Genomic DNA, 57,671 nt, shown 5'->3' on the forward strand with positions numbered 1-57,671 from the left:
GGGATGGGATACCCATGCCGGCGAGGTGGATCGGCTGAGCAAGCTTCTCGTCGGGCTCGACAATTCCTTTGCCGCATTCCAGCAGGAACTCGGCCCCGCCTGGAAGGATACCGCCATCCTCGTCGCGACGGAATTCGGCCGCACGGCGCAGGTCAACGGTACGCAGGGCACGGACCACGGCACCGGAACGACCGCCTTCCTCGCCGGCGGCGCGATCAAGGGTGGCCGGGTAATTGCCGATTGGCCCGGCCTCAAGCCGGCGCAATTGCGCGATGGCCGCGATCTTGCCGCCACCACGGATCTGCGCGCCGTCGTCAAGGGCATCGCCGTCGACCTGCTTGGCGCCTCGCCAGCCGTATTGACGCGCGATGTCTTCCCGGGATCCGATCACGTCCTGCCGACGAAGGGGCTGATCGTCTGAGCCGCGCTCTGATTGGCTACTGCGCATTCCTTATCAACGCCATCACGGGCGATGGCAATTGCGTTCGATAGCGGACAAGTGGCCTTGACTGATCGCGGCCGGCACAAATAAAATCACTCATCAGTTGTATGCATTGTGTCGCACGCCACACAAATCTCGCGAATAGCAACCGCCAATGTTGCGGAATCGACACGCCTCCCCGGAAACGTGCGTGAATTATTGCGGCGCACCCACTACTTTATGATGCATGGATTAGAATTCTGCTATGTAGCGCCTTAGCCGATGAGCGGTCGCACTGCGTTACTGGTGCATTTTCATGAATTTTGACGATCTGCCGATTGAGCAAGGTGCGCCTTGCGCAAGCGAATGGCTTTGACTTTGGGAAGTTATGAATGTCTCTCGCGACTAAGGCGTTTTCCATCAAGACTCTGGCAGCCGTTGCGGTTCTGTCGACTGCATTTGTTGCATCCTCCGGGCTGGCACAAGAGCAGCCTGCACCAGCCGCAAATGCGCCTTCCAATACAAGTGCCGCGCAAACTCCCGCTCCCGCGGCAAGCGAACAACAGCCGGCTCCGCAGGCGCGGGTGCAGAAGTTCGACGATTGGTATTATCGCTGCATCGACGGCAAGGCGGCCGACGGCTCGACATCAACGCATTGTGAAGTGGCGCAGATTGCCACGGTCAAGCAGGGCGATCAGGACGTCAACGTCCTGACGCTGGCGATCGCCAAGGCGACGGATGCACCGGCTCCATCGAACAAGAAGGCGGCAAAGCAGCCGGCAAACGACCTCGTGCTGACGGCGCTCGTACCGCTCAACATGTACATTCCCGCAGGTCTTGGCATCGATGCTGCCGAGAAGCCTGTGGTGCAGTTGGCCTACCGTAACTGCAACCAGACCGGCTGCTGGTCGCAGCAGAAGCTGGACGCCAAGATGGTCGCGGCGCTCACCAAGGCGTCCGATGGCACCGGCCACGTCCAGATGATGAATGGCCAGAAGGTCAATATCAAATTTTCCCTGAAGGGATTGCCGGCGGCGCTCGATGCGCTGCAGAAGACCGCTTCCAACTGACCGGGTAGGCGCATTTATGAAATCTGCCCGGCGATCCGCTGCCGCTCGGTACGGTCTCGATCTGGCCGCCAGCGCTCTGCTGGCGGTGGTTTTTGTCGTCTCGCCCGCAATGGCGCAAATAACTCCATCGGCGCCCAATGACGACTTCGCGCGCCGGCAGGCTCAGGAGGCCGAGCAGCAGCGCCTGAAGGCCCTGGGTGAAATGACGCCGAAGCCATCTGCGGTGGAAGCCCAGCAGCCCGCGACTGCTGATGGCAAAAAGGTTGGCCCCTGTTTTGCGATCACCCATGTCGAGGTCGAAGGCGTCAGGCAGTTTTCGGCCAATGTCGTCGACAAGATCACCGCACCTTATGCGAACCGCTGTGTCGGCGTCGGTGAGATCAACGGTCTGTTGCGGGACCTGACGCATCTTTATCTCGACAAGGGATTCGTGAGCTCCCGCGTCTATGTGCCGGCGCAGGATATTGCCGGGACGAAGGTGCTGCGCCTTGTCGCGGTCGAAGGCACGCTTGCCGATATCTACATCAACGGCAAGCCGGCGCCAGATTCCGGTGCAATGGGTTCGGGTATGATCGCCACGGCCTTTCCCGGCATGAAGGGCAAGATCACCAATCTGCGCGACATCGAGCAGGGTCTCGACCAGATCAACCGCCTGACCTCCAACAATGCCAAGACCGCGATGCTGCCGGGAAAGACGGATGGGACCTCGATCCTCAATATCGAGAACAAGCCGGATCATCCCTGGCATCTTTCCTTCGGCAACAGCAATCTCGGTCAAGAGCAGACGGGATACTCCAAGTCCTCGGCCTCGATCGGCTATGACAATCTGTTCGGCATCAACGACCAATGGAACTTTTCATACGAGCATAGCGGCCCGGATTATCCGTGGCGAGACGACGGCCTGGGCAAGAGCAACAGCTATTCCGGCAATGTCAGCGTGCCCTACGGTTACTGGACGTTCTCGGCGAACGGCTCCTGGTACGAATACGACAGTACGGTTCCAGGGAACTTCGGGCCGCTCGATACTTCAGGCGATTCCAAACAGGTTGGGATCGGCGCCGATCGGGTGATTTTCCGCGATAAGGATTCGATCACCACCTTCAACAGCGGATTGACCTATAAGGAAACCAACAATTTCCTCCTCGGCAACAGAATAGAAGTCGGCAGCCGCAAATATACGGTCGGCGATCTTGGCATCTCGCATTCGCGCCGCATGCTGGGCGGTCTCTGGGTTTTCGACCTTTCCTATAGCCAGGGGCTGAACCTCTTCGATGCGGTCGCCCCCGGTGATGCCGGAGCAGGGGATGCAGATCCTCGCTTTTCGAAATTGTCAGGCACGATCACCGTGACGAAGCCGTTTGAGCTTGCCGACCAGCGCTTCGAGATCAATTCGCTCATCACCGGACAATATTCGCCTGACAACCTGTTCGGGGCCGAGCAGATCTCGGTCGGCGGCTACTCCTCGGTGCGCGGTACGCGCGAGACGATGCTGTTCGGCAATAACGGCTTCTTCATCCGCAACGATCTCGTCTGGCGCACGCAGCCCTTCGCCGACAATGCAGATCTTGCCAAGATCCTTGGTGAGTTCCGGCCTTATGTCGGCCTCGATTATGGACGGATCGCACGCCAAGCGCGCTATCGCATCGAGGGTGGTGACATGCTCGGCTGGACGGTGGGCGCCAAGCTCGCCGGCGGGCACGTGAATTTTGACATGGGTTATTCGGATGTAGTGGGCGGCACGGTCGATCGGCATGAGGCCGGACTTCTGTTCGTCAGTACGTCGGTGAAATGGTGATTGTATATCTAGAGGAAATCATGAGCTTAATCGGGCGGAAAGATAAGAGAGTATCCGTGGTGTCGCCTTCTTTTGCGGCGCTTGTTTGTTTCGCGATCGTGCTTTCGAGCTGTGGTGGCCGTGAGGCGCATCCGATCGCATCGACCGGTGCCGGCGATAGCGGGATCGATTGCGGTGGAACATCCCGCGAGTTCACAGCTAACGAACGGCAGATCCTTTCGACCGTGAAGGAACGTTCGCAGGCGCAGGGCAAGAACGTGATTTTGGGAGCTACCGGTGTTCTTTTGTTCTGGCCGGCCCTGTTCTTCATGGATCCCAAATCGCCGGAGAAGATCGAGATCGACGCATTGCGCAATCGCAATCAGGTGCTGACGGACCTTGCCCGTTCGAGAAAGTGCCCGGCGCCGACATCGCAGTTGGGTGATCTCTACAAGAAGCTCGACGGCAGCGTGAAGACGAAGCCGGCCAAGAGAGACGGTTGAGGTATGACGATGCATATCCGCTCGACGTCCGAAACTGGCATCATGGGGGCTCAACTAATGCGATACATGTTTGGCGGCATCGCTATAATTCTGATGACAGTACTCAGTTCCTGCGTAACGACCGATCCGCGGCTTGTCGCTGCTCTCCAGCGAACCTCGGTTCGTGAAATCCGTGTTGAGACGACGCCGGATCTGTCGGCATTTCCGGAAGCAGATCAGAAGCTTGCACAGCAGGAGCTTACGGACGCAATCCGCGTGCTTCGCACCACGATGACGAAGCAGCTGATCGGCCTGCCAGGCGGACCTATTCCGGGTCGCTTGGTCGTCACGCTTCATGTCTTTGACGTCAGTACCAAGAAGGCCCGCGTCATCGGAGGCCATGACAGCCGCATAGACGGAACGGTTCGACTGGAGAATGCCAAGACGGGCGAGCTGATCGCGGCAGCGCAGAACATCCATGGGGAGGACCTTTCCATGCGCGGCAGCGGATATGGTGTGATTGTCGCCGTAGCGATCAATGCAATGCAGACCTCTGGATCGCCGGAGGTGATGGCTCAGCGTCTCTCCGATTCGTTCACAAAAAACACCAAGCAGTGGTTGCTGACGAAGAAGTAACGCCAGACCTCATTGCGGCAGGGATTCTGCCGCAATGACCATCACAACCGACATATTTTGTTTGGAATAGCTTTACCTCAACCACAAGCCGAAATTGACTTCGGTCCTGCGACCATGGTCTCGCTGTCGGCGACCTCCCACAACCGGGGCGAGATTATCCGCTCGCGAAGCAGCAGTGAAGGCGCACAATGAGCAAGAAGATCATGTTGCATGGATCGACGAATGTCACCGGACGCATCGGAGCGGATAGCAGCTTCCTGTCGCGACTGGCACGCCTTGCCCATCAGTTGCTCGCGGTGACTCTCAGCGCACTTCTATTCCTGCAGCCGGCGATCGCAAATGCTCAGTCGGTATCGGCAAGCACCACGGCGCCAGCAGCCAACCAGCCGGGTGTGGGGACTGCACCGAACGGCGTGCCGTTGATCGATATCGTCACGCCGAATGGCACGGGCCTGTCTCACAACAAATACGACAACTTCAACGTTGGCACGCCCGGTCTCATCCTTAATAACTTCAACGGCGAAGTCGGCACCTCGAACCTCGGCGGCGCCACACCTGGCAATCCCAATTTGAGGAATTCCGGCCCGGCCTCGGTCATCCTTAACGAAGTCACATCAGGCAATCGTTCCGCACTCAATGGCCCGACGGAAGTGTTCGGCGGCAGGGCCGATGTGGTGATCGCGAACCCGAACGGCATTACGTGCTCGGGCTGCGGCTTCATCAACACGCCGCATGCCACCCTGACGACCGGTGTGCCGAATATCGGCGCCGACGGCCGGCTTACCGGCTTCACCGTCAATGGCGGCGACGTGACCTTCGAAGGGGCGGGGGGCAATTTTGCAGCCGCCCCCGGCGCCGTCGACCTGTTCGACGTGGTCTCCCGCAATATCCATGTCAACGCACCGGTCTACGGCAAAACCATCCGGCTGACGGGCGGCGCCAGCCAATACAATTATGCCACCGGCGAAGCGACGGCACTCACCGCCACGTCAGGCACGCCGGAATACGCGATCGACGGCACGGCACTCGGCGCCATGCAGGCCGATCGCATCAAGGTCGTCGTCACCGAGAAGGGTGCCGGCGTCAAGATGAGCGGCGACATGGCCGCCAATGCCGGCGAACTGATACTATCGGCCGATGGCAAGATCTCGATCGGCAATGCGTCGGGACGCGATGGCGTCACCATCACCTCGAAACAGAAGGTGATGGCGGCCAAGGTGACCTCGAAGCAAAAGGTCACCGCCCAGGCCGATCAAGGCATCACCCTGCAGTCGGTTGCCGCCGACAATGATGTCGCCTTATCGAGCGGAACCGGTCTGCTAAGTATTGCTGGTGACGTCAACAGTGCCACCAATCTCGCAATGACGTCTGCGGGCGGCATCGCCGCCGCCAATGTGACGGCCGGCGGCACGGCAACGCTGTCGGCCTCGGCCGGCAATATCGGCCTGACGGGTGCTGCCACGAGCGGCGGCGCATTGTCGATCGTCGCCACGTCCGGCGCGATCTCGGCCGGATCACTTCTGAGCTACAGCAATATCGGCCTCAACGCCGGCCTCGATATTGCCGTTTCCGGCACGGTCTTTAGTCAAGGCAGGATCGCCGCCACCGGACGGTCGATCGCAACGGGCGCGACCGCCTCCGGACTCGATATCGCCGCCACCCAGGCAAACGGCAAGACTGTCCTTGCCGGCGCCGCCGACCTGCAATTGACGACAAGCGGCGGTGCGGTTAATACCGCAAGTCTGCTGTCCTCCGGCAATGTCGCGATCAATGCGATGTCGCTGACAGCCCAGAACGTCACGGCACATGCTGCTGCCAGCATCAATGCCGCCACCAATGTTTCTGGTCAGCTCTTAGCCTCAGGTGCCGTCTCCATCAATGGCCAGGGCATACAGGCAACGACGATCGTCTCCGGCGTCGACTTTGCCGCCACCGATGCCGCAGGTGGCAACATCGTCCTCGGTTCGTCCGGCACACTCGATCTGACGGCCGGGGCCGGCACCATTGCTGTCGGCACGCTGCTGTCGGCTGGCGACCTGACTGCTCAGGCTGCCCTGTTGCAGGCAAATAATATCACGAGCCATGGGACCATCGGCATCGCCGGCGGCGTCAATGTCGCCAACCAATTGCTCAGCGCGGGCAATATCACTATCAACGGCAATGCAAACGGCGTCAGCGCCGGTCTCCTCGCTTCCGGCGTCGACTTCGCCGCGACCAAGGCCAATGGTAATATCGTGGTGGCGGGTAGCGGTGACCTGATCATCAGCGACGGCGCCGGCGCGATCAACGCAGGGACGATCCTCGCAGCCGGTACGATCAGCGCGACTGGCCGGACCATCACCGCCGATACGATCACCGGCCATAAGGATATTGCGCTTTCAGGCGCCACCAGCGTGGCGGCCGGCAGCGGTCTTGTAAATGTCAGCGGCCAGGTCCTTGGCGGCGGCAATGTCGGCATTTCCGGCTCCGGCATCCAGGCGGGCGCTGTTGTCTCCGGCGTCGACATCGCCGCCACCAATGCCGCAGGCGGCAGCATCGTCCTCAGCCCGACCGCCGCCGGGACCGGCAATCTGTCATTGACGGCGTCCGACCAGCTCAAGGTGGGCACGCTGCTGTCTGCCGGCGAGCTCAATGCGAGCGGCGCGACGATCACCGGCGACAACGTCTCCGCACATGGCGCGCTGACGCTGAACGGTGCCACCACCGTTAGCGGCCAGATTCTCGGCTCCGGCAACGTCTTGATCTCCGGCCAGAGCCTGTCTGCGCAGACTATCGTCGCCGGCCTTGACTTCTCTGCCACAAATGCGGCCGGCGGCAATATTGCGCTTGGAGCGAATGGTGACCTCACGATTTCGGTCAGCGGGTCTATCGCCGCACCGATCATACAGGCCGCCGGCAGCATCAACGCCAGCGGTGCGACGATCAGCGCCGATGCGATCACCGGTCATAAGGACATCAGCCTTTCCGGCACGGCCGGTGGCGTTGATGTGACCCATCAGGTCCTCGGCGGTGGGGACGTCGCGATCTCCGGCTCGCGCATTCAGGCAGGCACCATCGTCTCCGGCGTCGATTTCCTGGGGACGGCTGCCGCCAATGGCAACATCGTGCTGGCAGGCAGCGGCGACCTGAGCCTTGCTGCGTCAGGCAATATCAACGCCGGCACGCTATTGTCGGCTGGCAATCTCACGGCCAATGCTTCGACCGTTAGCGCGGGCAGCATGACCGCCCATGGCGACATGATGCTCGGTGGTGCCATCAGCATCACGGATCAGATCCTCGGCTCTGGCAACATATCGATCACCGGTCAGAGCCTCACCGCTCAAACCATCGTCTCCGGTATCGACTTCCATGCGACCAACGCCAGTGGCGGCAACATCGTGCTTGGTCCGGCAGGTGACCTGAACGTCGCCGTCAGTGGTGGCATTGCGGCATCGTCCGTACAGTCCGCCGGAACCGTCGACGCCAGCGGCGCGTCTATCACTGCCGATGTCATCACCGCTCATAAGGATATCAGCCTTTCCGGCTCGACTGGCGGTGTAAATGTCACTCATCAGGTCCTCGGCGGCGGCAACATTGGTGTCTCCGGGCAGAGCATCAAGGCCGGCGCCATCGTCTCCGGCGTGGATTTCGCCAGAACCGCTGCTTCCAACGGCAATATCATGCTGGCCAACAGCGGCGATCTGACACTTGCCTCCGCCGGTAATATCGACACCGGCACACTGCTGTCAGCAGGGGCTCTTTCGGCCAGCGGCGCAGCCGTGAACGCGAATGCAGTCACAGCGCATGGGGCTATCGCGCTCAACGGCGCGACCAACACGACGGCCGCAAGCGGTCGCGTGGATGTTTCTGGACAGATTCTCGGTGCGGGCAATGTCCTGATTACCGGTCAAAGCCTGTCGGCGCAGTCTGTGGTCGCCGGTATCGACTTTACCGCCACGGATGCATCCGGTGGCAATATCGTTCTTGGCCAGGCCGGGGACCTGACCGCCCGGCTCAGTGGCGGATTCTCTGCATCGACTGTGGAAGTCGCCGGTGCGACCAACGTCAACGCCGCCAGCGTGACGGCCGATACTGTCACCGGGCACAAGGATATCACGCTTTCCGGTACGACCACCGTCAATGGCCAAGTCCTTGGTGGCGGAAACATCAGCGTCTCAGGCCCGAGCATCGCGGCCGGCGCCATCGTCTCCGGTGTCGACTTCATCGGCACGGCCGCCGCCAACGGCAACATCGTCCAGACATCAAGTGGCGATGTGTCGCTGGCCTCGACCGGCAATCTCACCATCGGCACGCTGTTGTCGGCGGGCAATCTGACCGCACAAGCGATCGATCTGACGGCAAGTAGCATCACCAGCCATGGCAGCACCGACCTGAAGGCAAATGGTCGCGTCAATGTCACCGGCCAGGTGCTGTCATCAGGCAAACTCTCGATCGATGGCGCCAGCCTCAACGCCGGACTTCTGGCCTCCGGCGTCGATTTTGCCGCCACCAACGCTGCCGGCGGCAACATCGTGCTTGGAGGGTCCGGCGCGACGGATCTTACCGTCTCCGGCAATGCCACGGCCGGCACAATCCTGTCGGCCGGCGATATCACGGCAAACGCGGCCAATCTTGAGGCCGGCAGCGTAACCAGCCACGGCAATGTCGCGATTACCGCTAGCGGTAACGCTGGCATTCTCGGCAATGTCGATGTCAGCAACCAGATTCTGGCCGCAGGCAATCTTGCGATCAATGGCGGCAGCATCAGCGCACCGACGCTGATCTCCGGCATCGACTTTGCCGCCACCAACGCCGCCGGCGGCGCTATCGTGCTGGCGCAATCCGGCAAGACCAGCCTGACGGCCTCCGGCAACATCACGGCCGGCACGATCCTGTCGGCCGGCGATGTCACGGCACGGGCGGCAAACCTCAGCGCCGACAGCATCACCAGTCACGGCAAGGTCGCGATTACCGCTAGCGGTAACGCCGGCATTGCCGGCAATGTCGCCACGACGACCGCAAGCGGTCGCATTGATGTGAGCAACCAGATCCTGGCCGCAGGCGACCTCGCGATCAATGGCGGCAGCATCCGTGCGCCAACGCTGATCTCCGGCATCGATTTCGCTGTTACCAATGCCGGCGGCGGCATTGTGCTCGGATCGTCCGGGGATATGAATCTGACCGCTTCCGCTGGCATCACCACGCAGACCATGGTGTCGGCCGGCGCAATCGACGTCAGCGGCGGCACGATCAGCGCCAATGCTGTTACCGGACATGGCGATATCACCCTTGCCGGCAGCAGTAGTGTCAACGTGACCGGCCAACTTCTCGGTGCCGGCGATGTCTTGCTGTCCGGTTCGACCGTCCAGATCAATCAGGCCGTCACGGGCGTCGATTTTGCCGCCAGCGCACGATCGTCAAACGGCGCCATCGCTCTCGGATCAAGCGGCGATCTCACCATTAACGCTGGAAGTGCATCGGCCGGTACGCTGATCGTCGCAGGCAACCTCAACGTGGCGGCAAGCGCCTTTACGGGCGGCAACATCACAGGCCATGGCACCGTCGCGATCGGCTCGTCCGCAAGTCCCGGTGCGGTCGCGATCAACGGCCAGCTTCTCGGCGCAAGTGACGTCTCGATCATCGGATCGGGCATCAGCGGCAATGTCATCGTCGCCGGCGTCGATTTTGCCGCGACCAGCCAATCGGCGACCGGCAATATCGTTCTCGGTCAGGCCGCGACGATTGCAGGCAATCGCGCCGGCGATCTCACCCTGAAGGCGACGTCCGGCGATGCAACCGTCAACAGCCTGATGGCGGCCGGCAGCATCACCGCCAACGCGGCGAACAATGTCAGCGCCAACGCGGTTTCCCATGGCGATCTGTCGCTCACAGCGGGGAATGCGATCACGCTCACCGGCCAATCGCTTGCCAGCCGCAACGCCAATCTGTCCGCCCGATCGATGACGATCGACACGCTGGTCGCCGGCGTCGATTTCGCCGCCACCAATGCTGCGGCCGGCGGCAGCCTGATGCTGCAGCGCACTGGTGCGATGACGCTGTCAGCCTCAAACGGCAGCATTGGCGCCAATTCCCTGCTTTCGGGCGGCGATCTTGCCGCCACGGCGACGCAGAACATCGGCTACAACAGCCTGCAGAGCCTCGGCACTGCCACGCTCACCGCGCCTGGTGCCATCGCCTATGCCAACACCACCCGTGTCGGCGGCAATCTGACGCTCAATACCGCTGCCGTCGATCTTTCCGGCAGCAGGGGTAGCCGGATTTCCGGCGGCGGTACGTTGATTGTCAACGGCTCTTCGGCCAATCTTTCCGGCAGCAATCTCGTCTTCGGTGGCCTTGCCCTTAATCTCTCCGGCAATGCCGATCTCTCCAATGCCGAGGTCAGTACCGTCACCAATGCCGGCGGTTCCGGCGACATCGCCATCTCCGCCGCGGGTCTCATCACCACCGCCAATACATCGCTGCTTGCCGCGCATGACCTGACGCTCACCCTGCCGTCGCTCGGCAACACCGGCCAGCTTGCCGCCGGCAACAATCTCACGTTCAACGTCGCTGGCGACTTCTACAACAGTCCGTCCGGCCTCGTCTTTGCCGGCAACAATGCCAATCTCTTCGTCGGCGGCACGTTGACCAACGATCAGGGCGCTATCGTCGCCAATGGTGGGTTGAGCATCCAGGGAGCGACCGCCGGTCAGCGCAATGCGGCAGTCACCAATGTGTCCGGTCTTATTCAGTCCGATGGTGACATGTCGATCCTGACCAACAATCTCACCAACAGGCGATCGACGACGCCGACCTGGGTGACGGGTCAGTTGGTCTCCTCTGGTGCTGCCGTCGGCACCTTCGTGCTTAATCCAGCGGTCGCGGGCCAACCCTTCGCCTATCTGGAATCGACCGACCAGAACATGTTCCAGCTTTATGCGGGGGTCGATCCGGGATAGTTTTCTGACTATCAGCCGCTGTTGTATTCGGTCGCAACGCTTGCCGACGGCACCTCCTATCACGCCTGGACCTGGGTCAGCGGCAGTGGCCCGACGGAAGTGCGGCCGATCTTCGACTGGATCAAGGCTCGCGTTCCCAAGGATGCCAATGGCAATCCCATTCTCGATCCCAACAATCCGTCACGCTATTTCATTGTCGATGAAGTCATCCGCAGCGGTTCGGACACCAGTACGACCTACACTTGGGATCCGACGTCCAACATATCGCAGTCGGTTTATGAAGACCGCTTCACCAGTGCGCTCAGCCCCGAGGCAGTGATCCGCGCCGGCGGCAATCTCACAGTCGATGCCACCAACCTCACCAACTCCTACAGCCGGATCGAGGCCGGCGGTGGTGCGACGCTCAAGGGATCGACGCTCACCAACGAAGGCGTCGTTCTCAATCGCACCACGACGCTGACCTGTAGCGCTCAAAGCGCGTGCTCGGCCTACAACGCCGATGGCACGGCCGATCCTTCCCGCAATATCGCCAACGGCACGTCGATCGTGTCGGGATCGCAGGTTATCGGCGGCGCGGCTGGCACGCTCAAGGCGGCCGGCGCCCTGAGCCTCAATTTTGGTACGGTCAACAATACGTCGCTCGGTTCGACGGGCGGCGGCGCGGCCGTCAGTGCGCCTTCGACATCGAACGATCCTTTGTCCGCCCTTAACGGCATGACGGCCGGCGGCGCTTTGTTCAATGTCAATGCCGCACTGAGCAGTGTCGCCTCAAATGGCGGCGCCAGCGTCGGTAGTGGCCCATCGCTGGCAGGTGGCAGCGCGACGATCGGTAGCGGCCCGACGGTCAACGGCAGCGGCCTGACGGCAGCCGTCGGTGCTTCGGTGAGCAGCAACGGTGTGACGCTTGCGAGCGGCCCTTCGATCAGCTCGGGCACCCTGACGACCGGCGGCGCTGCGATCAATCCGAACAGCCTGATGGGCAAGCTCACCGCTGCTCTCGGCAACAGCGGCAACCTTGCCCAGGTACTGCAGGTCAATGGCGCGGAACTCGCCTCGCTTGCCAAGCCGCAATCAGGCGGCGTTGGCGGCACCGTGCCGGGCCAGGTCTTCCTGTTCGAGACACGGGCGGCTTTCCTCGATGTGTCGAAGTTCTACGGCTCGAGTTATTTCATCGACCGCGTCGGCTATACGCCCGAGACCAAGGTTCCCTTCCTCGGCGACGCCTATTTCGACAATCAGCTCGTAGACGAACAGATGCGGCAACTGGTGGGCGATGGTCTTGGCGCGGGGTCCTTCATCCCCGGCAACAATGCCACCGACCAGATGAAGACGCTGCTCGACAACGGCGTCGCTTATGCCGAGGCGAACGGGCTTGCTCTCGGGCAAGCACTGACGCCGCAGCAGGCGGCATCGCTGACCCAGTCGATGGTGATCTATCAGACTGAGATCGTCGACGGCGCGCAGGTGCTGGTGCCGGTCGTCTATCTCTCGGCCGCCGATAAGGCGAAGGTCAACGGCGGCGGCGCCGTCATCGCCGGCAACAGCGTTAACATCGATGCCGGCTCCGTCAACAATTCCGGTGCGATTGCCGCAGCGGATGGCATGACCATCAATGCCACCGAGATCAAGGCCAATGGCGGCACCTTCCTGGCCGGCGGCAACATGAACCTCAATGCCACAAATGGCATTACCCTTGCCGCACAGACGATGACCCTCGGCGGCCAGAATGTCGTCAACACCAATGCCGGCGTGTCGGTCGGCGGCAACCTGCAGGTCGCCGCGGGCGGCACATTGAGTTTGCAGGGCACCAAGATCGCCGCAGGTGGCGCAGCCCAGCTTTCCGGCAACAATGTCAACCTTGCTGCTGTCAAGGTCGACAATAATGGCCAGCCCGCGACGATTGCGGGCAATCGCGCTGAGAATGCGACTGGCGCGCGCGTCACCGCCGGTGGCAACCTCACCATCGCTGCCAACAATGACATCAACGTTATAGGTTCCTCCGCCAAGGCCGGTGGCGATCTCAAACTCAAGGCCACGGATGGTGCGGTCAACATCGTTTCGACCGATCTCGCTCGCAAGACGGATGATGGCTACACCAAGACATCAGGTACCGATCAGCAAGCCTCGCAGCTCTCGGCTGGCGGCAACCTCGCGATCACCGCAAGCGGTGACGCTGGGGTCAATGCCAATACCGGTATTCTGATCTCGGGCTCGGACCTGACGGCCAAGGGTGATGTTGGCCTGACCTCCAACGGTGACATCAACGTCACCACGTCGCAGAACCAGTCGAACTCGACATTCGGCAAAAACTCCTCGTCCGAGCTGTCGCACAATGGCTCGACCATTACGGCTGGTGGCGATCTCGTCGCGAAATCCAAGGACGACATCAACGTCATCGGTTCGACCATGGCCGCCGACGGGAAGCTCGGCCTGCAGGCGGATAAAAACGTCACCATCGCCGAGGCGACCGATAGCGCAACCCTGGATGTCAAGAGCTCCAGCAAGAAGAGCGGCTTCTTTGGTTCGACGAAGGAGAATGCCTCCGGCCATCTGGAGACCACGACCGCGGCTGGCTCGGCACTTTCCGGCAAGGATGGTGTGACGATCATTTCAGGCGGCGACACCACGGTCTCGGCCTCCAAGGTGACGGCGGGCGACGCCACGCATACCGCCGATCTTGCTGTCCAGACCGGTGGCAATCTGATCGTGACGGCCGGCAAGGACACCGAGACGGAGAACGACAGCGCCAAGCGCAAGGGCTTCCTGCGCAGCGGCAGCTCAAGCTACGACGGCTATAACGAGACCACCATCGGGTCGCAGCTTTCAGCCTCGGGCGACGTCAATCTCGATGCCGGCAAGGCGGCCGCCATTGTCGGCTCGAAGGTCAATGCCGATGGCTCGCTGAATATTTCCGGCGAAAGCGTCTCCATCATCGGCGCGCAGGAGAACCACCAGTCCGATAGCCAGCGCAAGGATTCCGGCCTCTTCGTCGGCTCCGGCGGCGGCTTCATCTCGCTCTACGGCAAGAACGAAAAGCAAGGCCAGCAATCCTCCACGGACAATGTCGGCTCGACGCTTTCGGCCGGTCAAGACGTCAACCTGACGGCAAGGGCGACCGATCTCAACATCATGGGCTCGTCGGTCAGCGCCGAGCGGGACATCAACCTGTCGGCGGCCCGAGACGTCAATGTGACACCGGGAGCCGAGAGCTCGTCGCAATCCGAAGAGCAGAAGAAGTCCGGCTTCGGTCTCGCTCTTTCCGCCGGCAACGGCGGCTTCTCGATCGGCATTGGCGCGCAGTCGACGAAGGACAGCAAGGCGCAACAATCCGACACCAATGCGGTCTCCAAGCTTTCGGCCGAGCGTGACCTCAACATCTCGGCGGGCAACAACGTCAACCTGCAGGCAACCAGCGCTTCGGCTGAGCGCGACGTCACTCTGTTTGCCGGCAAGGACATCAATCTGCTGTCGGCCAATGACGTCACCAACTACCAGGAAGTACACGAGAAGACCTTTGCCGGCGTTACCCTCTCGGTGACAAGCCAGGTCGGCAAGGCTGCCCAAAGCATCATGAACTCGGCCGAACGGCTGTCGGACAGCGGCGGCGTCAATGCGGTGACCAACACCGCTATTGCTGGACTTGGCTTCTACGAGGGCTACAAGGGACTGAAGGGCGCATATGAGGGGCTTACCAGCAACGATCCCGACATCGCCAAGGGCCTTTCCTTCAGCATCGGCATCAACGCTGGCGTGAGCCATCAGGAAAATAGCTGGTCTTCGTCGTCTTCGACCCCGGTCGTGACGGATATTCGCGCGGGCCGCTCGATCACCATGGAGGCCGAGAAGGGTTCCATCACCAGCGATGGCGCGCAGATCCTGGCCGGTTACGACAAGAACGGCATACCCACGATTCCAGGAGATGCGCTGACCGGCGACATCTTCCTGTCAGCAGCGAATGGCGACATCAACCTCAACGCTGCCGCGGGCACGTCGGATTCGTCGAGTTCCAACGACTCCTGGAGCGCCGGCATTGGCGTCAACTTCGGCTGCAGTACCAAGGGTGGTTGCCAGGAGACCAGTGTCGGGGTCAACGCCTCCTACGGCAAGGGTGGTTCCCAAACCTCCGGCACCAACCACACGAACACACATGTGAACGGCACCGGCGATGTCACCATCGCCACCAATGATCTCGCGCTGAAGGGGGCGACGGTCGCCGGCAATTCGGTTGGCATCGATGCCCGCTCGCTGACGATCGAGAGCCAGCTGGATACGCAGAAGGCCAAGGCCGATCAGTTCAATGTCTCCGGTCAGATCGGCTTTGGAAACACCGGCGTCTCCGGCACTGTGCAGAAGGCCAAGGGCGATGCGGTGCTCGTCTCCGAACAATCGGGCATTCATGCACGCACCGGCGGCCTCAACATCGATGTCAGCGGCCAGACGTCAGTTATCGGCGGGCTGATTACCAGCCAGGCGACGGCGGACAAAAACTCCTTCTTCACCGGCACCCTGACGGTTGCGGATATCGACACTCATTCGACCTGGAAGGCCGAAACCTATGGGGGCGGGATCGGCACTGGGGGGCTAACTATCGCTCCGCCGGTCAAGGCCGGCGAGAAGGAGACCGGCAAGGCCTATTCGGCCATCGGCGGCAATATCGGCATCACGATCACCGATCCCGCGCACCAGACGCAGGACATCGGCACGATCCGCCGCGACACGGACAACACCAATACCTCGCTGCCCGGTCTGCCGGATCTGCAGAACATTCTGCGGGATCAGTACAAGACCCAGGCGGATTTGCAGGCGGCGCAAGCCACCATGGCTGGGTTGGTGGCGACCATTGCGGACCAATTCGAAGGACAGGCCCTCGCAGCCGGGCACCCTGAGGACGCGGCCTATTGGGAAGAGGGCGGTGCGGGTCGGGCGTTGTTACACGCCATTGGCGCAGGCCTGCTTGGTGGGGTGAACGGCTGGGAGGGCGCTCTGAAGGGTGCTCTTGGTGGCGCGACAACAACATTACTAGCGCCAGCGATCGATAATCTCGTCAAGGGCATGCTCAAGGACAGCACCCTCTCCGATCAAGACAAGCAGACGCTTGCCGCACTGGTCGGAGCCAGCCTCAGCGCCACGGTCGGAGGAGTTGTTGGCGGTGGAGAAGGTGCTGCTTATGGAGCCGCGAACTATCAGTTCAACTATCTTGCGCAAAACAAGGCACGATCGCGCGTCGTTGCGAAAGCCAAACTTGAAGAATGCAGGGAAAGCGGGACCTGCAGTGCTGCGCAGATCGCAAACTATCAGTCGATGGTCGATCAGTACAATCAAGAGGATCAGGAGACTGATCGCCAACTTAAGGCAGCCTGCGATGCCGCACCAAAGGGATCAGCTTGTGTTTCAGCTGTGACACGAGCGCTGATCGCCGCAGAATACTACGTTTCACCGGATTATCTTTCGACATTATTCATGAACCTGCCGGACAGCGGCTACCGCGATATTGAGAACGAAATTCTCAGCGGCCATTTCGATGAGACGGCAAATCGTGATTTGAAGCGGGCGATCTACGATGAGCGAAAAGATATCATAGCGCTGCTTGAACAATATCGACCATCTGTTGCCGAAGCCTGGAAGCAGATTGGCTATGATAACATTGCCGCGCTTGTTATTGCCGGAGCCTCACTTGGGCTGGAAGGCCTTATTAGAGGTGGTAACAATAGCACCGAGGGCACCGTAACAACGGGGGCCAATACACCGAAAAGCGCACCGAGGTTTCTGACAGACTCCGCAGGTAATACGATTGACTTAAATTTCTCCAGAGGCCTTACCCAAACCAACGTCTCTGTCACAGGTTCGAGAGGCTCAGTTCAATATCCGCTTCAAGATCAATTGCCAAATTCATATGCTAATCTCGGCAACGGTCATGCTGTAGTGTATGGCCCCGATGGAAGGGCCTTGTATGATGTCTCTGGAGCGAGAATTAAGGTTGTCGAATGGAACCAAGCGCCGAATGGAAAGTGGATTCCCAAAAAAGGAAATGACACCAAGGTTTTTGAAGGAAATGTTCCACAATCCATCTTGGAAGATCTAGGGTTGAAATAATGGACGTTTATAAAGGGAAAATCTCTAAAGAAATCTTGGGCTTGTTTACTTCAGGCACCGGCTCAGATGAATTCTTTAGCTATGTTGGAAATCTCGTATCCGTAGAGCAAGCGCTAGCGGTTTTTGGAATACTTTCTCCTGATTTTATCGAACATGAGAATCACGTCTTTTGGCGTGCGAAAGCCTCGGCGGATGCTACCAGTGGGCTTCGTCTTGTCGGATTAATGGTAACCGAAACAGGGCAGTTGCAACCGAGCTCTCAGCGCATAGACGTAGAGCGCTACCAAAACAACTTTTCTGTCAGCCAATTTTTTTCAAAATGGGAGGATACCTCTGAGAATTCGGTTTCTCGGGTTGGCTTGACAGATAAAGATTATCAGTTGTGTCATGTCTTCGCGCAGCAGCTTGTTCGATATTGGAAGATAGCTCTGTTTGAATGCTTTCCTCATCGAACGTTTGAGTTCGAGGTGGCAGACGATCTGCTCGATGAATATGGGGTATGTTTGACGTTCTGGCAGCCCGAGAATTCGGTGTAGACAAGGTAAACCGCGCCGAGTTCGCCGGGGGTAGTTTCGGTTAAGTTATGCAGCCATGGCTGGTTCGTGCGGCGTGGCGCAATATTGTTCCTCGGCTTCGGCTTCGGCTGAAGGAATGTTCGGATTGGTTCCAGAGGCCGTCGATGGTTAACCAGTCGACCCTTCCAAGGTGGCGTTCAACTGCTCCGAAGCTGCGCGATGGTCTATGCCGACGGATGACCGTGGCCCTGTGGAGATCGTTTAGGCGAGGACGTTGCCGTAGCTGTTGCAAACGCTTCAAAAGGAAGGCCGATCAAGTGAAGTATGAACCACCAGAAAGCAGAAGCGAGGAAGAGATAATCGAAACCCTTTCGCTTACGGACAATAGTGCAGAGGAACGCATAAAGGCGGTTCTATCGGCAATCTATTACGGGAGAACTATTGAATTTTCCGGGGACACGTTGATTGGAGAATTCTCTAGGGCGAAACACGCGGAAAAACGTTGGTTAAAGAACCTGTTTGAAACTTTCTATGGGATGTGCCGAACAAATTACCGTCTCGAAGACAGCATCGCACTCTTGGAAGCTTATAGGCGGGAAGCCCCTAAATGTAGACCAGAAATTGATTCCGCCCTTGAATCACTCGATGAATATAAAGTGATATTTAAAGATACCTACCAGGGAAATTAGGGGGTACAGCCTCGCCAATGGTGAGAGTTTTCGACGTCGGTTCGTAAACGGGGTAGAAGGCGGACAATGAGTAATCCGATTGAGGAACAAAAGCGGCTCATAGAAAAGCTTTATATCTTGGTACGCAAGAGTGCTCCGATAGGGTCCTCTGACATCGCCTGCCGCTTTCGATACTTTCAGGAGAAAGACGGATCTCGCGCAGTGGACGAACAATTTTGGTACTTTATTGACGGTAAGCGAGTTTCGGCACTGTTGATTGACGACGTTGCTACCAATCCGATGCTTATCGTGCCCGAGTTACATGCCAAGATGAAAGCGCATACGGGTGGGGACTGGCAGGCGTTTACGTTGATGATCAACAAAGATGGCAGCGTCAGTACGAAGTTCGAATATCCAGAAGTCGAGGCCTGACAGCAGCTTCAGCTCTCATTTTCAAGGATACAAACCGTTCAATGGACAATAACGTCATATGGGCATTGTGCCCTTGGTTCGAAGAGAATGGTGAATGGCTGATTGACCCAGATGATCTCGAACGCATACGAGCATTTAGGCCGTATGGCGTGGTTTTCCGAGTCTTTGATGAGGATCGGGAATATGTCACGATATGCAGTGGCGACCAAGTTTTCAGAGTGCGACGCGATATTCTGAAGATGATCGAGCCAAAAGAGTGCTGGCGCTTTGAAGTTGAGGAGAGCGCATTCATTAAGGAGAGCGGATATTCCGGTACGGTCGCCAGCATCCGTTGGCATCAGAAAGAAAACAAGCCGATGTATTTGTTGAAGGTCGGAGGAACAATCAAATCCAGAAGATATTGGCCGGAAGAACTCGAGAAAATTTGATGGGTTAAGGGATCGCGACCCAGGCAGTCTCAAACCTTCCAAGAAGCTAGTTCTGGTGGAGTGTAAATTATCGCTTCTATGATCGGCCCTAGTCGTAATATGTGCAAAGCGCGAGCTCTGGCGGTGAAATTTCAACACCGTTAAGGTGATTGTCATGCGTTTATTTACGGTCAATGAAAATCTCGCCCGGCTCTTTCGACACGCTTCAGATACAAAAGATGCCCAACGAATATTCGAAGAGATATTCCGGGCATGCGCTCGCGGAATTGAAAGCCACTGGTACGTCTTGCTGGAGAATAACCAGCTTGCGGCGCATTTGGCGGCCGGTGAATTGCCACAAGGTTTCGATTTCAATGCACTAAGCGCTGAGATGGATGAGAAATACTTCGATGCCGAAGATGAAGGGCGCGATGAGGATTCAACAGTCTATTTTGCTCTCGCTCGTTTGATGTCGTCTCTTTCATTTTCCGCAGCAGCGACGGATACTATTGGTTTTTCCGAGACCGCCCATGAGGCCATTATGGCATTGCCCAATCCTAAAGAAGATTCAGCGACATTGCTCTAAACAGTGGCCTTGCCAATCGCGCAGAGCCGATCTGCGCTTCAAAGCACCCACCGTCTGCGACGCATTTCGCCAAATTCGGGTGCCATGCGAAATCACGTGAAAACCGCGGCTGGCGGCATAGCGCCCACGCGTTTTTCGTGCGCTGCCGAAAGAATGGCAACCACGCAGGCCAGAGCAAGCGCCACGGCACCCAGCACCGGCAGGCTGCGATAGCCATATCCACCCTCGAGCAGAGCGGCACCGACGCTTGCTGCGATCGCAATGCCGATATTGAAGCCTGAGGGGATGAGCGAGGAGGCGAGGCTCGGCGCATCGGCGGTCCACATCAGAATGCGAGCCTGAACCGGGGCACCGATCGCGAAATTAAGCGCCCCCCAAATGAAGATCGTCACGGTCATCAGCAAGGGATAGGGGCTGACGAGGTAAAGGATGACGAGTATCGCGGCCTGAATGGCGAGCATGACGATCAGCGACGGCATCAGCTTCCAATCCGAAAGCCGGCCGCCCAACAAGACACCCAATGTTGCTCCGACGCCATTGAGCAGCAGGACCCAGGGAATGATCATGGCATCAAGGCCCGTCACTTCGCGCAGAAGAGGCGTGATGTAGGTGAAGGGCACCATTTGCCCGATCATCAGCGCGAGCACGATGATGAGGGATGTCCAAACCTGCTGGCGGCCAAGAACGCGCACTTCGCGGCTCAAATGGCCGGATGGCTGCAGCTCGGCTTTCGTTGGTGGGATCAAGGCCCAGATCGCGGCCAATGCGAGGACGCCGACCGAAGTCATCGCCCAAAAAGTCGTCCGCCATCCCCAAAGTCCGCCGATCGCCGCGCCGACAGGGACGCCGATAATGTTCGAGACCGTCAGGCCGGCGAGTATCACGGCGACGGCACGACCCCGGAACGCCTGCGGGACGAGGCCGACCGCAACCACCATGGCAATGCCGAAATAGGCGCCATGGGCGATGGCGGTCGCAATGCGGAAGAGAAGCATGGTGGCGAAGTCCGGCGCGAGTGCGCAAGCAATCTGCCCCAGGCAAAAGGCGATCGTAAGAGCGACCAGAATGGTCCGGCGCGGAACCTGCCGGGTCGCCATGGTCAGGAGCGGGCCGCCGATTGCAATACCCAACGCGTAACCGGAAACCAGATAGCCGGCAAACGGGATCGAGACATCCAACCCTTGAGCCACATCCGGGAGAATGCCTGCGATGACGAACTCGGTGGTGCCGAATGCGAACGCAGCCAGAAACAAAGCGAACAGCGGTAAGGGCAAATCCAGCTCCCATATAGAGGTATAAGGATTTCTCTAAATTACGGGTGAGGGCACATCAAGTGCGAGATATCGTCGAAAGCGGGAGCAAAGGAACGAGCCCGTCTGAATCAACTACATTCATTCCGCACAAGGCGATTTCCTGGATGGCTTTCGGTTGTCAAACATACATCATTCCAGGAGCGATCCTTGACAAGCCAACAATGTTTGTGAAGGCTTGTCGCCATGAGTGAGGTGGCTGATTGGTTATCTTATACAAGTCCGATCAGTCGGAAAAATGCTGCCGAGGCAGTGTTTGAGGATATTCGTTCGGCAATTACATCGGGACGGTTGGCGGTCGGGACACGGCTGCCCGCCGAGGCGCAGCTTGCCACCCGCTATGGTGTCAGCCGGCCCATCATCCGTGAAGCGCTCCGTTCGCTGCAGACGCTCGGCCTTACTCAGACCCGCACCGGCAGCGGCACCTATGTCGTGACCTCGACACCCGGTTCGGAGCTACGCTACGGCGGTTATTCCGCGCGGGATCTGATCGAGGCGCGACCCTTCATCGAAGTCCCCGCCGCCGGCTGGGCCGCGCTTCGGCGCACGGAGCAGCAGCTGGGGCGCCTGCTTGAACTTTGCGATGAGATGGACCGGGAAGAAGATCCCCTGAAGTGGGTCAATCTGGATTCGCAATTCCACTCGATGATCGCCGAATCCTCCGGAAATGCCGTCTTCGGCAAGATCGTCGCCGATGCTCGCGATGCGCTGATGCGGCAGTCGGAGCTGGTCAACATGATGGCGCAGCGCCGCGTGGCTTCGAATGTCGAACACCGCCGCATCGTCGAGGCGATTGCGGCGGGATCGGAAGAAGAGGCCATCGCGGCGATGGAAGCGCATCTCGGTCAGGTCAAGCGTGTGGTGACTACGATCATCGGCGAGGACCAGCCGCACCATTGATGGCGGCCGGCAGATTGGCGAGCCGCTCCGGCCGCAGCGCCTCGAAAAGCTCTTCGGCGGTCAGATATCCATGGTCCAGCACGATTTCCGGTACGGTGCGCCCCGTTGCCAGTGCCTCGCGGGCAACCTTGGTTGCCGCCTGGTAGCCGATCAGCGGGTTCAGCGCTGTCGCAAGACCGATCGATTCCTGCAGGCGCTGCGCCATGAGAGCGGGGTTGGCGGTAATGCCATCGACGCAGCGTTCGGCAAGGATATGGCAGGCCGCGGTCAGATGCATGATGCTTTCCGATAGCGCGCGCACCATGATCGGTTCGAAGGCGTTGAGCTGCAGCTGGCCGGCTTCCGCGGCCATGGTGACGGTGATGTCGTTGCCGATGACGGAGAAGGCCACCTGGTTGACCATTTCCGGGATTACCGGATTGACCTTGCCGGGCATGATGCTCGAACCGGCCTGCATCGCCGGCAGCGTGATTTCGCCGATGCCGGCCCGCGGCCCGGAGGAGAGCAGGCGCAGGTCGTTGCAGGTCTTCGAAAGCTTGACGGCGACGCGCTTCAGCACACCGGAGAGATGGACGAAGGCGCCGGGATCCTGCGTTGCTTCGATGAGGTCGCTGGCGGTCACGAGCGGGCGGCCCGTCAGCCGGGCCAGATGGGCGCAGGCGAGTGCTGCATAGCCGGCTGGCGCATTGAGGCCGGTGCCGATGGCGGTGGCGCCGAGATTGACCTCATGCAGGAGGGAGGCCGATTCGAGCAGGCGGGCTCTGTCCTCGCCGAGCATGACGGCGAAGGTCCTGAATTCCTGTCCCAATGTCATCGGCACGGCGTCCTGCAGCTGCGTGCGGCCGACCTTGAGGATCGTGTCGAATTCCCTGGCCTTGCGCTCGAAGGCATCCCGCAGCACTTCCATTGCCGCGGCCAGGCCGTCGATCGCCTCGATCACCGCGACATTGACAGCCGTTGGATAGGCGTCGTTGGTCGACTGGCTGAGATTGACGTGATCGTTCGGATGAAGGTGGCCATAGTCGCCCTTGGCATGGCCGAGCAGCTCGAGGGCGCGATTGGCGATGACCTCGTTGGCGTTCATGTTGGTCGAGGTGCCGGCACCGCCCTGGATGACATCGACGACGAACTGTTCGTGAAGCTCGCCGGCACGGATTTCGCGGCAGGCGCGCACGATGGCATCGAACCTTTCCTTGGTAAGCAGGCCAAGCTCGTGATTGGCAAGGGCGGCCGCTTCCTTGACGAAGGCAAGGCCGCGGATGAGATGCGTATAACGCCCGATCGGCGTGCCCGTTACCTGGAAGTTTTCAACCGCCCGTGCGGTATGCACCCCCCAATAGACATCGGCCGGAACATCCTTTTCGCCCAGCAGGTCATATTCGCTTCGCGTCTTGACCACATTATCCTCCTATGGTCGAAATCAAGCTATATCTGTCAAGCTGTATGACAGATTTGAAATCTGTTATCGATTGCGCCGAGCCGCGTCAATAAGCCTGCTGTCGGGTTGACCTTGGGCAAATTCTATGTCTAAGAGGAAAAATCTGTCATACAGCATTACAGCATGACCGGCGATCGCCAGCATCGATCGGCGGCTTGTTAAAGCGAAAGGGCATCCTGTCGGGTGCAAACGAGCACCCCAGACCCGTCCATGGACAAACGGCTCAAGGGAGGAGCAATGTCAGTCGAAACCATCCAGAATATACCCGCGGATCGTCAGCCGCCGGCCAATGAGGACCTTGGCTACCACAAGGCCCTGAAGCCGCGCCAGATCCAGATGATCGCTATTGGCGGCGCGATCGGCACCGGTCTTTTCCTTGGTGCCGGCGGGCGGCTTGCCGCAGCCGGCCCGGCGCTGATCTTCGTCTATGCGCTCTGCGGCTTCTTTGCCTTTCTGGTGCTGCGTGCGCTCGGCGAATTGATCATGCATCGCCCGAGCTCCGGCTCCTTCGTCTCTTATGCCCGCGAGTTCTACGGCGAGAAAATGGCCTTTGCAGTCGGCTGGATGTACTGGCTGAACTGGGCCATGACCTCGGTTGCCGATGTGACGGCCGTCGCGCTCTACATGAATTTCTTCAAGCACTATGTGCCGTGGCTCGCTGGCATCGATCAGTGGGTCTTCGCGCTGATTGCCTTGATGGTGGTGCTGGTCATGAACCTGCTGTCGGTCAAGGTTTTCGGCGAGCTCGAATTCTGGTTCAGCCTGATCAAGGTTCTGGCGCTTGCCAGTTTCCTCGTCATCGGCATCTATTTCGTCGTCTCCGGCACGCCGATTGCCGGTCATACGGCCGGTTTCAGCATCATCAGCGACAGCGGCGGCTTCTTCCCGAATGGCATCCTGCCAGCCTTCGTCATCATCCAAGGCGTGGTCTTTGCCTATGCGTCGATCGAGCTGATCGGCACGACGGCAGGTGAAACGGAAGATCCGCGCAAGATCATGCCGGGTGCGATCCGCACGGTGGTTGCGCGCCTGCTGATCTTCTATGTCGGCTCGGTGCTGCTTCTGTCGCTGCTGCTGCCCTATACGGCCTATAAGGCCGGCGAGAGCCCCTTCGTGACCTTCTTCGGGACGATCGGCATCGAAGGCGCCGATGTCATCATGAATCTCGTCGTGCTGACGGCCGTGCTGTCGTCGCTCAATGCCGGCCTTTATTCCACCGGCCGCATCCTGCATTCGATGGCGGTTTCCGGCTCGGCGCCGGCAGCACTTGCCAGGATGAACAAGGCAGGCGTGCCCTATGGCGGCATAGCGGTGACGGCCGTCGTGACCGTCATCGGCGTGGCGCTGAATGCCGTGGTGCCGTCGGCTGCCTTCGAGATTGCGCTCAACCTCTCGGCGCTCGGTATCATCTCCGCCTGGGGCGTGATCGTGCTGTGCCAATTGAAGCTCTGGAAGCTGTCGAAGCGCGGCGAGATGGCCCGCCCGGATTTCCGCATGTTCGGCGCGCCCTATACCGGCGTCCTGACGCTGGTCTTCCTCTTCGCGGTGCTGGTGCTGATGGCGCTCGATTATCCGGTCGGCACATGGACGATCGCTTCCCTCGTCCTGATCGCGCCGGCTTTGGTTATCGGCTGGTATCTGCTGCGCGACCGCATCCATCGGCTGGCGGCCGAGCGGGGCCAGTCGTGACGGCAGCAAATGCAAATCCGCTGGTGGCAGTCATTGCCACCGGCGGCACCATCGCAAGCGAGCGCGCCGGCAACGGCGCCAGCGCGCCGTCTCTGACGGGAGAAAGCCTGCTGGCGTTCCTGCCAGACATGCCTATCGATCTTAGACCCATCGAACTGATGGCGAAGGATTCTGCAAGCCTCACGCTCGCGGATATGCAGGACATCAGCGACAAGGTGGGTGAGCTGCTTGACGATGCCGCCGTCAGTGGCATCGTCATCCTGCATGGCACGGATGCGATGGAAGAGACAGCGCTGCTCGTCCATCTGCAGCATGGGTTGAACAAGCCGGTCGTGTTCACGGGCGCGCAATTCACCGCCGATCATCCCAAGGCCGACGGCCCCGCCAACCTTGCCGCCGCCGTTACCGCCGTTACCGATCCGGTCAATGCAGCGCGCGGCGTGCTCGTCTGTTTCGGTGGCCGGCTGCTGCCGGCTTGGGGGCTTTATAAGCATTCGTCGGATGTTGCAGATGCTTTTCGGCAATCGCGGCCGCTCGAAAACCCGCCAAGCATGCGCCTTGCGGCAGCGCTCGACAGCGTGCGTATCGATGTTGTGGCGATCTATCCTGGCTGTGACTCCGTGCATGTGGACGCGAGCCTCAGGGCCGACGCCCATGGCATTGTTCTGGCGGCTCTCGGCTCGGGCAATGCCAATCCGCGTCTAGTCGAAGCCGTCAGGCGCTGTGTCGATGTCGGCGTGCCCGTCGTGGTCTCCAGCCGGGTGCCGGATGGATTGCTTGTTTCAAGCTATGGCGGCGGTGGCGGCGGACATGATCTTGCCGATGCCGGTGCTGTTCATTCCTCCACACTGCGGCCGGGGCAAGCGAGAATCGTGCTGGCGGCCCTCATCGCCTCCGGCGCCAGCGCTGAGCTCGTCGAGCAGGCCTTCGCGGACTTCGCAGCCAACGCCATCCCCTGAAGGCCTCGGCTTTCGGGTCCATCAAGGGCTTTGATTGTGCAAGAGTGAGTTGGCGAGTTCGTATCCAAAGGCGATCATTAAACTCGAGTCGATATGGCCGGTTTAACTGCGCAGGTTCCGATTGGAACAATCGTTCGACGAGCGACGATTATTCCGTCGTGTTTTCGGTCGCCGCCAGCCAGATGGATTATTCTCCGGAAGCGGCCGTCGAACTCCCGATATCGATGGCGTTCAGTTCCAGCCGCAACGCTTGGATTTTTTTAGGTCCGTTAAGCTGCGCAAATTCCAGCTGCGCCTTTCGCCAGAGGGGTTCTGCTTGCTTATGGAGGCGGCGGCCCTGGTCTGTGAGTTCAATGATACGAACCCGGCCGTCCGTGAGAGACGGCTTCATCGTGACAAAGCCGTCGCGCTCAAGAAAGCCGACCATCTTTCCCATAGCCGTCCGCTCGATATCGAGCCGCTCGGCGAGAATGTTCACAGCAGCTCCGCCCGCTTCTTCAAGGGCGGCGAGGGTCAAAAACTGCGTGATGCGTAGCCCGGTTGGCTCCAGGTGGCTATCGTAGAAACGGGTAATCTGCCGAGTAGCCTTTCTCATGGCGGAGCAGGTGCATTGATCGATTCCTAGTGGTTGGTTAGTTGTCAACATCTCAATTTCCTCTCGATCCGTGCATTGCTAAAGCCATGGGCAGGAAAGTTCTGAGAATCTTCTGCCCATGGCCTGCCTATAGATACCGGCGGCCTTCGCCACTATCAGAACATGCCTTGGGGAGGCGAGATATAGCCGGGATCTACGGCTGCAAGCGTACTCTTCAGCAAAGCCGTTCCCTCGTCAGCCATGATTTCGCTCTTGCCAATGGCGAGTGCATGATAGGTCTGGCGCACGACGTCCGCCGGGGAGGCCTTCGGGACGTCAATGCCGTTGGTCAGATCGGTATCGACGAAGCCTACGTGAAGACCGAGAACCTGGATGCCGCGGTCACGAAGGTGATGCCGGAGCTGGTTCGTGAAGCTCCATGCGGCCGCTTTTGAGGCGGCATATGGGGTCAGGATTGGCCGTGGCAGCCACACGATATCAGACAGAACATTGATAATGGCGGCATGCGACTTATTCGAGAGCGCTTGCTCGAAGGCTTGGCTCACGCGGACCACGCCGTAGTAGTTGGTATCGAAGAGGCGCTGCGACTGAGTTTCGAAGTCCTCCGCCAGTGGTCCGTCGATCAGAGCGGCAATGCCCGCGTTATTGACCAGAATGTTGGTATCCGCGGCGATTTCGGCGGCAGTGGCGACCGATGCCTTATCCGTGACATCGATCTGAACTGGAACGATACCCGGTTCGCTAAAGCCGCTGGTGTTTCGCATCCCCGCATAGACCTTGGAGGCTCCTCGGCGGACGGCTTCGCGGGCGAAGGCCAAGCCCAGACCGCGATTGGCACCGGTGATGAAGACTGTGTTCTTGGCGACGTCCATGACTGAATTTCCTTTCCAAAGTAGTGAGCGGCAGGCCAACGTTGGCCTGTCGGCGCGATGGGTGCTGCGTTCAAAGAAAGAGGTTTTCCGGCAACTTTCCGGAGAGTGCTTCCCGCAGACGGGCGGAGAGGGCCATGACCGAACCAAGCGGGCTCATTCGGACGCTGACCCGCGGCACGGAGCCATCGGGATTACGGTCCACGACGACGGTGGCGGTCAGTTTTTCGCCAGTCGTCAGCACAGCCTCGTATTCGAGGAATAGCCGCGAGCCGATCGTCTCGAAAAACGTAGGGCTCTGCGAGACGTAGAAAGTTCCAACTGTGTTGACTGCAAGCTTGATCTCCTCACGTCCCACGATGGTGTCTCGCGCTACGGAGCTGGTCAGCTCGGCGTCTGCCGTCAGGTCATCAAGAAACGGATGACGTTCTTCTTCGTGTGCCATTGTAAAATCTCCTGCCTTCTTGCCGTTATTTGTAGGCGGCGCGATTGTTTGTGATGAATTGCTTGACCGTGAGAGCGGCGGTTCCCGTAATCTCCTCGACTGCATCGTTGGTTCCCGAGAAGACGCCGTCGCGATAGTCCTGCGCGACTTCGACCAGGTGCTGGACGAGGAACGGCGGGAACTTGTAGAGATTTTCCATCTTGTCCTTGAACGCCTCGATCGACGTCGGCGCGTATTCGATCTTCACGCCAAGTACCTCGCTGATGACCGCGGCGATCTCGGTGTGGTTCATCTCGACAGGACCGTGGAGGGGGTAAATCTTGCCTTCGTGGCCCTGCGGATAGGCCAGAAGGTGAGCGATCACCCGACCCTGGTCATCAGCAGGAATAGGCGCGTGGCGACCGTTCTCGAAGGGGAACTGGATCTTCCGCGTTGCCCAGATTTCCTTTGCGAAATGCGGGTAGACGAGCCAGTCGGCAAAGAACGTCGGACGCAGGTGGGTCGTCGGGACGCCCGACCAATCGAAGACACGTTCCGAAACCCAGTGATCCCGTGCCGCGTGGCTTGTCGATTCCCGACGAGCTGAGATCTGCGACATGTTGACGATCGCCGACACGTTAGCTTCCTTGGCGGCCTGTGCGAAATAGGCTGCTGCCCCAACGATCCCGGGCGCTATGGGATGTAGGAAATAGGCAGACCTGATGCCTTCCATGGCGGCCCGGATGGCATCGATATCGGTGAAATCACCGATCGCGGTTTCAAGGCCGCGCTGTCTCAGGGCTGCCGCCCGGTCATCGTCCGAGCGCACATAGGCACGAACAGTTTTGCCCATCTTGAGCAGTTCGTCGACGGTAGCCGTCCCGGTTCTTCCGGTCGCACCGCTTACAAGTATTTCAGCCTGGCTCACGATCTTCACTCCTCGGCCTGATAAGAGCATATGCTCTCGATGAGGAAGACATGAGAGCATATGCTCCTAATGTCAAGCAGCCTTGGCCGAAATATCGACGATGCCTTGTTGCCGGTGAAGGAAATCGACCTTTGAGCGGGCTCTACATGCTGGATACCGATATTGTGTCCGAACTTGCGCGAACTGGCTCGATTGAGCATCCAGTTCGGGAAAAGGCACCCCCAATTAAGGCATGTCAGTGCCAGCCGCGAGAACGGGCCGACCGTTGAAAACGGCGCGGCCCGAACATTGGCTGGATGGTTTGTCCATCAAGCCTGGTGCGTCGCATTGGCGACCACGACAGGGATCAAGAGATCACCCCAATTGCCGTTGCCGCCGTGGTGGCGGGCCGAGCGGATGAGCTCGACGGAAACGCCGGCCTCGACCGCGTTCATGACGGCCTGATTGAGGCGATGCAGCTCGTTGGCCAGCATGCGGATGACCGCCTGCTGATCGGTATTCATGGTGAGAGATTGCTCTTCGGCTCTCTCGCGAACGCGTGCTATCGATGCCATTTCATTCTCCTCCTATAGTCCCGATATCATTCTGCTGCCGGCTTGAACTGCGCATGCTCAGTCGATCCGTGCATGGCCGTGGTGGATGACTGGCCACCGGTAATCGCCAGCGACACCGCATCGAAATAGCCGGTACCCACTTCGCGCTGATGCTTGGTTGCGGTGTAGCCATTGGCTTCCGCAGCAAATTCCGCCTGCTGTAGCTCCGAATAGGCGGCCATCTGGCGCGCTTTGTAGCCGCGAGCGAGCTCGAACATGCCAAAATTCAGCTGGTGGAAGCCGGCAAGCGTGATGAACTGGAACTTATAGCCCATCGCGCCCAGCTCGCGCTGGAACTTGGCGATCGTCGCGTCATCCAGGTTCTTCTTCCAGTTGAACGACGGCGAGCAATTGTAAGCCAGCAGCTTGCCGGGATGGGCGCGATGCACGCCTTCGGCAAATTTGCGTGCCTGTTCGAGATCCGGCTTCGAGGTCTCGCACCAGATCAGATCGCAATGCGGCGCGTAGGCGACGGCGCGCGCAATGCAGGGCTCGATGCCGTTCTTGACCTGGTAGAAGCCTTCCACCGTGCGGCCGGCGTCGTAGTCGACGAAGGGCCGATCGCGCTCGTCGATATCCGATGTCAGCAGCTTGGCAGCCTCGGCATCGGTGCGTGCGACGACAAGCGTCGGTACGCCCATGACGTCGGCGGCTAGCCTGGCCGCATTGAGATTGCGGATATGGGCAGCCGTCGGAATAAGCACCTTGCCGCCGAGGTGGCCGCACTTCTTTTCCGATGCCAGCTGATCCTCGAAATGGACGCCGGCGACACCCGCCTCGATATAGGCCTTCATGATCTCGAAGGCGTTCAGCGGGCCGCCGAAGCCCGCTTCGGCGTCAGCCACGATCGGCGCAAACCAGGTGTCGACGGAAAGTCCTTTGCCTTCAGCGGTCTCGATCTGGTCGGCGCGCTGCAGGGTGCGGTTGATGCGCTTCGCCAGCTCCGGACCCGCATTGGCGGGATAAAGCGACTGGTCGGGATACATGGCCGAGGCGGTATTGGCGTCGGCTGCGACCTGCCATCCGGACAGATAGATTGCCTTCAGGCCGGCGCGAACCATCTGCATGGCCTGATTGCCCGAGAGCGCGCCGAGCGCGTTGACGAAATCTTCCTCGTGAATGAGCTGCCAGAGGCGGTTCGCACCCATTTCGGCTAGGGAATGGCGGATCGTGATCGACCCACGCAACCGCTCCACATCCGCGGCCTGATAGGGACGCTCGATGCCGTCGAAACGCCTGGCGGCCGCGCTAGGAACCAGTTTGTAAAAATCTGTCATGCTATTCTCCCGATACTGTCTCTCGATCCTCCGATCGATCTCGATTGCATGACTGTTTTTACAATATTGATGCTGCCGCAGCCAGAAAAACCGAAAGATCCCATTCGATAAAAGGGTTAGGATGTGCTATCGTTGACATTGGTTCTCAGTAAAATTGTAAATCTTGTTAAATTCGCCTGAGGAAAAATTTGTAAAAGGTTTGACATATGGTTGAGCGCAAGATCTTTGCCGGTCCACGGGTTCGGCGTATCCGCATGGGGCTCGGCCTGACGCAGACGACCATGGCGCAGGCTCTCGATATCTCGCCGTCCTATCTCAATCTCATCGAGCGCAATCAGCGGCCGTTGACCGTGCAGCTGCTGCTCAAACTGTCGGCGGTCTATAAGGTGGATCTCGATGCGCTGCAGGGCGAGCAGGGTGGCAGTGCAGGGCAGCTGCGTGAAGTTTTCGCCGATCCGCTGCTTGCGGGCGAAATCCCTGGCGATCAGGAGTTGATCGAGCTCGCCGAAGCCGCGCCGAATGCGGCAAACGGCATGATCCGTCTGTATCGCGCCTATCGCGAGCAGGCCGCAAGACTGTCCGATCTCGCCGAGCTTCTGTCCCGCGAAGGCCGGATTGCCGATGTCGCCGGTCCCCGCTTGCCGCTCGATGAGGTGCACGATCGTCTGCAGGCGCGGCCGAATTTTTTTGCTCGCATCGAAGATGCCGCCGAAGCCTTCCATGAGCGCCTTTCTTCCAGCGACGATATGGTTGGCGGCTTGAAGCTGTGGTTGAGGAACGAGCATGGCATTGCCGTGCGTCTGCTGCCGGTGCGCGCCATGCCGGGCCTGCGCCGGCGCTATGATCGGCATTCCATGCGGCTTTTCCTGTCCGAGCGGCTGTCTCCCTTCGATCAGCTTCGGGAGATTGCGACCGAGGTTTCGGCTCTGGTCATGCGCGAGGAGATTGCCGCCGAACTGGATGCGCTTGCTCTCTCGACACCGGAAGCCAAGCGCATCGCCCGCTTCGAGCTGGCGCGCTACGCATCCCACGCCCTGCTGATGCCATATGGCTCCTATCTTTCAACAGCCCAGCGCCTGCATTACGACATCGATGGGCTTGGGGCTCGCTTCGGTGTTTCCTATGAGCAGGCCGCCACGCGGCTGACCAGCCTGCAGCGTCCGGGCGCATCCGGTATTCCGTTTTTTCTGATGGAGATCGATAGTGCCGGCCATCGACTGCGCAAGGCTGGCGCCCAAGGCTTTCCGCAGGCACGCTTCGGCGGCGGCTGTCCCAAACTCAATATTCATGCCGCCTTTGCCCAGCCCGGACAGATATTGGTGGACGATACGCAAATGCCGGACGGTAGCGGATTTCTCACCATATCGCGGACGGTCGATGGACCTCAGGCCGATTTTGGCGAAAGGATGCGCCGCACCGCGCTCCTCATCGGCTGCGATATCGCCCATCGCGACGAGGTGATCTATGGCAAGGCACTTGGCTCGATGTCCATCGCGATCGGCCCGGCCTGTCGCCTATGCGAACGTCAGGGTTGCCTGGTAAGGGCCGAACCGCCGGTGACGCGCCCACTCGGTCTCGACGAAATGGCGGCGGGCCTGAGCGTATTCGATTTCCAGTGATCGCATTGAATTTGCCGTCGCGGATGGGAAACGGCAAATTCAGTATATTAAAATCTATCGTTTATATGGATAATTGTTGCGTCGATACTCCGATAAATAGGATCTCATTCCTCGCGTGCCGCGCTTGCCCTTACTAGGTTCCGCGCAGACAAGGAGTCCGAGATCCATGAATTTTGCCAAGCGAACATCTGCCGCCATTTTTGCCGCTGCGCTTTCCTGCGGCGCGCTGTTCACCACGATTGCGCATGCCGATACGACGCTCGACCGCATCAAGGGCCGTGGCGCGCTGACCGTCGGCGTCATCCTCTCCGGAGCGCCCTTCGGCTACATCGATCCGGCAAGCCAGGAACAGAAGGGCTACAATCTCGACATCGCCAAGGCGCTTGCTGAAAAGCTCGGCGTCAAGCTGGAGACGGTCACGGTAACGCCGCCGAACCGCGTGCAGTTCCTGCAGCAGGGCAAGGTCGATATCCTGATCGCCAACATGCAGTACACGGAAGAGCGCGCCAAGATCCTCGATTATGTGCCGACGCCCTATGACCGCAGCGGCGGCGCTGCCGTCGGCCGCAAGGATAGCGGCCTCAGCGACTGGAGCGACCTCAAGGGCAAGCCCGTCTGCGTTTCTCAAGGCTCGAACTACACGCAGCCGCTGATGGAGCAATATGGCGCCGAAGTGAAGGCGCTGCCGAGCCAGCCGGAATCGCTGCTGGCCCTTCAGGGCGGCAATTGCGTTGCCGCCGTGCATGTCGGCGCGACGGTCGGCCTGCTGCTTCAGGATCGGCCGGAGGAATGGAAGGATTACAAGATCCTGTTTCCGACCGAGCTCGTTCCTTCGGATTCGGTGATCTGGCTGCGCAAGGGCGAAGGCGACACGCGCGCCGCACTCGACAAGGCCGTCCAGGAGCTGCATGCCAACGGCAAGCTTCTCGACTATGCCAAGGCAAACCGCCTGCTCAACACGACCTATCTTGAGGAAGAGCACAAGAAGCTCGAGGGCAAGTGACATTGTCGGTCGCTTGAGGAACGGTTTGCATGGGAAGTTCGCTACTTCAGACCTTCATAGACTGGACTGGCAAGATCGGGCTTCACTACGAGTTCCTGGCCAGCGGCTATGAGGCGCAGATCTGGCGTGGTGGTTTTATCACCACGCTCTATCTCATCGTGCTCCTCATTCCGATAAGCCTGCTGTTCGGCCTGCTGTTTGCCGCCATGCTGACCTCGGGAAACAGGACCTTGGCCGTGCCGGTCAGAGCCTTCATCGAAGTGACCCGTAACACGCCGACGCTCGTGCAGCTGATGTTCAGCTTCCTCGTGCTGAACACCCTCGTCTCCAATGGCCTCGGCGGCGCGCAGCACAATCCTCTGACACCGTTCTTCTGGGTGGTCGCCGTGGTCGGCCTGCATGTCGCTGCACTCCACGCCGATGCGCTTCGCGCCGGCATCGAGGCCGTGCCCGAGCAAACGGTGGAAGCGGCGCGCGCCATTGGCTTCACACGCCTGCAGATCCTTCGTTTTGTCGCGATACCGCTCGCCCTCCGGGCATCGCTGCCGGCGATCGTCAACAATATGATCAATCTGGTGAAGCTGACGACGGTGGGGAACGCGATCGCGGTGAGCGAAATCACCTACGCGTCGATCATGGTCTGGACGCAGCGTGACAATGTCGTCGAACTGATGATCGTTATCCTGCTGTTCTTCAGCGCCATCAACCTTGCCCTCGCCAGAACCGGGCGCTGGATCGAAAAGCGCCTGGCTGTACCCGGTTTCGGAGTGGGCGCGTGAGTGTGGCGAAGCTCTCAGCGGCTCCCTCGAGCAACTGGCTGCCCTGGCTCTTCGGGGCACTGGTCGCGATTGCGGTCATCTGGCTGCTGGCCGATCTGTCGCTGCTGCATGTGCTGATCGAATGGCTGCCCTATCTTGGCAGCGGTTTCCTGATGAACATCCTCATCAGCCTGCTCGCCATGGCGGGAGGAACCTTGATTGGTGTCTTGCTTGGTATTCTCGAGCTGGCACCGCTGAAGATCATACGCTACCCCGTCGGCCTTTATGTCCAGATCTTCCGCAATGCGCCGCATCTCGTGCTGATCTTTGCGACGACCTATATTTTTCCCTTCGAGATCGTGCTCTTCGGCCATTACCTGCCCTTTCCCGATTGGGTGAAGGCCGTGATCGGGCTTGCCATTCCGGCAAGCGCCTATGTCGCCGAAATCACGCGTGGCGCCATTCAGTCAATTCCAACGACGCAGTGGGAGGCGGCCAAAGGCCTCGGCTTCTCCCGGTCCCAGGCGCTGCGCTGGATCATTCTGCCGCAATGCGCGCGCCGGTCATTGCCGCCATGGATGAACCTCTTTGCCTCGATCACCATGGGAATCGCGCTTGCCTCTTTGGTCGGCGTGCATGAGCTTTTGCATGCCGCCACTGATGCCAGTACGGCCGTCCGCCGTCTGGATTTCACCGTCCTTGCCTATATCGTCGTCATGGCGGCGTTCTTTGCCCTTTGCTATCCCATTTCTAGCCTGACGCGCCGCCTTGAGCGCCGCCTGAAAGCTTAAAGGAGCCGGCATGAGCCAAGCTCAGACCAATCCGATCGTCGAACTGGCTGATGTGCATCTCGCCTACGGATCGACCGAGGTCCTGAAAGGGATCGATCTTTCCGTTGCCCGCGGGCAGACCGTCTCGATCATAGGTCCCTCCGGGTCGGGGAAATCGACGATCCTGCGCTGCATCAACGCGCTGGTCGCGCCGCAGACGGGGCGCATCTCGGTCAATGGCGCGCGTGTCGACCAGATGCGCAGCGAGGCCGAACGCATCAAGCTGCGGCAGAAGATCGGCATCGTCTTCCAGCAATATAATCTGTTTCCGCATCTGTCCGTGCTCGACAACATCACAATCGCCCCGACGCGAATCCTCGGCGTCAACAAGGCCGATGCCGAACGTCATGCCCGGGATCTCCTGGCGCGGGTGCGCCTGTCCGAAAAGGCAAGCGTCTATCCCGGACAGCTTTCCGGCGGTCAGCAGCAGCGCGTCGCGATCGCGCGGGCGCTGGCAATGCGGCCGGATCTCGTCCTCTTCGATGAGGTGACTTCGGCACTCGATCCCGAGACCGTCGGCGAGGTGCTCGCCGTCATTCGCGATCTCGTCAAGGAAGGCATGACGAGCATCCTGGTCACGCACGAGATGCGCTTTGCCGAGGAGATCAGCGATGTCGTGGTCTTCACCGAAAACGGCCGCATCGTTGACCAGGGGCCGCCCGAAGCCATCTTCCAGACATCGACAAATGCGCGCATCCGCCGCTTCGTCAACGGCCTCGCCGGTGCGCGGGCTTCGCTCGAGGACGGGGAGGGGATTTGACGATGGAAAAGACTTTTCCGTTGACGACAGGCTTTGCCGAAGCCATCACATCGGCCGATCCGCTGCGAGATGAGGCGGCCGTTGCCGCAGCCCGCATGGCGCTCGTCGATTGGTTGGCCTGCGCCTTAGGCGGCTCGGCCGACCGCACGACACGCATTCTGCTGGAACAGTTGCCGGCAGGTCCGGGTGACGCCGTCATCATCGGGCAGGGGCGGCGCACCGATGCGCTGACGGCGGCTTTGGTCAATGCCCATGCCGGCCATGTGCTCGATTATGACGACGTGCATGCGAGCGTGCGCGGTCACCCGACGACGGTCATCGTTCCCGCTCTGCTGGCGCTGGCATCGGAGACGCCGATTTCAGCGGACCGCCTGATCGCCGGCTATATTGTCGGCCTGGAAGCGATGGCGCGCCTCGGCCTCTCGCTCGGCATGCGCCATTACGAGAACGGTTTTCATGCAACGGCAACGCTCGGCACGATCGGTGTGGCGGCGGCCGTCGCCCATGTGCTTGGCTATTCCGTCGTCGAGACCGCCACGACGCTCGGGCTGGCGGCCACGCATTCGAGCGGTCTGCGCCTGCAGTTCGGTCATGATGCCAAGCCCTATCATGCCGGCATGGCGGCGCGCTCGGGCCTGCTTTCGGCCAAGCTCGTCACGGCAGGCTTCGGTGGCGCAAGGGATTTCCTCGACAGCGCGATCGGCTTTTATTCGGCCTTCGCCTTTGGCGAGGCGCGGCCGCAGGCGGCCATCGAGGGCTGGGGCGCGCCTTGGCAGATCGTGGCGCCCGGCCTCACGCTCAAGGCCTTCCCGTGCTGCACGGCGAGCCACCCGGTTGCGATGATCGGTCTTCAGCTTCACGAAGAGGAATTGAACGCGGAACAGATCGAGGCTGTCGTCATTACCTTCCCGCCGGGAGGCGATGCGGCACTGGTCGTGACCGATCCGACGACCGGTATCGACGCTCGTTTCAGCGCCGAATATGTGTTCGCAACGGCGCTGATGGACGGCGCGTTGAAGATCGGCCATTTCGGAGAGACGCCGGTAAGAGAGGATCTGATGGCAATCGCCCGGCGCGTTCGCCGCCGGCACGACGAGACGGCGCCGCGACTTTCGAGCGACCCGAAAACGCGCTTCGTCATTGCCGAGATAACGCTGAACGATGGACGCCGCCTGAGCCGCGAGTTCAAGGGCCTGCCCGGCCTCAGCGATCCCACCGAAAAATTCCGCGACGCGACCGGCAACCATCCGGCCGTGTCGGCCGTTCCCGATATGGTGAGAACCATGCATAGCGAGGACGATCTTGATCGCCTCGTCCAGCTTCTATCCAACAGTTTGAACTGATCCAAGTTCCAAGAAACGCAAGGCATGCGCCCATGAGCAAGACCCGCAAGATCCATCTCGGCCTTTTCCTGCAAGGTGCCGGCCATCACGTCTCAGGCTGGCGTCATCCAGATGCGGAAGCCGGCAGTGAGAATTTCGACCTGCTGCGCCGCGTGGCCCGGATCGCCGAGGCTGCCAAGTTCGACATGCTCTTCCTGGCGGACGGCCTGACGAGCGCTCTTGACGCGCATCCCTCGATGATTGCCCGTTTCGAGCCGCTGACGTTGCTCGCCTCACTCGCGATGGTGACCGACAAGATCGGTCTTGCCGCGACCGCGTCGACCACCTATGGCGAACCCTATCATCTCGCCCGCGCCTTCGCCTCGATCGATCATCTGAGCCACGGCCGCGCGGCCTGGAACATCGTCACCACGTCCTACGCCCGCACGGCCGCCAATTTCTCCAAGAGCCACCCGGAGCATGACGAGCGCTATGCGGTGGCGGAAGAATTCGTCGATGTCGTGCGCGGCCTTTGGGATAGCTGGGCCGACGATGCCTTCCGCAAGGACAAGGAGAGCGGTGTCTATGCCGATCCCGCCAAGGTGCGGGTGCTCGACCACAACGGCAAATATTATTCCGTCAAGGGTCCACTCAATATTCCGCGCCCGCCGCAGGGGCACCCGGTGCTGATCCAGGCCGGTTCGTCGGGGCCGGGTCAGGATCTCGCAGCCCGCACGGCCGACATCGTCTTTACCGCCCAGCAGAGCCTCGATGAGGCGCAGGCCTTCTATAAGAGCCTGAAGGGCAAGGTCGCCGGCTTCGGGCGCAACCCGGACGACGTCGCCGTCATGCCTGGTTTCCTGCCCGTTATCGGCAAAACGGTTGCCGAGGCGCGCGAAAAGCTCGACGTGCTGAACCGCTGGACTGACATCAAGAGCGCCATGCCGCTTCTGGAGGAACGCCTTGGCCATAGCCTTGCCGAATATGATCTCGACGGACCGCTGCCCGACCTGCCGATTTCCGACCAGCTGCGCAGCCGGGCCGAACTGCTGACCGAGCTTGCCCGTCGCGAAAAGCTGACGATCCGTGAGCTTGCCCTGCGTGTGGCCGCCGGCCGCGGCCATCACATCGTGCTCGGAACGGCTGAAGAGATCGCCGACCGCATGCAGCAATGGTTTGAAAACGGCGCCGCAGACGGCTTCAACGTCATGCCGCCCTTCTTCCCCGGCGGCCTTGAGGATTTTGCCAACGACGTTGTGCCGATCCTGCAGGAGAGAGGCCTCTTCCGCCGCGATTATGAAGGCACGACGCTGCGCGATCACTTAGGGATTGCCAGGCCGGCCTGGGCTTGACGGAGGCCGAGGCGTTCACCCCCGGCTCTCTTTTTCATTCATCGATGTCAATGGATCAGGCATAAAGCCCGAACTGAGCATTGTGCAGCCGCGCATAGGCGCCACGGCGGGCAAGCAATTCGTCATGCGATCCCTGTTCGACAATGCCGTTATCGCCCATGACGATGATGCGGTCGGCATTGCGGATGGTTGACAGCCGATGGGCGACGACCAGCGTCGTGCGTCCCTTCGCGAGTTCCAACAGCGCCTGCTGGATCGCATATTCAGTTGCCGTATCGAGCGCCGAGGTGGCTTCATCGAGGATGAGGATCGGCGGATCCTTCAGGAAGATGCGGGCAATCGCCAGCCGCTGTTTCTGTCCGCCCGAGAGCTTGACGCCACGCTCGCCCGTCGGCGTATCGAGGCCGGCGGGCAGAGACCGGACGAATTCGTCGAGCGAGGCGCGCTGCAAGGCTTTCATGATGTCTTCGTCGGTAGCGCCGAGCTTGCCATAGGCGATGTTCTCGCGAATGGTCGAGCCGAACAGGAAGACGTCCTGCTGCACGATGCCGATCTGGCCGCGCAGCGAGGCTTGCGTCATGTCGCGGATATCGATGCCGTCGATCGTGATGCTGCCGGCCGTGACATCGTAGAAGCGCGGCAGCAGCGAGCAGATCGTCGTCTTGCCCGTGCCGGAGGCACCGACAAAGGCGACGGTTTCGCCGGCCGCGATAGTCAAGTTCAGATCCTTGAAGATCGCCGCCTGATCGGAATAACCAAAGGCGACGTTCTGGTAGGCGATATTGCCCTTCAGATGATCCACCGCAGCCGCATTCGGCCGGTCGGCAAGATCCGGTTCCGTATCGATCAGCGACAGGAAGCGTTTGAAGCCGGCGATGCCCTTGGGATAGGTCTCGATCACCGAGGTGATCTTGTCGATCGGCCGGAAGAAGACGTTGATAAGCAGCAGGAAGCTGACGAAGCCGCCATAGCTCAGCTCGCCTGAAATGACGTACCAGGTTCCGGCCATCATGACGACAAGTTGCACCAGGCGCGTGCTGAAATAGCTGAGCGCGATACTCGCCGTCATATAGGCATAGCCATCCAGCTTGGTCGCCTTGTAGTCCTCGTTGTCGCTGGCAAACAGCTGGCTTTCATATCGCTCGTTGGCGAAAGCCTTGACCACGCGGATGCCGCCGACCGTCTCCTGCATGCGCGTGTTGAAGTTGCCGACCTTGCCGAACAGGCTGCGCGAATTCAGCGTCATCTTCGAGCCGTAGCGGCTCACCAGCCAGGTCATGAAAGGCACGATGGTCGTCGTCAGCAGTGCGAGCTTCCAATGGACGCTGAACATCAAAAGGAAGGCGCCGATGAAGGTCATGATCGCGATGAACAGGTCCTCGGGACCATGATGGGCGATCTCGCCCACTTCCTCTAGGTCCTTGGTGACGTGGGTGATCAGGTGGCCGGTGCGGTTATTGTCGAAGTAGCGGAAGGACAGCTTCTGGATATGATCGAAGGCCTGGCGGCGCATGTCCGATTCGATCGAGATGCCGAGCGCATGACCCCAATAGTTGACGATCGCCGAGAGGCCGGTGCTCACAGCATAGACGACAAGCAACAGCGCCGCTGTCGCGAAGATCAGACCCCAATCGCGGCTCGGAAGCAGTTCATCGACGAAAAGCTTGACCGCCAGCGGGAAGCCGAGCTCTAGCAGGCCCGCAAGCACGGCGCAGCCAAAGTCGAGGAAAAACAGCTTTTTATAGCTGGCATAATAGGAAAAGAAACGACGAAGCATGAATGCCCTCCATGGGCACAGAAGAGGATATGGAAAGACAAGAACGGACTGAGCGGCAGCCCGAAGTTCGGCACCGCCGTTCAGCGTCAGTGGGTGCTGAAATTTCTCATCTGGCGATCCTCCTGCTTGAGTCGCGCGATTTTTATAACCGACGCGTGCAAGCGTGTCATCCCTATAAACGACGGGTGACGGTCTTGGCATTTGGCTTGCCGCATGGAGGAAGACAACGCCCGCCATGGACGGACGACGGCTGCAGGGAATGCCTTCGGTGAGTTATAAATTCGAGAGAGGTCTCGACGGTGGCTTCGATACCGTCAGAATCTTTGAAGCGGCTCAGAACGTCTGATCACATCGGCGCGTCCCGGCGCTCCTGCCCGCCCTCCGAAGAGCTCGCATTTGATCGCTGCCGCGATGGAGGAGAAGCGGATCGCATCTTCCGCCACCATTTTTTCGGCAACGGCAAGCGCGAAGGCGCCGTGGAAAATATCGCCGGCGGCAAGCGTATCGACCGCCTTGATGGATATGGTCGGGCAGTGCTGGATTTTACCGGTTTCTTCGTTGAACCAGTGGCTGCCGGCGGCACCCGCCGTCACGCAGACGAAGGCATGGTCGAACCGCCGCTTCAGCCGCCGCGCCATCTCGGCAACATCGTCGCTTCCCGTCAGGCGCTCGGCCGCCGGCTCGGAGAAGATGATGTGGGTCGCTTCCGGCGCCAGCTGCTCGATGATGCCGTCAGGGGCGACGTCGCCGTCAAGAATGGCCGGCTTGCCCATTGCTCTTGCCGTCTTCAAAACCTGAAACGCCAGCGCCGGCCAGCGGACGTCGACAAGCACGGCATCGAACGCGGCGACATCAGCCGCCGTGAATTTCTTGACCGCGTGATGCAGCTTCGGATCATAGAAAGGAACGATCAGTCTTTCGCCGTCATCGTCCACCAGGATCGTCGAGACGGCGGAGCGGGCGCTTTCCACATGCAGCATGCCGTCCACGTGGATGCCGGCGTTGTCCAGTTCGCGAACAATCCGATCGCCGGTTTCGTCACGGCCGACCGCGCCCCACAGGCTCGCTTTGCCGCCGAGCCGCACGACGGCATAGGCAGCACTCGAGGCCATGCCTTCGGCAATCTGCAGCATGTCGTAAGGCAGAACCTTCCCTTGACCCTGCGGAAGCACGCGGACACGAAAGAGCGTATCGAGAACGGCCGCGCCGACGCATAAGACATGCCTGGGTTCGCCGGCCGGTGGATCGAAGATCGAGGGAGCGCTCAAAGCCGCTTTCCGCTCGCCTTGTCGAACAGATGGATACTGGCCGGGTCGATGGCAATGTCGATCTTGTCGCCGAAGCGGATGTTCAACCGCTCGCGGAACAGGCAGGAGATTTCCTCGCCGCCGCAGTCGAGCTTGGCATAGATTTCCGAACCCGTGCCTTCGACGATGCCGACCCGGGCAGACAAGCCGCCGGCGGCGGCGCGGATGTGCTCGGGCCGAATGCCATAGACGAGCCGCCGCCCGCCATGCTCGGCAACGGAGAAACCTTGCGGCAGGGGCAGGATGAGACCCTTTTCGCTGCGGAAGACACCTTCCTCGATCCGGCCGTCGATGAAGTTCATCGAAGGCGAGCCGATGAAACCGGCGACGAACAGGTTTGCCGGACGGTCGTAGAGATCGAGAGGCGCGCCGACCTGCTCGATGAGGCCGCCGTGAAGCACGACGATCTTGTCCGCCATGGTCATCGCCTCGACCTGGTCATGCGTCACGTAGATCGTCGTCGTGCCGATGCGCTGATGCATGGACTTAATCTCGCCACGCATCTGCACGCGCAGTTTTGCGTCGAGATTGGAAAGAGGCTCGTCAAACAGGAAGACTTGTGGATCGCGCACCAGAGCACGCCCCATGGCGACACGCTGGCGCTGGCCGCCGGAAAGCTGGCGAGGCAGGCGCTCAAGCAGGCTTTCCAGGCCAAGGATGGCGGCGGCCTTCTGTACCTTGGCGGCGATTTCCGCCGGGTTTGCCTTCTTCAGCTTCAGCGCGAAGCCCATGTTGTCGGCCACGGTCATATGCGGATACAGCGCATAGTTCTGGAACACCATGGCGATGTCGCGATCGCGCGCGGGCAGGTTGCTAACTTCACGCCGGCCGATGCGGATTTCGCCGTCGCTGACCTCTTCCAGCCCGGCGATCATCCGCAGCAGCGTGGACTTGCCGCAGCCGGAGGGGCCGACGAGGACGACGAACTCGCCATCGGCGATATCGACGCTGATGTCGTGGATGACCTTCACCTGGCCGTAGCGCTTCTGAATATTCTGGATGTTTACGGGTGCCATGAATGTGATCCTGTCGGAAGGAAGAGGTGTGTCATTTAACGGCGCCGGCGGTCAGGCCTGCGATGATCTGGCGCTGCGCGAACATGGTGAGAACGAGGACCGGCAGCGTGACGATCAGGGCCGCGGCCGCAAGCGGCCCCCAGCTCACCTGCTCGAAGGAAAGCATGTTGTAGACGGCGACGGGCAGCGTGCGGGTCTCGCGGCTGGCAAGCACGATGCCGAAGACGAAGTTGTTCCACGAGAAGATGACCGAGAGAATGAAGGCGACGACGATGCCGGGCCGCGCGATCGGCAGGGCGACCAGGCGAAAAACCTGCCACGGCGTCGCGCCGTCGATGCTTGCGGCCTCCTCCAGCTCCATCGGCGTCGTCTCGAAATAGCCGATCATGATCCAGACGACGATCGGCACTGTCACGACGAGGTGGATGATGATCTGCGGCCAGAGCGTTCCGAGCAGATTGAGCCATTGGAACAGTAAAAACAGCGGGATGAGGAAGGAAAGCCCCGGTGTCATGCGGGCGATCATGATGACGACAGCCGATTTTTCCGCCTTCAGCCGCGCGATGCCGTAGCCGGCCGGCACGCCAATGATGAGGGCGAGCAGGGTGGCCGCACCCGTCACCAGAACGGAGTTCCACAGATAGAGGAAGAAATTGTTTTCCTGGAAAACATTGACATAGTTCGTCCAGGCCATGCGATCCGGAATAAGGATCGGCGGATAGGCGCCGTTGTCGATCTCGTATTTCAACGACAGCGAGATCATCCAGATGAAGAACAGGACGACAGGCGAAACGATCACCAGGGCGACGAAGAACAGGCCGATGCGATTGAGTGTCGAGCGCTTCATGTCAACGGCCCTCCGCGTCCGTCCACCGCGTGCGCTGGCGGATCATCAAAAGGACGAACGAGAGCGCGACGATGACGATGAAGAACACCACTGCCATGGCCGAGCCATAGCCGATGTCGTAATAAGCGAACGCGGTGTTGTAGAGATAGATGTTGATCGTTTCTGACGCCGTTCCCGGGCCGCCCTGCGTCATCGCATAGATGATGTCGAAGCTCTTGATCGCGTCGATGCCGCGAATGATGACGGCGATCATAAGGAAGGGCGCGATCATCGGCATCGTCAGATAGCGGAACTTCTGCCAGGCATTGGCGCCGTCGATTTCGGCGCTCTCATAGGGTTCGCGCGGCACGGAAGCGAGGCCGCCGAGCACGATCAGCATGACAAGCGGCGTCCACTGCCACACCTCGACAAGGACGAGCGAGGGGATGACGCTATATTGATTGTAGATCCATTCCTGCGGCCCGATGCCGATGAGCGAGAGCAGATAGTTCAGCACCCCGAGCTGCGGGTGGAACATCATGGTCCAGACGAGGGCGACGGCAACCGGCGTTGCCATCATCGGCATGACGAAAATGCCGCGCAGGAAGCCGCGCAGCGGAAAGTTCGCATCGAAGATCAGTGCGGCCAGCGTTCCGAAGAACAACGGGCCGACGACGGACAGCACGGTGTAGAGAACCGTGTGCCATAGCGATTCCCAGAAGCGCGCATCGGTCGCCAGCCGGACATAATTGTCCCAGCCGACGAAGCTCTGAGACTGGCCGAGCGTCCATTTGTTCACGCTCATCCACAGGGTGAAGACCCAGGGAAAGACGATGACGGCGGCAATCACGATCAGCGCGGGGACGACGAAGGGCCAGTAGTTGGGAGCAAGCCGGTGCGGCTTGCTCCTTCCGTCAGCTGTCTTCGCGGCGGTATCTTCGATGCTCACGGAGGCCATCATCCCTCACTTCGCGCCAGCACAGGCTCGAACTGGGCAGTTGCCGTTTTCAGCTCGGCTGCCGGATCGGCGCCGCCGATCATGTTCGTCAGCGCGACGCCATAGATGTCGCGGAACTCGGTAACCGGGATGATGACGGGTAGCGCCAGCTGCGAGACCTTGGCCGAGCCGGCGACGGCATCCAGCCAGGCGCCTGGCATTTTCACGCCTTCGCGGACCTTCTGATCCTCCAGAACAGACTGACGGAAGGGAACGCCGGCGCCGGCCTGCAGCAGGCGAGCGCCCATGTCGTGCGAGATCGCCCATTGGCAGAAAAGATAGGCGGCCTCCTTCTTCTGGCTGGCAGCGGTAACGCCGATGCCATCGCCGAAGGTTGCCGCAGCCTGCGCATTCGGCCCCTTCGGCATGACGCCATAGCCGACCTGGCCGACGACGCGGGACTTCTCAGGATTTTCGATCGGCGGCGCGAAGCCGACGCCGTCGAGCCACATGCCGATCTTGCCCTGCAGGAAGGCCGATTGCGCCTCCGCCCAGTTGAAGCCGGAAACGCCGGGAGGCGCCGATTTCGTCATCAGGCGCTGATAGAGCTTCGCAGCATCCACGGCCCCTTGCGATTCCGTCTGCAGCTTGCCGTCGGCCGAAAGCGGCGTCGCCCCGTGGCCGAGCATGAAGGCCGTCCAGACTGGCGTATTGGCGTTCTTCAGACCGCGGGCGACGAAGCCGTAGGTGTTGGTCGCCTTATCCGTCAGCGCCTCGGCGGCCTTGGCCATGTCCTCGAAGGTTTGCGGATAGGCGAGGCCCTTCTTCTCGAACAGGGTCTTGTTCCAGTAGACGATCCAGTAATCGACCGAGAAGGGCAGGGAGCGCATGACGCCTTCGGAGTCCTTGGCGAATTTCAGGCCGGCCTCGGCGAAATCGCTTTCCGTCAGCGACGGATCGGTGAGCGCCGGATCCTTCATGAAGCCGCTGATATCGGCGAGCCAGCCGCCCTTTTCGAACTGACGTTTCTGGACGTGGTAGCTCAGATGTACGACGTCGAAGCTCGGCTTGCCGGAGCTGAGCTCGATCGTGGTCTTCTGGCGCTGCTGCTGCTCGGGCGTCGCCTCGGCATTGACCTTGATGCCCGTCAGGGCTTCGAACTCGCTCAAATATTTGAGGATCGTTTCGCTGCGCGGGCTCTTGACCAGATTGACTTCCAGCGTCGTGCCGGAAAAGCGCTTCCAGTCGACGGCCGCCGAGGCGGTGCGGACACCCAGAAAGCTTGCCGCTCCAAGGGCTGCCGTGCCGGCCATGAAGCCGCGACGTGTCGGATTGAAAAATGACGATGACATTCCGTTCCTCCTCCTTTGGCCGAAAATCTCCTCATTCGCGGCCCCGTTATTCAAAACTATTCAAATCTTCAATGCGCGATCCCGTGCTCCGCCGATGTGGGATACGAGAGCGGCAACCGCCTCCTCGGCCGATCGTCGCTGAATCGCCTCAAGCACTTTCAAATGCTCCTCCATCACGGGGCCGACATGGCCATTGATGCGGAACCTGTCCTGGCTGATCAGGCGCATCTTGATCGAATTGACCCGATAGGCATTCGAGATGATGGTGTTGCCGAGCGCATCGATGAAGGCATCGTGCATGCCCCAATCCACCGATTGCGCGTGAAGCTCGAGTTCCTGCGTGCTGTCGCCAGCCCGGATCGCATCGGCGATATCGCGATGATCCTTCAAAAGCTTGGCGATCGTCTCGTCCGACGCCGAATAGGTGAACAGCGCGACCGCCTCCTTTTCCAGAAAGAGGCGAAGCTGGAAGGCCTCGCGGATCAGGTCCAGATCGATATGGGCGATCTGCAATCCGCGCTGCGGCACCGTCTTGATCAGCCCTTCGGCCTCCAGGCGCGGGATCAATTCCCGGATTGCACCAAGCGTCAGTCCCGTCAGCTCGACAAGCCGCCGCTGCGAGATGAATTGCCCTGGCCGAACGTCGCGCGCCAAGAGGTGGCGCGTAAAGCTCTCATAGGCTTTCTCTCTCAACGTCGTCTGTTCGCCTGGTCCGTCCATCGGCAGCTCCGGGCTGTTCGGTTAGGCGGCTTTGGCGCGAAACAGCGCGCCGAAGGCAGCAAAGAGCGTGTCGGAATCCTGCCGGTTTATTGGCACGAGCGGCGGGCGCACGGCAAGCCAGCTGTCGTCCTCCGTCAAACGGGCAAGAATGGCCTTGATCGAGGGAATGATCGGATAGTTCAGCAGCTGTTCGACGAAACGCTCGACATTGGCGTCGTCGATGCCTTTTTCCGCCATGGCCTGGACCTCGCGGGGAAGGAGGTTTGCCATGCCGGAGATGGCACCCTGTCCGCCGAGGCGCACGCCGCGCGCTAAGTGCCGCTCGTCGCCGATCAGAATGATGAGATCGCCATGCGTTTTCAGCAGCTCCTCGGTATAGGACCAGTCACCGGAAGAATCCTTGACGCCGACGATGATATCCGGAAATGCCGTGCGCAGGCGACCGACCAGCGAGATCGACAGCGGCACCATCGTCACCGACGGAATATTGTAGACGATTACGTCGCGGGCATGGGTGCCCAGCATGGTAAAAACGGCCGCGAACCATTTGAAGAGACCATCGTCGCTGACGTTCTTGAAGTAGGAAGGCGGCGCCAGAAGGATGTTGCGCGCGCCTTGCGCCAGTGCCTGACCAGCCTGAGCTGCCGCATCCTCGGCAGCATCGACGAGCACGCCCATGACGATCTGCTCAGGCGCGATGTCGGCGGCGATCATGGCGGCAAGAACCTGCTTGCGCTCCTGCATGCCGATGGAAGCACCTTCGCCCGTGGTGCCGAAAAGCGTCACGCTTTTGCAGCCATTGGCAAGGCAATGCTTCGCCTGTTCGATCACGCCCGCAATTGCGATCTCGCCATCCGTATCAAAGGGCGTTGCCAGGGCGGCTGACAGGCCGAAACTCTCTTTCATCCGATCCTCCCGATCTTGTAGGATTACTGCGTAGCACACTGACATGTTAGCTGTAAAGCGAGGATTTATTCAGTCTGACGCCGCCAAAATTGCATTGCAGGCAGTATTGGTGCAGGGATCGAATTTCAACGGTTAGCGCCTATGGGTGATTGATCTGCACGCCATGCCGCATAAGCACAATTCCGGCCGCCGTCATCGTATCGGCAAGATGAAGTTTAAGGTGACGAACATCGACCGCTCATGGTGCTGACTCCCGATGGTTTGCACGCATCCGTATTGGGCGAGCCGATTGCCTGGACGGACGTTGCCGGATATGCGGTTTATGCATCTAGCCGTTTCGCGTTGCGCCTGTGGCTCAACGAAAACGCGACCCTGCCAAACAAAAACTGGCGCACGCCCTATAGCAAAATCGACCGACGTGAGCGCATCGTTACGCTGGGCGCGGTTGGCATCAAGGGGATGAAGCCAGCAGACTTTAGTGCGCTCGTCGGCCGGTATCACCACGCCGCCTATGCACGGCAGGAACTTGTAACAACCCATGCAACGCCGGCGGCGATGAGCAGTCTCTGAAAATCGAAATGCTGGGAGAGGAAGTTTTGAGCCAACCCGATCATCCGGCCCGAAAGACACAAGGAAACTGCCGAGGGATCTGCGAGACCACAACAGAATTGCACGGTCCGCTGTTCGAATCCCATCTTCTCCGCCATTTCCCGAACTCGACCGCCGTTGTCCGCAATGACTGCAGTTGGGCCATCGCGCACGTCTCAAAACGAGTATCGATGACGTCCTTGGACGACGGCTCCAGCGAGCAGCTTCGTAACAAGTCGAAGCCACTCGCCAATTTGGTTGGGGCCGGCGGAGTCGCTATCTCGTCTTGGCCGATGGGGCAATTGCTGAGAGAGACCGCCCTCCACCGGAGTGCAGTGGTCAGCTTTTCGGCGATTTCAGCGCCTGCTGAAAGACGGGTGCCATCTGATCCATCGCGCTGGCTAACCACGTCGCCAGTGGATCTGGAAGCGTATCGTGGATCCAGACAAGTCGCCTCCGCGTATCGCCTTCGGAGAAGACTTGCATCGACGCGTTGTCATGAATAACGTCGTCGCTCACCCAATCCTCGGGAACGCGGATGCCGCTCATATGGGCTGCGTTCAGCAACGGTACTGCATCGAGATCGGACCAGACGAAAACGGCGCGCGGCCGATCCTTCGCGCGCAGGAAGTGCACGATCTCGGCGCCCAATCCCTCCTGTTCCACTCGTTGGCGATAGGTGATCTCGCGCTGGGCGGCGACCTTAGCGGCAGCCACCGTGTTACAGGACCGGTTTGCCTGCTCGCTCCATGACGTCGATGATCACAGAATAGGGTAGAACCAGTGCGAGCGGTGTCTTCGGGATTTCGAGAGCCCCGTAGGATTTATACCATTCGGCCGCCCGCTTATCCTTGGCGTCAATCAGCAGCAATGATCCGCCAACCTGCACTGATGCCTGAATGCAGCGGCGTGCGGCTGCGATCAGCAATTCGCCACCGAGACCCCGACCCTGCAGCGACGTGCTCACTGCGAGCCGGCCAAGCCGGAACCCGCCGACCGGATGTCGTCCCCCGCCAGCCGGCCGTGCCCTCTCTGGCGTGAGATCGAATTCGACCTGCGCGGGGCTGAGCGTATAGAAACCATAGATCGTCGTACCGTCGTCATCGTCGACCGCTACGAACGTCTTGGAAGCGCCGCTCCCGTGCGCTTGACGGGCATATTTCGTCAAGAAGTCGTTGAGATCCGCCTGACCGCAGTCAAAGCCTTTGCGATTATGCTTCCTGGAAATCGGCTCCTCGCGCCAGTCCAGAAGCGTCATTTGCGGGTCGCGAGCGAACGAGCCGCCGCCTGCAGCTTAGTGTTCGGCTTCGGCGGATTCTCCAGCAGATCTAGCATGAAGCGTGTCTGCTCTTCATCGAGATTGACTCGCTCGGCTTTCTCGATCACGGCCTCGGCCGCCAATAGCGCATTGCGCAGCACGAAGTCCTTGAGGCTGGTTCGCTCAAGTGCAGCCGCACGCATCAACCTAGCCTTTTCGGCTGGTGGTATCTGCATAGGGAATCGGGTCGTATTCTCTGCGGCGGCTCTGGGCATGGTCAAATCCTCTTCAGCGCGGACTATAGGTCTTCCTATGCTCAATTTCAACGTTGGTTCAATGAAAGCACCTATTAAAAACGGATAATGCTGAAAGTTCCGTCCGACTGCTTGATCAACATCCGCTGAAATGCAGGATAGGGCATGCCGCAGAGGCCGCGACGCTCTGCTTGCCCATGCGTTTCTGCGTCATGGCGCCGCGGTTGAGAGCGTTGGTGACGACGACTTGCGGGCCGCGCTGCAGGCGTTGCTGAAGGGGCCACCGGATCAATTGGGCCGCGATGACGGCACGCACATGCTTTTGTGCCACGATGACTCGGCACCTGACTGAAGCGCACAGGCCATGCCTATTCCATCCGGTAGAACGACCACCTGTTAGTGGCACCTCCTCTTGACCGCTTTCCGTTGCGGCGAACCAAGGCCAATATGCATAATGCGCTGCGCCGCAAGGATTTGCGACGGTTTTGATGGGTCACCGCGAAATGAAAATCAGGGTGAAAATGACATGGGACACGATCAAAACCGCTCAGGACGAAGAAAAAATCAACGGCCAGATAGCTTGATTGAAATGGCTCGCCGCCAAAAGTTTCCGAAATATGTCGCTGCGCCACCAGTATTGCCGCGATCCCTCGGAGAGCGTCCAAAAAATATATAGACGCTTGTTGTGCCTGATCGTGATGCTTGCGGGTGCCGCGTCAACCATATTGTTTTGGTAAATGGGAGCCATAGGGATTCTTTAGGCAGACAATCCGACAACATTAATTTTGGAAGATGAGAAGCTATCAAGATGATATTGCTGTATGAATAACGTCTCATGCGTAGCAGGCGGCGAAAAATGTCGTCTTTTGCTTGGATGTCAAGCCGTTCGAGGCCAGCTTGACCTAGCATAGGTCAAAAATCTTAAGGTACAATTTCTCATTTTGCCTCGTCCAAGAAGAGGAACTTTTTGAGTGTTTCGTTGCCCGTTGCCGAAATTGCAAAGCATGTGCGCCACAGAGGCAATCGCTTCGTTGAGCGACGAAATTATCCCGCTGCTCACGCATTTGAAAAAAGAAAGTTATTTCCGGAGAGGAACGTAATCGAGCCCGCTATCGATCCGCGATGGTCTGCCATCGAGGAAAAGCTCACCGATACGTGGCGCTGAGCGGGCGATGACCTTGCCGCGCTTGATGACGGCAAGACGATTGGGTTTCAGGCGCAGCGCCTCCAGCGTGTCGACGGCTTGCAGCACCACGAAATCGGCGTTGCAGCCTTTCTCGAGGCCGTAGCCTTCAAGTCCCAACGTCTTGGCGGAGTTGACGGTGAGCGCGTCGAAGATCTTCTTCTTGTCTTCGATGCCGGCCATCTGCGCGACGTGGATGGCCATATGGCCGACTTCGAGCATGTCGCCCGAGCCCATCGAATACCAGGGATCCATCACGCAGTCATGGCCGAAGGAGACGTTGAGGCCGGCGTCCATCAACTCACGCACGCGGGTCATGCCGCGACGCTTGGGATAGGTGTCATGGCGGCCTTGCAGCATGATGTTGATCAATGGGTTGGGAATGACATTGATTCTTGCTTCCGCCATCAGGGGGATAAGCTTGGAGACGTAATAATTGTCCATCGAATGCATCGAGGTCAGGTGCGATCCGGCAACGCGTCCCTGCAATCCGAAGCGGATGGTTTCCGCCGCGAGCGTCTCGATATGGCGGGACATGGGATCGTCGGTCTCGTCGCAATGCATGTCGACGGGAAGACCGCGATCGGCCGCAATTCTGCAAAGTGCTTCGACCGAGGCTCTGCCTTCGTCCATCGTACGTTCGAAATGCGGAATGCCGCCGACGATGTCGACGCCCATGTCGAGCGCACGCTCAAGAGAAGCGACACCGTCCTTGGCGCGGTAATACCCATCCTGCGGGAAGGCGACGAGCTGCAGATCGATATAGGGCTTGACCCGTTCCTTCACCTCCAGAAGCGCCTCAGCCGTCACCAGCCTGGGATCGGACGTGTCGACATGACTGCGAATGAACAGCAACCCTTGCGTCACGGCGAGATCGCAGTAGCGCAACGCACGATCCACTAGTTCTTCCTTCGTCACGATCGGGCGCAACTCTCCCCAAAGTGCAATGCCCTCCAGAAGCGTGCCGGAAACGTTCATGCGCGGCAGGCCGAGCGAAAGCGTGGCATCCATATGGAAATGCGGATCGACAAAGGGCGGGCTCACCAGCCGGTCGGTCGCGTCGATCTCTTCCCTTGCCTCGGTTGTGATCGATGCTTCCACGGCAGCGATTTTGCCGTCCTTGACCGCGATATCGATGGCTTTGCGGCCATCGGGCAGATTGGCATTGCGAATGATCAGATCGAACATGAAAGGCTCCTCGGATTATCTTTCGCCACGGCGATAAGCTTGCATCAACGCCTGCGGCACACGGGCTCGCCGGCTCATGACGGCGAGTGCGACGATGGACAGGATGTATGGCGTCATCAGGAAAATCTGATAGGGCACGCCCTGCACCGCGGTCTGCAGGCGCAGCTGGAAAGCGTCGAAGAAGGCAAAAAGTAGGGCGCCGAACAGCGCCCGGCCCGGCCGCCAGGACGAAAAGACGACCAGCGCGATGCAGATCCAGCCGCGCCCTTGCACCATGGTCGGAAAGAAGCTGTTGAAGGCGGACAAGGTCAGGAACGCGCCGCCCATGCCCATCAACGCGCTGCCGGCAATGACGGCACCGTAGCGGATCCTCATCGGGTTGACGCCCTGAGCCTCCGCAGCATGCGGGTTTTCACCGGTCATGCGGATCGCAAGCCCGACCGGTGTGCGGAACATGAGGTAGGCCATGACGAGTGCCACCAGGATCGCCAGATAGGTCGGTGCCGTCTGGGTGAAGAGGGCGGGCCCTATGAAGGGCAGGTTGGAAAGTTCGGGAATGGCGATCGGCTGGAAAGGCATAATGGTCGGCGGTGTTCCGGCGACGGGCACGATCAGCCGGAAGATATAGTAGCTGAAACTGGAGGCGAAAAGCGTGACGCCGAGCCCCGAAACATGCTGCGACAAGCCGAGCGTTACCGTCAGCGCCGAATGCAGAAGCCCGAAAATGCCGCCGGCGATTGCCGCGACGAGAAGGCCGGTCCAAAGATCGGCGCCGTGATAGACGGAGAGCCAGCCGATCATCGCGCCGAAGGTCATGATGCCCTCGATGCCGAGATTGAGAACGCCGGCCCGCTCGCAAAGAAGTGCGCCGAGCGTGCCGAAGATCAGTGGCGTGGCAATCCGCAGCACGGCGGCCCAGAGTCCGGCTGAAGCAATGATGTCGACCAGCGTGCTCATCGGCGGATCCTGTACTGCGTGAAGAACAACGCGATCAGCATGGTCAGCAGCGATAGGGCGACCGTGACGTCGGCAATGTAGGTGGGAATGCCGAGGCTGCGGCTCATGCCATCGGCGCCGACGAACATCGTTGCGGTGAAGATCGCCGCAAGGACGACGCCGAGCGGATTGAGGTTTGCCAGCATGGCAACGACAATGCCGGCATAACCGAAGCCGGGCGACAGATCGGTGGTCACATAGCCTTTGACCCCCATCACTTCGATGGCACCGGCAAGGCCGGCAAGGCCACCCGAAAGACAGGCGACCTTGACGAGCGTCGCGCCGAGGCGAACGCCGGCAAAGGCAGCGCCAGAAGGGTTGAGGCCGGCTGCTCGCGATTGCATACCGAAGACGGTGCGCGACTGGACGAAATAGACGATTGCGGCGATGACGATTGCAATTGCAAAGCCGATATGAAGGCGCGATCGGGCGATCAGCTTCGGCAGCATGGCGTGGTCGGCAAGGGCCTGGGATTGCGGCCAGCCGAATGCCGTCGGGTCCTTCAATACACCATCGATCAGTATGGAGACGAAGAGAACGGCAATGAAATTCAGGATCAGGCTGGTGACGACCTCATCGACGGAAAATCGCAGCCGCAGCCATAGTGGCACGAGGATCAGAATGGCCCCGGCAAGGGCGCCGATGATCATCAAGAGCGGAATGAGGATCGGGCTGGGCAAGCCGGCGAGCATTTTCGAGCCGAAGGCCGCAACAGCAATGGCACCGAAATAGAATTGCCCCTCGGCGCCGATATTCCAGAGACGGGCACGAAAGGCGACTGCGGCGGCGAGCCCGGTCAGGATCAACGGCGTTGCGCGGGTGAGCGTTTCCGTTGCCGAAAGTCGCGAGCCGAAGGCGCCGAGCAGGATCCGCCGATAGGCTTCGAGCACCGGCGCGCCGGCAATCGCAATCAGGATGCCGGCCAAAGCGAGCGCCGCGATGATCGCGAACAGGGGAGCGAGGATCATCATGTAGAGTGGACGGTGTTCGCGCCGTTCAAATCGCATGTTCGGTCCCGCTGTTTTCTTTCCATTCCCCGGCCATCATCAGGCCCAGCAGGCGTGCATCGGCCTCACCGGCATCGATCGGTGCTGAAAGGCGGCCGCCGACGATCGCCTGAATGCGATCGGCGAGCGCAATGACTTCATCGAGGTCCTCCGAGATGAGCAATACGGCGGTGCCTTGCCGGCGTGCTTCCAGAATACGCCCGTGAATGGCGGCGACCGCCCCTTCGTCCAGTCCGCGCGCCGGCTGTGCCGCAATGAGGATACGCGGGCGTTCAAAGAGATTGCGGCCGAGGATCAGCTTTTGCATGTTTCCGCCTGACAGCAGCCTGGTGCGGCTGGCGGCGCTACCACCGCGCACATCGAATGCCTCAATGATCTTTTGCGCGAAGGCCATGCCGGCGCTGCGGTCGACCAGGCCGTGTTTCGAATAGGAGGACAGGCGCTCGAGCACGGCGTTTTCCCAGATCGCCATTTCGCCTATCGCGCCATCGCGGTTGCGGTCTTCCGGAATGCGTCCAATGCCAGCGTCGATGATTGCGGCCACGTCGAGATCGCCGACGGGCCTGCCGAATAAAAGAAGTTCGCCGGATGAGCGGTTCAACGTGCCGGAAAGGATTTGGCCCAAGCTCGCCTGGCCGTTGCCCGATACGCCAATGATTCCCAGAACCTCGCCGGCACGGACATGAAAGTGGATGCTCTTCAATCGCTCGACACCGCCGCTTTTCACGGTGATATCGCGAGCTTCCAGGGCAATGTCGCCCGGCATGCTTTCCTCGCGGGTCGGTCGGGTCACGCGATGTCCGACCATAAGCTCCGCGAGTTCGGCCTTGCTGGTCTGAGATGCCAACCGCTCAGCCGCGACCTTGCCACCACGCAGGACGACGATGCGATCGGCCGTGGCCATGACTTCATCGAGTTTGTGAGAAATGAAGATGAGAGACAGGCCTTGCGCGGCCATCTGCTTCAGCGTCAAAAAGAGCTTTTCCGCCTCGATTTGCGTAAGAACGGCAGTCGGCTCGTCGAGGATCAGGATGCGCGCATCGTTATAAAGCGCCTTGAGGATTTCCACCCGCTGCTGCTCGCCGACCGAGAGATCGCCAAGGCGCGCATCGGGATCGACCTTCAGGCCGAAGCGTTCGGCGATCGCCAGGAGCTTGCCACGGGCAGCCGTCGTTTGAGACCTGAGCGACCATAGCCTCTCGGTGCCCGTCATGATGTTCTCGAGCACGGTCAAGTTTGGCGCGAGCGAGAAATGTTGATGCACCATGCCGACGCCGGCCCGGATCGCCGCACGCGGCTTGCCTTGCGGCAATTCCTCGTTGTCGATGAGGATACGCCCGGCATCGGGCACATAATGCCCGAAGAGGATGCTCATCAGCGTCGTCTTGCCGGCACCGTTCTCGCCGAGCAAGGCAACGATCTCGCCCTTCGCCAAAGACAAGGAGATGTTGTCGTTGGCAATGGTGCTACCGAAGCGCTTGCTGACACCTTCGATCGTGAGGACAGGGATGGTCATGCCCGAAAGCCTGCGATCGGATAGCGATGCTGCCATCGTTGCTCGGCCTCAAGCGTCGATGCAAGCTGCAATAGCAGGGCCTCTTCTCCCATGGGTGCCATCATCTGGATCGGCAGCGGCAATCCTTCTGCATCTTCACCGAAAGGAAGTGTCAGTGCCGGAAAGCCGGATATGTTGGCGAGCGAGGCAAGCGGGGCGAAGGACGTCATGCGCTCAAGGTGCAATTCGGTGTCCGAATGATCCGTCGGGAAGGAGCCGACGGGTGGCGGCGCCGAGGCGAGCATGGGCATGACGATGACATCCACCCTGTCGAAGATTTCCCAAAGAACCCGACTGGCCTGAACAGCGCCATTGAGGGAATGCCAAAGTGCCGTGGCCGCCATGGCGCGTCCGCGCATGACGAACGCCTGCGTCATCGCCTCGGCCGCCAGCATGTCCAGCTCGAGGTCCTCGACCAAGCCGGCAATATTGACGGAAATGATGTCGCCAAAGGCGCGGGAACTGGCCCGAACGGCGCTTTCCATCTCGTCCCAACGAAGGGATACCAGCTCGTTTCCCTGCTTTTCGAAAAAACTGGCTGCTGCTTCCACAGCTTGGACCCGATCGGCTGCGATGGGGTAGTGCTTTCCGGTGTCCGCAAGGAGACCGATCCGAAGTCGGCCCGTCTTGGGCGAGGGCTCGGCGATACCGGCGAATGGCCCCTTTGTTCGACCGCGCACGGCATCGAATATCCGCGCGGTATCGCGTACCGAGCGAGTGACGGCGAGTTCGCTGGCGATGCCGCCAAGATGATTTCCGAAGGAGGGACCCGCTGGAACCGCGCCGCGCGTCGGCTTCAACCCAACCAGGCCGCAACAGGCAGCCGGCACGCGGATCGAGCCGCCGGCATCCGTCGCATGGGCGATCGCAACGATGCCGGCCGCAACTGCGGCCGCAGCACCTCCTGATGATCCCCCGGCAGTTCTGCTTCGATCCAAGGGGTTTCGGCAGATCGGGCCGATCGCCGGCTCGGAAGCGAGCGAGAGGCCGAATTCCGGGCTGGTGCTTAACCCGAAGGTGCAGAGGCCGGCCTTGCGAAAACGCTCTGCCAGATCGCTGTCCGCGCCTTTGCCCGTGCGGCTGAACAGGCGAGAACCAGCCGTCACCGGCAGCCCCGCAAAGGGGCCGCCGAGGTCCTTGGCAAGGGTTGGGACGCCTGCAAACGGTCGCATCGCAAACCGCTCGGGCCGCGCCGATGCCTCCTGATCCATGGCCTGTGCGGCAGCAAGCCCCATTTCAGGATCCAGATAGGCGGTGGCACCAAGCGTTTCGTATCTGGCGCAGGCGGCAATGGCTGCCCGCATGACATCCATGCAGGCAAGCTTGCCGGACTTGATGGCGCCGGCCAGCTCCGTGGCATCTGCGAACGACGGATTGCCCATGATCGAGCCGGACGGTTACTTCGGCTGATCCGGTACCTTCGGCACTTCGAAGGTACCGGCCTTGATGTCGGCGCGAACCTTCTCCATCGCAGCTTCCGCCTCCGCCGGCGCCACGCCCTTGACATAGACGATATCGCTGCCGCCTTCCTTCATCAGGCCGTAGGCCGTGTAGTTGCGGCCGACCGGCTTGCCGGCGGCGACATCGGCGATCGCTGCGTTGAGAATAGGACGGAAATACCACATGGCATTGGCAAAGACGGTATCGGGATAACGCGGCGTGTAGTCGATCAGAGATCCCACCGATTTGATGTGACGCTCCTTGGCGGCATCGGCTGTGCCGATGCGTTCGCCAAAGAGAACGTCGGCGCCGGCGTCGATCTGGGCGAGGCCGGCTTCGCGCGCCTTCGGGGGATCGAAGAAGGTGCCGATAAAGGAGACGAGATGCTTACAGTTGGGATTGACCGCCTTGACGCCGGCAGCAAACGCATTGATCAGCATGTTGACTTCGGGGATCGGGATGGCGCCGACGGAGCCGACGATATTGGACTTGGTCATCTTGCCCGCCAGCATCCCGGCGAGATAGGCGCCGTCATAGTTCCAGGTGCCGAAGACGCCGAAATTGCCGCCTGCGGCTTCGCCGCTGGACCCAAGAACGAAGGCCGTGTCCGGATAGTCGGCGGCAACCTGGCGTGCTTCCTTCTCTACGGCATAGGCTTCACCGATGATCAGCTTGTTGCCCTGTTCGGCATATTCGCGCATCGCGCGGGGGTA

General features: G+C 60.1%; 48 protein-coding genes and 2 pseudogenes (2 of these 50 only partly in view). 24 read left to right on the forward strand and 26 right to left on the reverse strand.

Annotation, left to right across the window (positions count from 1 at the left end; all coding sequences use genetic code 11):
* The 13 genes and pseudogenes from HGP16_RS22950 to HGP16_RS23005 form a co-directional block, all read left to right on the forward strand.
* Positions 1–421, forward strand: the 3' end of a protein-coding gene (locus HGP16_RS22950) for a DUF1501 domain-containing protein (protein ID WP_168842297.1). Its footprint begins 800 nt before the window's first position; only the last 421 of its 1,221 coding nucleotides appear in the window; its start codon lies off the left edge, out of view; the stop codon is at positions 419–421.
* A 392-nt stretch (positions 422–813) separates the two neighbouring features.
* A complete protein-coding gene (locus HGP16_RS22955) occupies positions 814–1,491 on the forward strand; it encodes an invasion associated locus B family protein (protein WP_168842298.1) in 678 nt (225 codons plus the stop codon).
* 16 nt (positions 1,492–1,507) lie between these two features.
* Positions 1,508–3,286, forward strand: a complete 1,779-nt coding sequence (locus tag HGP16_RS22960) for a ShlB/FhaC/HecB family hemolysin secretion/activation protein (protein ID WP_168842299.1) — start codon at positions 1,508–1,510, stop codon at positions 3,284–3,286.
* A 20-nt stretch (positions 3,287–3,306) separates the two neighbouring features.
* Positions 3,307–3,768, forward strand: a complete 462-nt coding sequence (locus tag HGP16_RS22965; RefSeq protein WP_168842300.1) for a hypothetical protein — start codon at positions 3,307–3,309, stop codon at positions 3,766–3,768.
* A 57-nt stretch (positions 3,769–3,825) separates the two neighbouring features.
* Positions 3,826–4,383, forward strand: a complete 558-nt coding sequence (locus HGP16_RS22970) for a hypothetical protein (RefSeq protein WP_168842301.1) — start codon at positions 3,826–3,828, stop codon at positions 4,381–4,383.
* Positions 4,384–4,571: 188 nt separating this feature from the next.
* A complete protein-coding gene (locus HGP16_RS22975; protein WP_246703380.1) occupies positions 4,572–11,321 on the forward strand; it encodes a filamentous hemagglutinin N-terminal domain-containing protein in 6,750 nt (2,249 codons plus the stop codon).
* A 564-nt stretch (positions 11,322–11,885) separates the two neighbouring features.
* A pseudogene (locus tag HGP16_RS34740) lies at positions 11,886–12,077 on the forward strand (hypothetical protein); the annotation flags it as partial.
* Positions 12,078–12,305: 228 nt separating this feature from the next.
* Positions 12,306–16,524: pseudogene (locus HGP16_RS22980) on the forward strand (beta strand repeat-containing protein); the annotation flags it as partial.
* A gap of 889 nt (positions 16,525–17,413) precedes the next feature.
* Positions 17,414–17,950, forward strand: a complete 537-nt coding sequence (locus tag HGP16_RS22985) for a hypothetical protein (protein ID WP_168842302.1) — start codon at positions 17,414–17,416, stop codon at positions 17,948–17,950.
* Between the two features lie 296 nt (positions 17,951–18,246).
* The gene (locus HGP16_RS22990) at positions 18,247–18,618 is read left to right on the forward strand and encodes a hypothetical protein (RefSeq protein WP_168842303.1); all 372 of its coding nucleotides are present in this window, start codon (positions 18,247–18,249) and stop codon (positions 18,616–18,618) included.
* 66 nt (positions 18,619–18,684) lie between these two features.
* Positions 18,685–19,029, forward strand: a complete 345-nt coding sequence (locus HGP16_RS22995) for a hypothetical protein (RefSeq protein WP_168842304.1) — start codon at positions 18,685–18,687, stop codon at positions 19,027–19,029.
* A gap of 41 nt (positions 19,030–19,070) precedes the next feature.
* The gene (locus HGP16_RS23000) at positions 19,071–19,457 is read left to right on the forward strand and encodes a DUF6960 family protein (RefSeq protein ID WP_168842305.1); all 387 of its coding nucleotides are present in this window, start codon (positions 19,071–19,073) and stop codon (positions 19,455–19,457) included.
* Positions 19,458–19,611: 154 nt separating this feature from the next.
* Entirely contained in the window at positions 19,612–20,022 is a 411-nt protein-coding gene (locus HGP16_RS23005; RefSeq protein ID WP_168842306.1) for a hypothetical protein, read from the forward strand.
* Positions 20,023–20,114: 92 nt separating this feature from the next.
* Here the strand turns inward: HGP16_RS23005 and HGP16_RS23010 are convergent, their stop codons facing one another.
* A complete protein-coding gene (locus tag HGP16_RS23010; RefSeq protein ID WP_168842307.1) occupies positions 20,115–21,296 on the reverse strand; it encodes an MFS transporter in 1,182 nt (393 codons plus the stop codon).
* A 222-nt stretch (positions 21,297–21,518) separates the two neighbouring features.
* On the opposite strand from HGP16_RS23010, the gene HGP16_RS23015 reads away from it, so the two are divergent.
* Positions 21,519–22,232 (forward strand): FadR/GntR family transcriptional regulator, encoded by a 714-nt coding sequence (locus HGP16_RS23015; RefSeq protein WP_168842308.1) that lies wholly within the window; start codon positions 21,519–21,521, stop codon positions 22,230–22,232.
* Here the strand turns inward: HGP16_RS23015 and HGP16_RS23020 are convergent.
* Positions 22,204–23,631, reverse strand: a complete 1,428-nt coding sequence (locus tag HGP16_RS23020; protein WP_168842309.1) for an aspartate ammonia-lyase — start codon at positions 23,629–23,631, stop codon at positions 22,204–22,206. The genes HGP16_RS23015 and HGP16_RS23020 overlap by 29 nt on opposite strands.
* Before the next feature lie 276 nt (positions 23,632–23,907).
* Between HGP16_RS23020 and HGP16_RS23025 the strand changes: the two genes are divergently transcribed.
* Positions 23,908–25,359: an amino acid permease gene (locus HGP16_RS23025; RefSeq protein WP_168842310.1), complete on the forward strand. Its 1,452-nt coding sequence runs from the start codon at positions 23,908–23,910 to the stop codon at positions 25,357–25,359.
* On the forward strand, positions 25,356–26,318 hold the full coding sequence (locus HGP16_RS23030; protein ID WP_312862889.1) for an asparaginase: 963 nt from the start codon (positions 25,356–25,358) through the stop codon (positions 26,316–26,318). Before HGP16_RS23025 ends, HGP16_RS23030 begins: the two co-directional genes overlap by 4 nt.
* Positions 26,319–26,505: 187 nt before the next feature.
* Here HGP16_RS23030 and HGP16_RS23035 read toward each other — a convergent pair whose 3' ends face one another.
* From HGP16_RS23035 to aceA, 6 genes are all read right to left on the reverse strand, one after another.
* A complete protein-coding gene (locus tag HGP16_RS23035) occupies positions 26,506–26,964 on the reverse strand; it encodes a MarR family winged helix-turn-helix transcriptional regulator (RefSeq protein WP_168842312.1) in 459 nt (152 codons plus the stop codon).
* 104 nt (positions 26,965–27,068) lie between these two features.
* Positions 27,069–27,785 (reverse strand): SDR family NAD(P)-dependent oxidoreductase, encoded by a 717-nt coding sequence (locus HGP16_RS23040; RefSeq protein WP_168842313.1) that lies wholly within the window; start codon positions 27,783–27,785, stop codon positions 27,069–27,071.
* Between the two features lie 70 nt (positions 27,786–27,855).
* Positions 27,856–28,227, reverse strand: a complete 372-nt coding sequence (locus tag HGP16_RS23045) for a hypothetical protein (protein WP_168842314.1) — start codon at positions 28,225–28,227, stop codon at positions 27,856–27,858.
* A 25-nt stretch (positions 28,228–28,252) separates the two neighbouring features.
* Positions 28,253–29,134, reverse strand: a complete 882-nt coding sequence (locus tag HGP16_RS23050) for an NmrA family NAD(P)-binding protein (RefSeq protein ID WP_168842315.1) — start codon at positions 29,132–29,134, stop codon at positions 28,253–28,255.
* 308 nt (positions 29,135–29,442) lie between these two features.
* Positions 29,443–29,688: a hypothetical protein gene (locus HGP16_RS23055; protein ID WP_168842316.1), complete on the reverse strand. Its 246-nt coding sequence runs from the start codon at positions 29,686–29,688 to the stop codon at positions 29,443–29,445.
* Between the two features lie 26 nt (positions 29,689–29,714).
* Positions 29,715–31,004: an isocitrate lyase gene (gene aceA / locus HGP16_RS23060; RefSeq protein WP_168842317.1), complete on the reverse strand. Its 1,290-nt coding sequence runs from the start codon at positions 31,002–31,004 to the stop codon at positions 29,715–29,717.
* A 206-nt stretch (positions 31,005–31,210) separates the two neighbouring features.
* On the opposite strand from aceA, the gene HGP16_RS23065 reads away from it, so the two are divergent.
* The 7 genes from HGP16_RS23065 (at position 31,211) to HGP16_RS23095 (ending at position 38,648) form a co-directional block, all read left to right on the forward strand.
* A complete protein-coding gene (locus tag HGP16_RS23065; RefSeq protein WP_168842318.1) occupies positions 31,211–32,623 on the forward strand; it encodes a short-chain fatty acyl-CoA regulator family protein in 1,413 nt (470 codons plus the stop codon).
* A gap of 166 nt (positions 32,624–32,789) precedes the next feature.
* Positions 32,790–33,626 carry a transporter substrate-binding domain-containing protein gene (locus HGP16_RS23070; protein WP_168842319.1) on the forward strand — a complete coding sequence of 279 codons (837 nt, stop codon included), beginning with the start codon at positions 32,790–32,792 and terminating at the stop codon, positions 33,624–33,626.
* A gap of 29 nt (positions 33,627–33,655) precedes the next feature.
* The gene (locus HGP16_RS23075) at positions 33,656–34,405 is read left to right on the forward strand and encodes an amino acid ABC transporter permease (RefSeq protein ID WP_168842320.1); all 750 of its coding nucleotides are present in this window, start codon (positions 33,656–33,658) and stop codon (positions 34,403–34,405) included.
* On the forward strand, positions 34,402–35,175 hold the full coding sequence (locus HGP16_RS23080) for an amino acid ABC transporter permease (RefSeq protein WP_168842321.1): 774 nt from the start codon (positions 34,402–34,404) through the stop codon (positions 35,173–35,175). The genes HGP16_RS23075 and HGP16_RS23080 overlap by 4 nt, the downstream gene beginning before the upstream one ends.
* Positions 35,176–35,185: 10 nt before the next feature.
* On the forward strand, positions 35,186–35,974 hold the full coding sequence (locus HGP16_RS23085; RefSeq protein WP_168842322.1) for an amino acid ABC transporter ATP-binding protein: 789 nt from the start codon (positions 35,186–35,188) through the stop codon (positions 35,972–35,974).
* A 2-nt stretch (positions 35,975–35,976) separates the two neighbouring features.
* Positions 35,977–37,317 carry an MmgE/PrpD family protein gene (locus tag HGP16_RS23090; protein ID WP_168842323.1) on the forward strand — a complete coding sequence of 447 codons (1,341 nt, stop codon included), beginning with the start codon at positions 35,977–35,979 and terminating at the stop codon, positions 37,315–37,317.
* Positions 37,318–37,349: 32 nt separating this feature from the next.
* Positions 37,350–38,648, forward strand: coding sequence for an LLM class flavin-dependent oxidoreductase (locus tag HGP16_RS23095; RefSeq protein ID WP_168842324.1), 1,299 nt, complete (start codon positions 37,350–37,352; stop codon positions 38,646–38,648).
* A 55-nt stretch (positions 38,649–38,703) separates the two neighbouring features.
* On the opposite strand, the gene HGP16_RS23100 is transcribed toward HGP16_RS23095, so the two are convergent.
* The 8 genes from HGP16_RS23100 to HGP16_RS23135 form a co-directional block, all read right to left on the reverse strand.
* Positions 38,704–40,425, reverse strand: a complete 1,722-nt coding sequence (locus HGP16_RS23100; RefSeq protein ID WP_168842325.1) for an ABC transporter ATP-binding protein — start codon at positions 40,423–40,425, stop codon at positions 38,704–38,706.
* 314 nt (positions 40,426–40,739) lie between these two features.
* On the reverse strand, positions 40,740–41,693 hold the full coding sequence (locus tag HGP16_RS23105; RefSeq protein ID WP_168842326.1) for a PfkB family carbohydrate kinase: 954 nt from the start codon (positions 41,691–41,693) through the stop codon (positions 40,740–40,742).
* Positions 41,690–42,748, reverse strand: coding sequence for an ABC transporter ATP-binding protein (locus tag HGP16_RS23110; RefSeq protein ID WP_168842327.1), 1,059 nt, complete (start codon positions 42,746–42,748; stop codon positions 41,690–41,692). The genes HGP16_RS23105 and HGP16_RS23110 overlap by 4 nt, the downstream gene beginning before the upstream one ends.
* A 31-nt stretch (positions 42,749–42,779) precedes the next feature.
* A complete protein-coding gene (locus tag HGP16_RS23115; RefSeq protein WP_168842328.1) occupies positions 42,780–43,595 on the reverse strand; it encodes a carbohydrate ABC transporter permease in 816 nt (271 codons plus the stop codon).
* Position 43,596: 1 nt separating this feature from the next.
* Positions 43,597–44,532: a carbohydrate ABC transporter permease gene (locus tag HGP16_RS23120; RefSeq protein ID WP_168842365.1), complete on the reverse strand. Its 936-nt coding sequence runs from the start codon at positions 44,530–44,532 to the stop codon at positions 43,597–43,599.
* Positions 44,532–45,863, reverse strand: coding sequence for an ABC transporter substrate-binding protein (locus HGP16_RS23125; protein WP_168842329.1), 1,332 nt, complete (start codon positions 45,861–45,863; stop codon positions 44,532–44,534). Before HGP16_RS23125 ends, HGP16_RS23120 begins: the two co-directional genes overlap by 1 nt.
* A gap of 60 nt (positions 45,864–45,923) precedes the next feature.
* A complete protein-coding gene (locus tag HGP16_RS23130; protein WP_168842330.1) occupies positions 45,924–46,583 on the reverse strand; it encodes a GntR family transcriptional regulator in 660 nt (219 codons plus the stop codon).
* A gap of 21 nt (positions 46,584–46,604) precedes the next feature.
* A complete protein-coding gene (locus HGP16_RS23135; protein ID WP_168842331.1) occupies positions 46,605–47,489 on the reverse strand; it encodes a dihydrodipicolinate synthase family protein in 885 nt (294 codons plus the stop codon).
* 240 nt (positions 47,490–47,729) lie between these two features.
* Between HGP16_RS23135 and HGP16_RS23140 the strand changes: the two genes are divergently transcribed.
* Positions 47,730–48,059 carry a hypothetical protein gene (locus HGP16_RS23140; protein ID WP_246703379.1) on the forward strand — a complete coding sequence of 110 codons (330 nt, stop codon included), beginning with the start codon at positions 47,730–47,732 and terminating at the stop codon, positions 48,057–48,059.
* Between the two features lie 357 nt (positions 48,060–48,416).
* Here HGP16_RS23140 and HGP16_RS34120 read toward each other — a convergent pair whose 3' ends face one another.
* The 10 genes from HGP16_RS34120 to HGP16_RS23190 all read right to left on the reverse strand — a co-directional run.
* Positions 48,417–48,794: a substrate-binding domain-containing protein gene (locus HGP16_RS34120; RefSeq protein WP_312862888.1), complete on the reverse strand. Its 378-nt coding sequence runs from the start codon at positions 48,792–48,794 to the stop codon at positions 48,417–48,419.
* Between the two features lie 4 nt (positions 48,795–48,798).
* Entirely contained in the window at positions 48,799–49,335 is a 537-nt protein-coding gene (locus HGP16_RS23150) for a GNAT family N-acetyltransferase (protein ID WP_168842332.1), read from the reverse strand.
* Positions 49,332–49,610, reverse strand: a complete 279-nt coding sequence (locus HGP16_RS23155) for a DUF1778 domain-containing protein (RefSeq protein WP_168842333.1) — start codon at positions 49,608–49,610, stop codon at positions 49,332–49,334. Before HGP16_RS23155 ends, HGP16_RS23150 begins: the two co-directional genes overlap by 4 nt.
* Positions 49,611–49,725: 115 nt before the next feature.
* Positions 49,726–49,920 carry a hypothetical protein gene (locus HGP16_RS23160; protein ID WP_168842334.1) on the reverse strand — a complete coding sequence of 65 codons (195 nt, stop codon included), beginning with the start codon at positions 49,918–49,920 and terminating at the stop codon, positions 49,726–49,728.
* A 747-nt stretch (positions 49,921–50,667) separates the two neighbouring features.
* Positions 50,668–51,960, reverse strand: coding sequence for an amidohydrolase family protein (locus HGP16_RS23165; RefSeq protein WP_168842335.1), 1,293 nt, complete (start codon positions 51,958–51,960; stop codon positions 50,668–50,670).
* A 15-nt stretch (positions 51,961–51,975) separates the two neighbouring features.
* Positions 51,976–52,917 carry an ABC transporter permease gene (locus HGP16_RS23170; protein WP_168842336.1) on the reverse strand — a complete coding sequence of 314 codons (942 nt, stop codon included), beginning with the start codon at positions 52,915–52,917 and terminating at the stop codon, positions 51,976–51,978.
* On the reverse strand, positions 52,914–53,963 hold the full coding sequence (locus tag HGP16_RS23175) for an ABC transporter permease (RefSeq protein ID WP_168842337.1): 1,050 nt from the start codon (positions 53,961–53,963) through the stop codon (positions 52,914–52,916). The genes HGP16_RS23170 and HGP16_RS23175 overlap by 4 nt, the downstream gene beginning before the upstream one ends.
* Complete coding sequence (locus HGP16_RS23180) at positions 53,953–55,479, reverse strand: ABC transporter ATP-binding protein (protein WP_168842338.1); 1,527 nt, start codon at positions 55,477–55,479, stop codon at positions 53,953–53,955. The genes HGP16_RS23175 and HGP16_RS23180 overlap by 11 nt, the downstream gene beginning before the upstream one ends.
* Positions 55,476–56,900 carry an amidase gene (locus HGP16_RS23185; RefSeq protein ID WP_168842339.1) on the reverse strand — a complete coding sequence of 475 codons (1,425 nt, stop codon included), beginning with the start codon at positions 56,898–56,900 and terminating at the stop codon, positions 55,476–55,478. Before HGP16_RS23185 ends, HGP16_RS23180 begins: the two co-directional genes overlap by 4 nt.
* 15 nt (positions 56,901–56,915) lie before the next feature.
* Positions 56,916–57,671, reverse strand: the 3' portion of a protein-coding gene (locus HGP16_RS23190; protein WP_168842340.1) for a BMP family protein. 231 nt of this gene lie beyond the right edge of the window; the window shows 756 of its 987 coding nt (coding positions 232–987); its start codon lies beyond the right edge, outside the window; its stop codon occupies positions 56,916–56,918.

The sequence above is a fragment of the Rhizobium sp. P40RR-XXII genome (genome assembly GCF_012641405.1).
Taxonomy (GTDB): domain Bacteria; phylum Pseudomonadota; class Alphaproteobacteria; order Rhizobiales; family Rhizobiaceae; genus Rhizobium.

What these genes read in the sequence shown, in the direction of transcription:
- HGP16_RS23115 (WP_168842328.1), bottom strand. Translation starts at nt 43,595, where the DNA reads ATGAAGCGCTCGACACTCAATCGCATCGGCCTGTTCTTCGTCGCCCTG.
- HGP16_RS23100 (WP_168842325.1), bottom strand. Translation starts at nt 40,425, where the DNA reads ATGCTTCGTCGTTTCTTTTCCTATTATGCCAGCTATAAAAAGCTGTTT.
- HGP16_RS22955 (WP_168842298.1), top strand. Translation starts at nt 814, where the DNA reads ATGTCTCTCGCGACTAAGGCGTTTTCCATCAAGACTCTGGCAGCCGTT.
- HGP16_RS22960 (WP_168842299.1), top strand. Translation starts at nt 1,508, where the DNA reads ATGAAATCTGCCCGGCGATCCGCTGCCGCTCGGTACGGTCTCGATCTG.
- HGP16_RS23140 (WP_246703379.1), top strand. Translation starts at nt 47,730, where the DNA reads ATGGTGCTGACTCCCGATGGTTTGCACGCATCCGTATTGGGCGAGCCG.
- HGP16_RS23185 (WP_168842339.1), bottom strand. Translation starts at nt 56,900, where the DNA reads ATGGGCAATCCGTCGTTCGCAGATGCCACGGAGCTGGCCGGCGCCATC.
- HGP16_RS22965 (WP_168842300.1), top strand. Translation starts at nt 3,307, where the DNA reads ATGAGCTTAATCGGGCGGAAAGATAAGAGAGTATCCGTGGTGTCGCCT.
- HGP16_RS23095 (WP_168842324.1), top strand. Translation starts at nt 37,350, where the DNA reads ATGAGCAAGACCCGCAAGATCCATCTCGGCCTTTTCCTGCAAGGTGCC.
- HGP16_RS23175 (WP_168842337.1), bottom strand. Translation starts at nt 53,963, where the DNA reads ATGCGATTTGAACGGCGCGAACACCGTCCACTCTACATGATGATCCTC.
- HGP16_RS23085 (WP_168842322.1), top strand. Translation starts at nt 35,186, where the DNA reads ATGAGCCAAGCTCAGACCAATCCGATCGTCGAACTGGCTGATGTGCAT.
- HGP16_RS22985 (WP_168842302.1), top strand. Translation starts at nt 17,414, where the DNA reads ATGGACGTTTATAAAGGGAAAATCTCTAAAGAAATCTTGGGCTTGTTT.
- HGP16_RS22995 (WP_168842304.1), top strand. Translation starts at nt 18,685, where the DNA reads ATGAGTAATCCGATTGAGGAACAAAAGCGGCTCATAGAAAAGCTTTAT.
- HGP16_RS23015 (WP_168842308.1), top strand. Translation starts at nt 21,519, where the DNA reads ATGAGTGAGGTGGCTGATTGGTTATCTTATACAAGTCCGATCAGTCGG.
- HGP16_RS23065 (WP_168842318.1), top strand. Translation starts at nt 31,211, where the DNA reads ATGGTTGAGCGCAAGATCTTTGCCGGTCCACGGGTTCGGCGTATCCGC.
- HGP16_RS22975 (WP_246703380.1), top strand. Translation starts at nt 4,572, where the DNA reads ATGAGCAAGAAGATCATGTTGCATGGATCGACGAATGTCACCGGACGC.
- HGP16_RS23150 (WP_168842332.1), bottom strand. Translation starts at nt 49,335, where the DNA reads ATGACGCTTCTGGACTGGCGCGAGGAGCCGATTTCCAGGAAGCATAAT.
- HGP16_RS23045 (WP_168842314.1), bottom strand. Translation starts at nt 28,227, where the DNA reads ATGGCACACGAAGAAGAACGTCATCCGTTTCTTGATGACCTGACGGCA.
- HGP16_RS23000 (WP_168842305.1), top strand. Translation starts at nt 19,071, where the DNA reads ATGGACAATAACGTCATATGGGCATTGTGCCCTTGGTTCGAAGAGAAT.
- HGP16_RS23070 (WP_168842319.1), top strand. Translation starts at nt 32,790, where the DNA reads ATGAATTTTGCCAAGCGAACATCTGCCGCCATTTTTGCCGCTGCGCTT.
- aceA (WP_168842317.1), bottom strand. Translation starts at nt 31,004, where the DNA reads ATGACAGATTTTTACAAACTGGTTCCTAGCGCGGCCGCCAGGCGTTTC.
- HGP16_RS23040 (WP_168842313.1), bottom strand. Translation starts at nt 27,785, where the DNA reads ATGGACGTCGCCAAGAACACAGTCTTCATCACCGGTGCCAATCGCGGT.
- HGP16_RS23170 (WP_168842336.1), bottom strand. Translation starts at nt 52,917, where the DNA reads ATGAGCACGCTGGTCGACATCATTGCTTCAGCCGGACTCTGGGCCGCC.
- HGP16_RS23120 (WP_168842365.1), bottom strand. Translation starts at nt 44,532, where the DNA reads ATGGCCTCCGTGAGCATCGAAGATACCGCCGCGAAGACAGCTGACGGA.
- HGP16_RS23130 (WP_168842330.1), bottom strand. Translation starts at nt 46,583, where the DNA reads ATGGACGGACCAGGCGAACAGACGACGTTGAGAGAGAAAGCCTATGAG.
- HGP16_RS23180 (WP_168842338.1), bottom strand. Translation starts at nt 55,479, where the DNA reads ATGACCATCCCTGTCCTCACGATCGAAGGTGTCAGCAAGCGCTTCGGT.
- HGP16_RS23125 (WP_168842329.1), bottom strand. Translation starts at nt 45,863, where the DNA reads ATGTCATCGTCATTTTTCAATCCGACACGTCGCGGCTTCATGGCCGGC.
- HGP16_RS23035 (WP_168842312.1), bottom strand. Translation starts at nt 26,964, where the DNA reads ATGTTGACAACTAACCAACCACTAGGAATCGATCAATGCACCTGCTCC.
- HGP16_RS23025 (WP_168842310.1), top strand. Translation starts at nt 23,908, where the DNA reads ATGTCAGTCGAAACCATCCAGAATATACCCGCGGATCGTCAGCCGCCG.
- HGP16_RS23165 (WP_168842335.1), bottom strand. Translation starts at nt 51,960, where the DNA reads ATGTTCGATCTGATCATTCGCAATGCCAATCTGCCCGATGGCCGCAAA.
- HGP16_RS23055 (WP_168842316.1), bottom strand. Translation starts at nt 29,688, where the DNA reads ATGGCATCGATAGCACGCGTTCGCGAGAGAGCCGAAGAGCAATCTCTC.
- HGP16_RS23005 (WP_168842306.1), top strand. Translation starts at nt 19,612, where the DNA reads ATGCGTTTATTTACGGTCAATGAAAATCTCGCCCGGCTCTTTCGACAC.
- HGP16_RS22970 (WP_168842301.1), top strand. Translation starts at nt 3,826, where the DNA reads ATGCGATACATGTTTGGCGGCATCGCTATAATTCTGATGACAGTACTC.
- HGP16_RS23075 (WP_168842320.1), top strand. Translation starts at nt 33,656, where the DNA reads ATGGGAAGTTCGCTACTTCAGACCTTCATAGACTGGACTGGCAAGATC.
- HGP16_RS23135 (WP_168842331.1), bottom strand. Translation starts at nt 47,489, where the DNA reads ATGAAAGAGAGTTTCGGCCTGTCAGCCGCCCTGGCAACGCCCTTTGAT.
- HGP16_RS23110 (WP_168842327.1), bottom strand. Translation starts at nt 42,748, where the DNA reads ATGGCACCCGTAAACATCCAGAATATTCAGAAGCGCTACGGCCAGGTG.
- HGP16_RS23155 (WP_168842333.1), bottom strand. Translation starts at nt 49,610, where the DNA reads ATGCCCAGAGCCGCCGCAGAGAATACGACCCGATTCCCTATGCAGATA.
- HGP16_RS23090 (WP_168842323.1), top strand. Translation starts at nt 35,977, where the DNA reads ATGGAAAAGACTTTTCCGTTGACGACAGGCTTTGCCGAAGCCATCACA.